Origin of the sequence: Janthinobacterium sp. NKUCC08_JDC, from assembly GCF_019345575.1 — a bacterium.
Taxonomy (GTDB): Bacteria; Pseudomonadota; Gammaproteobacteria; order Burkholderiales; family Burkholderiaceae_D; genus Janthinobacterium; species Janthinobacterium aestuarii.
Window position 1 is genome coordinate 288,358 of sequence record NZ_JAHKQW010000005.1, and the last position, 55,791, is coordinate 344,148.

44 protein-coding genes (1 of these 44 only partly in view) are annotated in these 55,791 nt (G+C 63.1%); 24 read left to right on the forward strand and 20 right to left on the reverse strand.

Annotated elements, in window-relative coordinates; genetic code table 11:
- Nucleotides 1-129: the 3' portion of a hydroxyacylglutathione hydrolase gene (gloB, locus tag KO538_RS15640; RefSeq protein ID WP_070302724.1), read on the forward strand. The gene continues 681 nt to the left of window position 1, outside the view; the window shows 129 of its 810 coding nt (coding positions 682-810); its start codon lies beyond the left edge, outside the window; it ends in the stop codon at nucleotides 127-129.
- Between the two features lie 79 nt (nucleotides 130-208).
- On the opposite strand, the gene aceB is transcribed toward gloB, so the two are convergent.
- Nucleotides 209-1,807, reverse strand: coding sequence for a malate synthase A (gene aceB / locus KO538_RS15645; protein ID WP_219328871.1), 1,599 nt, complete (start codon nucleotides 1,805-1,807; stop codon nucleotides 209-211).
- Nucleotides 1,808-2,023: 216 nt separating this feature from the next.
- Here aceB and KO538_RS15650 point away from each other — a divergent pair, with 216 nt between their 5' ends.
- A complete protein-coding gene (locus KO538_RS15650; protein WP_034755572.1) occupies nucleotides 2,024-2,935 on the forward strand; it encodes a LysR family transcriptional regulator in 912 nt (303 codons plus the stop codon).
- A gap of 394 nt (nucleotides 2,936-3,329) precedes the next feature.
- Here the strand turns inward: KO538_RS15650 and KO538_RS15655 are convergent, their stop codons facing one another.
- The 4 genes from KO538_RS15655 to KO538_RS15670 form a co-directional block, all read right to left on the reverse strand.
- Entirely contained in the window at nucleotides 3,330-3,533 is a 204-nt protein-coding gene (locus tag KO538_RS15655) for a cold-shock protein (RefSeq protein WP_010398811.1), read from the reverse strand.
- A gap of 298 nt (nucleotides 3,534-3,831) precedes the next feature.
- Complete coding sequence (locus tag KO538_RS15660) at nucleotides 3,832-4,194, reverse strand: Hpt domain-containing protein (protein ID WP_034755570.1); 363 nt, start codon at nucleotides 4,192-4,194, stop codon at nucleotides 3,832-3,834.
- 22 nt (nucleotides 4,195-4,216) lie between these two features.
- The gene (upp, locus tag KO538_RS15665) at nucleotides 4,217-4,867 is read right to left on the reverse strand and encodes a uracil phosphoribosyltransferase (protein ID WP_034755568.1); all 651 of its coding nucleotides are present in this window, start codon (nucleotides 4,865-4,867) and stop codon (nucleotides 4,217-4,219) included.
- A 145-nt stretch (nucleotides 4,868-5,012) separates the two neighbouring features.
- Complete coding sequence (locus tag KO538_RS15670; protein WP_219328872.1) at nucleotides 5,013-6,695, reverse strand: isovaleryl-CoA dehydrogenase; 1,683 nt, start codon at nucleotides 6,693-6,695, stop codon at nucleotides 5,013-5,015.
- A 396-nt stretch (nucleotides 6,696-7,091) separates the two neighbouring features.
- Between KO538_RS15670 and KO538_RS15675 the strand changes: the two genes are divergently transcribed.
- A complete protein-coding gene (locus KO538_RS15675; protein WP_219328873.1) occupies nucleotides 7,092-8,831 on the forward strand; it encodes a bifunctional diguanylate cyclase/phosphodiesterase in 1,740 nt (579 codons plus the stop codon).
- A complete protein-coding gene (locus KO538_RS15680; RefSeq protein ID WP_070302727.1) occupies nucleotides 8,828-10,324 on the forward strand; it encodes an HDOD domain-containing protein in 1,497 nt (498 codons plus the stop codon). The genes KO538_RS15675 and KO538_RS15680 overlap by 4 nt, the downstream gene beginning before the upstream one ends.
- 141 nt (nucleotides 10,325-10,465) lie before the next feature.
- Here the strand turns inward: KO538_RS15680 and aroC are convergent, their stop codons facing one another.
- Nucleotides 10,466-11,560, reverse strand: a complete 1,095-nt coding sequence (aroC, locus tag KO538_RS15685; protein WP_070302728.1) for a chorismate synthase — start codon at nucleotides 11,558-11,560, stop codon at nucleotides 10,466-10,468.
- Nucleotides 11,561-11,978: 418 nt separating this feature from the next.
- Between aroC and KO538_RS15690 the strand changes: the two genes are divergently transcribed.
- Entirely contained in the window at nucleotides 11,979-14,240 is a 2,262-nt protein-coding gene (locus KO538_RS15690; protein ID WP_219328874.1) for a bifunctional diguanylate cyclase/phosphodiesterase, read from the forward strand.
- Nucleotides 14,241-14,307: 67 nt separating this feature from the next.
- On the opposite strand, the gene KO538_RS15695 is transcribed toward KO538_RS15690, so the two are convergent.
- Nucleotides 14,308-14,754, reverse strand: a complete 447-nt coding sequence (locus KO538_RS15695; protein ID WP_010398828.1) for a CBS domain-containing protein — start codon at nucleotides 14,752-14,754, stop codon at nucleotides 14,308-14,310.
- A gap of 128 nt (nucleotides 14,755-14,882) precedes the next feature.
- Nucleotides 14,883-15,506, reverse strand: coding sequence for a 2OG-Fe(II) oxygenase (locus KO538_RS15700; protein ID WP_219328875.1), 624 nt, complete (start codon nucleotides 15,504-15,506; stop codon nucleotides 14,883-14,885).
- Nucleotides 15,507-15,791: 285 nt separating this feature from the next.
- Between KO538_RS15700 and KO538_RS15705 the strand changes: the two genes are divergently transcribed.
- From KO538_RS15705 to KO538_RS15720, 4 genes are read left to right on the forward strand one after another with little or no spacing between them, the layout of a single operon-like run.
- Nucleotides 15,792-17,102: an O-acetylhomoserine aminocarboxypropyltransferase gene (locus KO538_RS15705; RefSeq protein ID WP_219328876.1), complete on the forward strand. Its 1,311-nt coding sequence runs from the start codon at nucleotides 15,792-15,794 to the stop codon at nucleotides 17,100-17,102.
- 1 nt (nucleotide 17,103) lies between these two features.
- Nucleotides 17,104-17,916 (forward strand): alpha/beta fold hydrolase, encoded by an 813-nt coding sequence (locus KO538_RS15710; RefSeq protein WP_219328877.1) that lies wholly within the window; start codon nucleotides 17,104-17,106, stop codon nucleotides 17,914-17,916.
- Nucleotides 17,917-17,940: 24 nt separating this feature from the next.
- Nucleotides 17,941-19,332: a PoNe immunity protein domain-containing protein gene (locus tag KO538_RS15715; protein WP_219328878.1), complete on the forward strand. Its 1,392-nt coding sequence runs from the start codon at nucleotides 17,941-17,943 to the stop codon at nucleotides 19,330-19,332.
- A gap of 26 nt (nucleotides 19,333-19,358) precedes the next feature.
- Nucleotides 19,359-21,359: a WG repeat-containing protein gene (locus KO538_RS15720; RefSeq protein ID WP_219328879.1), complete on the forward strand. Its 2,001-nt coding sequence runs from the start codon at nucleotides 19,359-19,361 to the stop codon at nucleotides 21,357-21,359.
- Nucleotides 21,360-21,380: 21 nt separating this feature from the next.
- Here the strand turns inward: KO538_RS15720 and KO538_RS15725 are convergent, their stop codons facing one another.
- Nucleotides 21,381-22,778 (reverse strand): esterase-like activity of phytase family protein, encoded by a 1,398-nt coding sequence (locus KO538_RS15725; protein WP_219328880.1) that lies wholly within the window; start codon nucleotides 22,776-22,778, stop codon nucleotides 21,381-21,383.
- Nucleotides 22,779-22,900: 122 nt separating this feature from the next.
- Nucleotides 22,901-24,277 (reverse strand): YihY family inner membrane protein, encoded by a 1,377-nt coding sequence (locus tag KO538_RS15730; protein ID WP_219328881.1) that lies wholly within the window; start codon nucleotides 24,275-24,277, stop codon nucleotides 22,901-22,903.
- Between the two features lie 67 nt (nucleotides 24,278-24,344).
- Here KO538_RS15730 and wrbA point away from each other — a divergent pair, with 67 nt between their 5' ends.
- The 9 genes from wrbA to KO538_RS15775 are packed head-to-tail and all read left to right on the forward strand — an operon-like array spanning nucleotide 24,345 to nucleotide 34,542.
- Nucleotides 24,345-24,953: an NAD(P)H:quinone oxidoreductase gene (wrbA, locus tag KO538_RS15735; RefSeq protein ID WP_219328912.1), complete on the forward strand. Its 609-nt coding sequence runs from the start codon at nucleotides 24,345-24,347 to the stop codon at nucleotides 24,951-24,953.
- On the forward strand, nucleotides 24,953-25,363 hold the full coding sequence (locus KO538_RS15740) for a DUF2069 domain-containing protein (protein WP_374106857.1): 411 nt from the start codon (nucleotides 24,953-24,955) through the stop codon (nucleotides 25,361-25,363). The genes wrbA and KO538_RS15740 overlap by 1 nt, the downstream gene beginning before the upstream one ends.
- Nucleotides 25,360-26,775, forward strand: coding sequence for an FAD-binding oxidoreductase (locus KO538_RS15745; RefSeq protein ID WP_219328883.1), 1,416 nt, complete (start codon nucleotides 25,360-25,362; stop codon nucleotides 26,773-26,775). The genes KO538_RS15740 and KO538_RS15745 overlap by 4 nt, the downstream gene beginning before the upstream one ends.
- Entirely contained in the window at nucleotides 26,772-27,200 is a 429-nt protein-coding gene (locus KO538_RS15750; RefSeq protein ID WP_152546520.1) for a DUF4124 domain-containing protein, read from the forward strand. The genes KO538_RS15745 and KO538_RS15750 overlap by 4 nt, the downstream gene beginning before the upstream one ends.
- Nucleotides 27,188-29,779 (forward strand): FtsX-like permease family protein, encoded by a 2,592-nt coding sequence (locus tag KO538_RS15755; protein ID WP_219328884.1) that lies wholly within the window; start codon nucleotides 27,188-27,190, stop codon nucleotides 29,777-29,779. Before KO538_RS15750 ends, KO538_RS15755 begins: the two co-directional genes overlap by 13 nt.
- Nucleotides 29,779-30,855 (forward strand): carotenoid 1,2-hydratase, encoded by a 1,077-nt coding sequence (locus KO538_RS15760; RefSeq protein ID WP_219328885.1) that lies wholly within the window; start codon nucleotides 29,779-29,781, stop codon nucleotides 30,853-30,855. Before KO538_RS15755 ends, KO538_RS15760 begins: the two co-directional genes overlap by 1 nt.
- Nucleotides 30,856-30,891: 36 nt before the next feature.
- On the forward strand, nucleotides 30,892-32,754 hold the full coding sequence (locus KO538_RS15765) for an ABC transporter transmembrane domain-containing protein (RefSeq protein ID WP_219328886.1): 1,863 nt from the start codon (nucleotides 30,892-30,894) through the stop codon (nucleotides 32,752-32,754).
- Nucleotides 32,755-32,765: 11 nt separating this feature from the next.
- Nucleotides 32,766-33,440: a leucine efflux protein LeuE gene (gene leuE / locus KO538_RS15770; RefSeq protein WP_219328887.1), complete on the forward strand. Its 675-nt coding sequence runs from the start codon at nucleotides 32,766-32,768 to the stop codon at nucleotides 33,438-33,440.
- 10 nt (nucleotides 33,441-33,450) lie between these two features.
- Nucleotides 33,451-34,542 (forward strand): beta-eliminating lyase-related protein, encoded by a 1,092-nt coding sequence (locus KO538_RS15775; protein WP_219328888.1) that lies wholly within the window; start codon nucleotides 33,451-33,453, stop codon nucleotides 34,540-34,542.
- A gap of 167 nt (nucleotides 34,543-34,709) precedes the next feature.
- On the opposite strand, the gene KO538_RS15780 is transcribed toward KO538_RS15775, so the two are convergent.
- On the reverse strand, nucleotides 34,710-36,143 hold the full coding sequence (locus KO538_RS15780; RefSeq protein WP_219328889.1) for an OmpP1/FadL family transporter: 1,434 nt from the start codon (nucleotides 36,141-36,143) through the stop codon (nucleotides 34,710-34,712).
- Nucleotides 36,144-36,340: 197 nt separating this feature from the next.
- Entirely contained in the window at nucleotides 36,341-39,103 is a 2,763-nt protein-coding gene (locus KO538_RS15785; protein WP_081367990.1) for an EAL domain-containing protein, read from the reverse strand.
- 157 nt (nucleotides 39,104-39,260) lie between these two features.
- Between KO538_RS15785 and KO538_RS15790 the strand changes: the two genes are divergently transcribed.
- Nucleotides 39,261-40,235 (forward strand): thymidylate synthase, encoded by a 975-nt coding sequence (locus tag KO538_RS15790; protein WP_219328890.1) that lies wholly within the window; start codon nucleotides 39,261-39,263, stop codon nucleotides 40,233-40,235.
- Nucleotides 40,236-40,267: 32 nt separating this feature from the next.
- On the opposite strand, the gene KO538_RS15795 is transcribed toward KO538_RS15790, so the two are convergent.
- Complete coding sequence (locus tag KO538_RS15795; protein WP_072453357.1) at nucleotides 40,268-41,260, reverse strand: ankyrin repeat domain-containing protein; 993 nt, start codon at nucleotides 41,258-41,260, stop codon at nucleotides 40,268-40,270.
- A gap of 137 nt (nucleotides 41,261-41,397) precedes the next feature.
- Here KO538_RS15795 and KO538_RS15800 point away from each other — a divergent pair, with 137 nt between their 5' ends.
- Complete coding sequence (locus KO538_RS15800) at nucleotides 41,398-42,438, forward strand: SMI1/KNR4 family protein (RefSeq protein ID WP_051991669.1); 1,041 nt, start codon at nucleotides 41,398-41,400, stop codon at nucleotides 42,436-42,438.
- On the opposite strand, the gene KO538_RS15805 is transcribed toward KO538_RS15800, so the two are convergent.
- From KO538_RS15805 to KO538_RS15820, 4 genes are all read right to left on the reverse strand, one after another.
- Nucleotides 42,435-44,714, reverse strand: coding sequence for an outer membrane beta-barrel family protein (locus KO538_RS15805; protein ID WP_219328891.1), 2,280 nt, complete (start codon nucleotides 44,712-44,714; stop codon nucleotides 42,435-42,437). The two genes, KO538_RS15800 and KO538_RS15805, sit on opposite strands and share 4 nt — an antisense overlap.
- 181 nt (nucleotides 44,715-44,895) lie before the next feature.
- A complete protein-coding gene (locus tag KO538_RS15810; protein ID WP_219328892.1) occupies nucleotides 44,896-46,221 on the reverse strand; it encodes a VWA domain-containing protein in 1,326 nt (441 codons plus the stop codon).
- Nucleotides 46,222-46,230: 9 nt separating this feature from the next.
- Nucleotides 46,231-47,484: a TerD family protein gene (locus tag KO538_RS15815; protein WP_219328893.1), complete on the reverse strand. Its 1,254-nt coding sequence runs from the start codon at nucleotides 47,482-47,484 to the stop codon at nucleotides 46,231-46,233.
- Nucleotides 47,485-47,560: 76 nt separating this feature from the next.
- Nucleotides 47,561-48,136 carry a TerD family protein gene (locus KO538_RS15820; protein ID WP_034755514.1) on the reverse strand — a complete coding sequence of 192 codons (576 nt, stop codon included), beginning with the start codon at nucleotides 48,134-48,136 and terminating at the stop codon, nucleotides 47,561-47,563.
- A gap of 218 nt (nucleotides 48,137-48,354) precedes the next feature.
- On the opposite strand from KO538_RS15820, the gene KO538_RS15825 reads away from it, so the two are divergent.
- The 4 genes from KO538_RS15825 to KO538_RS15840 all read left to right on the forward strand — a co-directional run bounded on the left by KO538_RS15825 (nucleotide 48,355) and on the right by KO538_RS15840 (nucleotide 53,650).
- Nucleotides 48,355-49,113, forward strand: coding sequence for an alpha/beta fold hydrolase (locus KO538_RS15825; RefSeq protein WP_257620388.1), 759 nt, complete (start codon nucleotides 48,355-48,357; stop codon nucleotides 49,111-49,113).
- Between the two features lie 8 nt (nucleotides 49,114-49,121).
- Entirely contained in the window at nucleotides 49,122-49,607 is a 486-nt protein-coding gene (locus KO538_RS15830) for a dihydrofolate reductase (protein ID WP_034755512.1), read from the forward strand.
- Between the two features lie 238 nt (nucleotides 49,608-49,845).
- On the forward strand, nucleotides 49,846-52,110 hold the full coding sequence (locus KO538_RS15835) for an arginine/lysine/ornithine decarboxylase (RefSeq protein ID WP_034755510.1): 2,265 nt from the start codon (nucleotides 49,846-49,848) through the stop codon (nucleotides 52,108-52,110).
- A gap of 160 nt (nucleotides 52,111-52,270) precedes the next feature.
- Nucleotides 52,271-53,650 (forward strand): sigma-54 dependent transcriptional regulator, encoded by a 1,380-nt coding sequence (locus KO538_RS15840; protein ID WP_257620389.1) that lies wholly within the window; start codon nucleotides 52,271-52,273, stop codon nucleotides 53,648-53,650.
- 6 nt (nucleotides 53,651-53,656) lie between these two features.
- Here KO538_RS15840 and KO538_RS15845 read toward each other — a convergent pair whose 3' ends face one another.
- The 3 genes from KO538_RS15845 to KO538_RS15855 all read right to left on the reverse strand — a co-directional run.
- Entirely contained in the window at nucleotides 53,657-54,385 is a 729-nt protein-coding gene (locus KO538_RS15845) for an amidohydrolase family protein (RefSeq protein WP_219328896.1), read from the reverse strand.
- 9 nt (nucleotides 54,386-54,394) lie between these two features.
- The gene (locus KO538_RS15850; protein WP_219328897.1) at nucleotides 54,395-55,045 is read right to left on the reverse strand and encodes a hypothetical protein; all 651 of its coding nucleotides are present in this window, start codon (nucleotides 55,043-55,045) and stop codon (nucleotides 54,395-54,397) included.
- 37 nt (nucleotides 55,046-55,082) lie between these two features.
- Nucleotides 55,083-55,791, reverse strand: a 709-nt coding sequence (locus KO538_RS15855) for a GIY-YIG nuclease family protein (RefSeq protein ID WP_219328898.1), incomplete at its 5' end; no start/stop codon positions are given.

A 55,791-nucleotide genomic window follows, 5' to 3' on the forward strand; every position in this document is an offset into this window, starting at 1 on the left:
ACGAATCCCTTCCTGCGCTACCGCGAACCGGCGATCCTGACCAGCCTGAAGGTGGAAGGCAAGCTGACGGCAGATGCCTCCCCCGTGGAAGCGTTTGCCGCGCTACGGATGTGGAAAAACAACTTTTAAGCTTCTGCTTCCAAAAAGAAAAATCCCGGCGATACCATCAGGCACCGCCGGGATTTTTTATTGATCTATTTGATCAGGATCAGATTTCCTCGTACAGCGGCAAGGTCAGGAATTCGGCGAACGATTCCGACGTCGACATTTCCTCGAAAATCTGGCCGGCGCGCACATAGGTCGGGCCGTTGCCGCCTGGCGCATCGTGCTGCACCTTGGCCAGCTCTTCCGGAATCATGGCGCGCACCATCTCGGCCGTCACCTTGCGGCCATCTTCCAGCACACCCTTGCTCGAGCGGATCCACTGCCACACTTGCGAGCGGCTGATCTCGGCCGTTGCCGCGTCTTCCATCAGGTTGTGGATAGGCACGCAACCATTGCCAGCCAGCCAGCTGCCCAGGTAGTGGATGCCGACGTTGATGTTGTAGCGCAAGCCTGCTTCCGTGATCGGCGCTTCCGGCTGGAAATTCAGCAGATCCGACGCTTTCACATCGATGTCGGGACGCTGTTTCTCGATCTGGTTCGGCTTGTCACCGAGCACTTTCGTGAACTCGCCCATGGCCAGCTCCACCAGACCCGGATGGGCCACCCAGCCGCCGTCGTAGCCGTCGGTGGCATCGCGCGCCTTGTCGTTGCGCACGCCGCCCATGGCGATATCGTTCTTTTCCGGATCGTTCTTGATCGGGATCAAGGCTGCCATGCCGCCGATAGCTGGCGCGCCACGCTTGTGGCAAGTTTTCAGCAACAGCAAGGCATAGGCGCGCATGAACGGTGCCGTCATGGTCACTTTCGCGCGGTCGGCCAGGCAGAAATCCTTGTCCAGCTTGAATTTCTTGATGCACGAGAAGATGTAATCCCAACGTCCCGCGTTCAGGCCCGAGCTGTGCTCTTTCAGCTCATACAGGATTTCATCCATCTCGAAGGCCGCCAGAATGGTTTCGATCAGGACAGTCGCCTTGATCGTGCCTTGTGGCAAGCCCAATTCATTTTGCGTCATGACGAAAATATCGTTCCACAGGCGCGCTTCCAGGTGCGATTCCATCTTCGGCAGGTAGAAATACGGACCGGCGCCGCGCGCCAGTTGTTCCTTGGCGTTATGGAACATGAACAGGGCGAAATCGAAAATGCCGCCGGAAATACGCTTGCCATCGACCAGCACGTGCTTTTCATCGAGGTGCCATCCGCGCGGACGCACGACGAGTGTCGCGATCTTGTCGTTCAGCTTGTACGACTTGCCATTTTGCTCGAGCGAAATCGTCTTGCGCACGGCATCGAACATATTGATCTGGCCCGTGATCTGGTTGTCCCAGTTCGGCGTGTTCGAATCCTCGAAGTCCGTCATGTAGCTGTCCGCGCCCGAATTGAAGGCGTTGATGACCATCTTGCGCTCGACGGGGCCCGTGATTTCCACACGGCGGCATTCGAGCGCCTTCGGGATCGGCGCGATCTTCCAGTCGCCTTCGCGGATGTGTGCGGTTTCTGGCAAGAAATCAGGACGCTCGCCCGCGTCGAGGCGCTTGGCCCGCTCCACGCGCACGGCCAGCAATTGCTGGCGGCGCGGCTCGAATTCACGCGTCAGCTTGGCCACCAGCGCCAGCGCGGCCGGCGTCAAGATCTGTTCGTAGCCGGGCTGGATGTCACCCGTGATTTGCATGCCTTCTGGAAGTGCGATCGTGTTCTGCGTCATGAAGTTCTCCGGTTTTTAGTCAATATAAGCAAAGGTAATCTGGTGATCCAAGTATAAGCTGAACGACTGCGCGAACAAGCTGGACAGAGGCGCAAAAACACTCTGCCGGGCGGCGCGTTTGTTCTATAGTATTGCACTATAAGGCATGGAAACGAGATTAAAAATCACTTCATCTATGCGTTTTTATCACAAGTGATGGCATCGCGGGAGCACGGCATGGGGCAGTTCAGACAGATATCGACGTTTGTGGAAGTGGTGGCCAAGGGCAGCCTGTCGGCCGCCGCGCGCGCGGAAGGCATCGCGCCAGCCATGATAGGCCGGCGCCTCGATGCGCTGGAGCAGCGCCTGGGCGTCAAATTGCTGCAGCGCACGACGCGCAAGCTGGCATTGACGAATGAAGGCGCCGCCTTCCTCGAAGATTGCCAGCGCATCCTCGGTGAACTGGAAGAGGCGGAAGCGGCCGTGGCCGAACGCAGCGTGAAGGCCAGCGGCCATCTGCTCATTTCCGCGCCAGCCGGCTTCGGACGCCAGCACGTGGCGCCCTTGATCCCCTCTTTTGTCGCCGAGCACCGCGATGTGACAGTGTCGCTGAACCTGAACGACCGCCTCGTCGACCTGATCGGCGAAGGCATCGACGTGGCCATCCGCATCGCCAGCCTGTCCGATTCCTCGCTCGTGAGCACCAAGCTGGCCGACAACCAGCGCGTGCTCGTCGGCTCGCCCGCCTATTTGAAACGGGCGGGCACGCCCCGTATCCCGGCCGACCTGGCGAAACACAATTGCCTGGCGATCAGCAGCGAAGGCAGCCAGCGGGGCTGGACCTTCCGCGAAAATGGCAAGAACATCATTTTAAAGGTGGCGGGCAATATGGTCTGCAACGATGGCGAAGTGCTGCACGACTGGGCACTGGCAGGCAAAGGCCTGGCGTGGCGCTCGATGTGGGAAGTGGGCGCCGAGATCGCCTCGGGCCAGCTGGTGACGGTGCTGGACCAGTTCGCCGCCCCGGGCAATGACATTTACGCCGTGTTCGCCCAGCGCCGCCACTTGCCGCTGCGCATACGGGCGTTCGTGGATTTTTTAAGGCACAGTTATTCGCAACCCGACTACTGGCGCGAACGGGCTATTTGAAGACGCGGGACCAAACCTGCTGCGCGTCGGCATAGGCGGCCTGTGATGCTCACCGTACTAGAGTACGGTTGCGCTTCTCGGCCACCTCTTCCTTCCGCTCGCGACGGTTTTGTCCGGCGTCGTGACGCATGAGGAAACAACAACTCCCGGATCAGCATTGGCAAGCGTAGGTCGGCTTAGCGCAGCGTAAGCCGACACCAGCCCACACATCTTGCCAACGCCACTCTTGTCGGCTTACGCGCAAGCGCTAAGCCGACCTACCTGATGACGCAAAGCACGCCGAAAAGAGCCGCGTAACCCATAAAACACTCGCAAAACCGCTACTTCACAGAAATTTAGGCGAAAAAAAATCCTCGGAGACCGAGGATTTCTTTATTTCGTTTGATCCAGCGTATTAGATTGGCTGAATGTTCGAAGCTTGCTTGCCTTTAGGGCCAGCGGTCACTTCAAAAGAAACGCGTTGGTTCTCTTGCAGGGACTTGAAGCCGTTCGACTGGATAGCCGAGAAGTGAGCGAACAGATCTTCGCCGCCTTCGTCAGGGGTAATAAAGCCGAAACCCTTCGAATCATTGAACCATTTTACGATGCCAGTTGCCATTACAATTTCCTATTTCAGTTAAGTTGGGCTTGCGCCCGTTATATCGTTTGAAGCAAGAAAGAAATGACAGACAAACTGCACTACTACCTCGAATCCAACGATGCCCAATTATACCAACAAAACTGAGAAAAACCATTCTTTCGCAAAATAAACTTACGAACACTACTTTAATAGCCAAATCCCCGTCTTGCGGCGCCCTGTACCAGCGGCATGGAGACACTATATCCTAATCTTCGACGCGGGTGCTTTGCGTTGTATCAAATGAATCATTGCAACCACATCTCTATAGTGCTGTCGCTCACGCAATGAAATGGGTGGCCGCCGCATCGCGTCCCGCCCAGTCCAGCAGCGCCGTCACTTGCGCCCGCACACCAGGCCATTCCGCCACTGCTTGCGCAGGGGCATTGAGCATGGCGCGCACCAGCTGTTCGATGCGCCGGCATTCCTGGCCCAGCGCGGCAAAGCCGAAGGTGGCGGCCGAGCCGGCCACCGCATGCAGCGCGCGGTGCAGCTCCGTCAACGGTTCCAAGCGGGGGCCTTCGCTGTCGCAGCGGCTGCTTGCCTGCGTGATCGCCTGCAACAGGGCCGGCACGCCAGCCGCATATTTTTCATTCAGGGCACGCAAACGCGCGCGAAAGTCCGGGTCGATCAAGGTTGCCATCGCAATACTCGCCTGACGCTGCTTACTTGGTGCCGAAGATGCGGTCGCCGGCGTCGCCCAGGCCCGGCACGATATAGGCGTGGTCATCCAGATGCGAATCGAGCGCGGCGCAGAACATCTTGACGTTCGGATGCGCGTTCTGGAACACGGTCACGCCTTCCGGTGCGGCCACCAGGGCCAGGAAGATGATCTGCTCGTCGGTCACGCCGCGTTTTTTCAGCACGTCGACGGCGTACACGGCCGAATTGCCGGTCGCTACCATCGGGTCGCACAGGATAAAGGTGCGCTCGCTCAGGTCAGGCAGGCGCACCAGGTATTCCACGGGCATGTGCGTGGCCGGGTCGCGGTACACGCCGATGTGGCCGACGCGCGCCGATGGCACCAGGTTCAGCAAGCCATCGCTCATGCCGATGCCGGCGCGCAGGATGGGCACGATGGCCAGTTTCTTGCCGGCGATAACAGGCGCGTCGATGGTGACGAGCGGGGTCTTGATTTCGCGCGTAGTCAGCGGCAGGTCGCGCGTGATTTCATAGCCCATCAGCAGAGTGATTTCCTTGAGCAATTCGCGGAAGGTGCGCGTCGACGTGTCGTGCTCGCGCATGTGGCTCAGTTTGTGCTGGATCAAAGGGTGATCGGTAATGAACAAATTCGGGAAGCGTGGGTCTTGTTTCATATTGTTTTTCTTTCTCTACTGTCTGGCGCGGCGGCAAGCATGGCTGCAAGCGCGCCGTGTATCGATAAAATGATGGATTGCGGCATTATCCCAGCCCGCAGCCCGCCTGTGGCCGGAATTTTTGAAATAATCGGTTTTATTGAAATCAATACTCGCGCAGCGCGCGCGCCAGGATGGCCGCGCAATCGGTGCCTGCCGGCAAGCGCCCATACGCCCCGCCCGGCGCCTGCACCAGCCGCGATTGCAGGAATGCTTGCGCAACAAACGGCGGCGCATGGCGCTGCAGCAAGGCCGCCTGCACGGCCAGCACGATGCGTTCGGACAATTGCCTGGCGCTAAACTCATCCGTTTGCGGCCCGTCCAGGTCGTCCAGCAGCCGCGCGCGGTAGGCAACAAAGGCGGCGTCATCATCGCCGGCCAGCGCCAGCTCGGCCGCCAGGGCGTCGCGCGCGGCCGGCGACTTGCCGAAGGCGCGCAAGACGTCGAGGCACATCACATTGCCCGAGCCTTCCCAGATCGAGTTGACGGGCAGTTCGCGGAACAGGCGCGCCAGCGGCGCGTCTTCCACGTAACCAGTGCCGCCCAGCACCTCCATGGCCTCGAAGCCAAAGCCGGGACCGCGCTTGCAGATCCAGTATTTGCCGGCCGGCGTGAGCACGCGCGCCAGCATCGCTTGCCGCGGATCGTCCTTTTCATCGAAACAGCGGGCCAGGCGCAGCGCGAAGGCCGTGGCCGCTTCCGATTCGAGCGCCAAATCGGCCAGCACGTTTTGCATCAGCGGCTGCTCGGCCAGCGGCTTGCCGAACACGGCCCGCTGGCGCGCATGGTGCAGCGCCTGCGTCAAGGCGGCGCGCATGATGCCGGTGCTGCCCAGCACGCAATCGAGGCGCGTATGGCTGGCCATTTCCAGAATCGTGGGTATGCCCCGCCCCGGCTGCCCCACGAGCCAGCCGTAGGCATTCGTAAATTCCACTTCCGACGAAGCATTCGAGCGGTTGCCCAATTTATCTTTCAGACGCTGCACGCGGATGGCATTGCGGCTGCCGTCGGGCAGGTAGCGGGGCAGGAAGAAGCACGACAATCCGCCCCCGTCCGCCTGCGCCAGGATCAGATGGGCGTCGCACTGGGGCGCCGAAAAAAACCATTTGTGGCCGACGATGCGCCAGACGCCATCAGCCTCGCCGCCGAACTGGGCTTGCGCCTCGGCCGGCGGCACGGGCACGGCGCGCGTGGTATTGCTGCGCACGTCCGAGCCGCCCTGCTTTTCCGTCATGCCCATGCCGACCAGGGCGCCCCGCTTCCGCTCCACGGGCAGGGAGCGTGGATCGTACTCGCGCGAGAGGATTTTCGGCAGCCAGCGCTGCGCGATCTGCGGCAAGTCCACCGCCTGGCGCAAGGCCGGCACCGAGGCATACGTCATCGTCACGGGACACTGCGTGCCGTTTTCCACCTGTCCCACTAATAGATAGGCGGCCGCGCGCGCCACCTGGGCGCCGGGACCGGGCGCGGCCCACGGCGAAGCATGCGTGCCCGCGCCCACGAGGATGGCCATCAGTTCGTGCCAGGCCGGATGGAACAGCACTTCATCGATGCGGCGCCCGGCCCGGTCGAACTGCTGCAACTCGGGCGTGTGGATATTGGCCAGGCGCGCCAGCGCATAGGTTTCGGCGCGGCCCAGCTTTTCGCCCAGCACGTCGAGCTCCTGCAGCGCCGCGCCGCCGCCCTCGCGCAGCAGAGCTTCGATCAGCGCCGGGTCGCAGGCAAACAGATTGACGTTTTCGAACGGCGTGGCCTGGTTGAAAACTTCATGCGTGTCAAAAGCATTCATGGGGGTCTCCCGCGATTTGTTATCATGGCGCCCTTGCCGTCGCTGGCGCACCGTCAACACCGCCTGCCAGCCAGACTAGCGTAAAGCGCATGGCGGGGCAAGCGCGCCAGTGGAAGCAAGCGCAGATAAATGTTTCCATGGGGAATGAAAATGCCTGTGTGTGTCGCGCGGCATGATTTTTTTCATGGAAGGCAGGAATATTTACAAAACCTGAAGCAATGTTGCTCTATTTCATGTAATAGGGTGCTTTTCAATGATACATTTCGTGTGGATCGCGTTCCGATAGCCGCTCTTTCGGCCCCTATGGCGCGCGTCACGCACGACGCACTCTTTCCGTTGGCGCGCTGCCCTGCAGCCGGCGCCGGCACTGATAATAAAAAGGTAAAAGCCAGCACGATGTTTTCCAGTACCCCATCCGCCGCCCACCGCGAGGCCCGCCACGAGTTGGACAACCTCATGGAAGAGGCAGGCGACGTCGTGTTCCGGCTCGATACGGACGGCCTGATCCTGTTCGCCAGCAAGCGCGCGGCCACCCTGTTTGGCGCACCATCGGGCCTGACCGGCCACTTGCTGCTGCCGCTGGCCACCGAAGCGTCGCGCGCGGCGCTGCAGGCGGCGCTGGAAGACGCGCTGGAAGAACCGGGCCGCCTGGAAGTGCGCCTGCAAACGCCGGAGCAGGAAATCTGGTTCGAGCTGCGCCTGTCTTCTTATATGAACGCGGCCGGCGTGGCCGAATTGCTGGTGGTCGGGCGCGACACGTCGGCCCAGCACAATACGGAAGAACGGCTGCGCCATATGGCCACGCACGATGCGCTGACCGGCTTGCCGAACCGCTTGCTGCTGTCGGACCGCATCCGCATGGTGATCGCCCAGGCCGCCCGTTCGGGCCAGGGCTTTTCCGTCGCCACCATCGGCCTCGATGGCTTTAAAAAGGTCAACGATGGCCTGGGCCACCCCGTCGGCGACGCCGTGCTGCGCCTGGCCGCCGCGCGCCTGCGCAAGACCCTGCGCGACAGCGACACCCTGGCGCGCGTGGGCGGCGATGAATTCGTCGCCGTGCTGCCAGGCAGCGCCACGGACGCACAGATCAAGCTGGTGACGGGCCGCCTGCTGGCCACCCTGCAGGCGCCATTCGAAGTCGACGGCCATACGATCTACGTGGGCGCCTCCGTGGGCGTGTCGATCTATCCGCTGCATGCGGAAGATGAAGTGCGCCTGGTGGCGCTGGCCGACGCGGCCATGTCGCGCGCCAAGGAAACGGGCAAGGCCCGCTGCCTGGTCTACAGCCCGCGTTTGAACGGCCCGTCGGAACACGACATCTCGCTGGAAGCGGCCATGTTCCAAGCCGTGCGCGAAGGCGAATTCCTGCTCTTTTACCAGCCCATCGTCGATGCGCACACGCGGCAAATCCAGGGCTTCGAAACCCTGATGCGCTGGAAGCATCCGACCCTGGGCCTGGTGCCGCCCGTGCGCTTCATCCCGATTGCCGAAGCCAATGGCTTGATCAATCTGCTCGGTGCCTGGGCATTGAAGGCGGCCTGCGTGCAGCTCAAGCAGTTCCAGGAAGTGGCCAAGCGGCCGCTGTACATCTCCGTCAACATCAGCCCGCGCCAGTTCCGCAACGACAAATTCCTCGACGTGCTCGATGACGCCATCGCGTTTTCGGGGCTCTCCGGCGAACACCTGGTGCTGGAAATCACGGAAGGCACTTTGATGATCGACCCCGTGCATGCGGAAACCATCCTCGTCAAGATGACGGAGCGCCGCGCGCGCATCGCCATCGATGATTTCGGCACCGGCTATTCTTCGCTCGCGTATCTGAAGCGCTTCCCCATTTCCGTGCTGAAGATCGACCGCACCTTCATCAAGGACTTGCCCGCATCGAGCAAGGATGCGGCCATCTGCAACACCATTCTCGACCTGGCCAAGCATTTGAATTTGTCCGTGGTGGCCGAAGGCGTGGAAACCGAGGAGCAGATGCATTTCATCGAGTCGCGCGGCTGCCAGTACGTGCAAGGCTACCTGACGGGCAAACCGATGCCGGCCCATGCCGCGCTAGCGGCCTTGAGCGACAAAACCTATGCGGCGCTGGTGCCTGTGCCGTCTGCCAATGAACCGCGCGGAGGGGTGCAATGAATCCAGGTCATTTCACGGTACCGACACAGCTGGGCAAAAACACCCTCGACCTGCTGTGGGCGCGCACGCGCCAGCAGGGCGACATGCCCGGCTTCGCGAAAGCCATCAGCGCCATCCTCGGCGCCATGCGCGGCGAGGACGACCACGAATTCGACATCACGCAAACGGTGCTGTCCGACCCTGTCCTCACACACAAGGTGCTCAGGCTGGCCAACAGCGGCATGTATTCGGCCTTCGGCCAGCGGGTCAACACTGTCTCGAAGGCCGTGCTGGTGCTGGGCATCGACGCCATCGGCCACCTGGCGCTGGGCCTGAAACTGATCGAAGAGCTGTCACAGGCGTCGCCCGATTCCGTCAGCGCCCATGTGGAAATGGAAAAGGCCGTGCTGGCCGGGATGGTGGCGCAACAGGTGGCCACCAGCGCCGGCAGCCTGCAGGCGGAACAGGCAGTCGTCTGCTCGATGCTGCACACCCTGGGCCGCATGATGGTGACGTTCTACATGACGGACTTCTGGGCGCGCATGCAGGCGCATGCGGGTCCCGGCAACGAGGCGGCCGCCGCGCGCGAAATTTTAGGGCTGTCGCTGCCCGAAGTGGGCTATGCCACGGCCGCCCACTGGGGCTTGCCGCAACACCTGATCAACGGCATGCGTCCGATGGATCCGTCGCCGGACAACTCTCCCGTCAGCGGCGCCGACTGGATGGCAGGCCTGTCGACGATGGCGGCGCGCTGCGCCGACTCGCTGTGGCATGACGATGCGGCCGGCGCGGCACAAGTGCATGCGCTGATCGACGATTATGCGGGCACCCTGGGCATCACGGCGACCGACCTCGTGGTGGCCGTGGACAAGGCCAAGGCGATGGCGGCGGCCGACCTGTCGATCGCGCCCCTGTCGAAACCGGCCGAACGGCGCGCGCGCCAGCTGGCGTCGACGCGCATGCGCGCCGAAGGCAACCGCGTATTGATCGGCGGCTTGGCCGACCTGCGCAGCGCCATCGGCAGCGCCAGCCCGGGCCAGATGGTCTCGATGGCGCTTGAAACGCTGCACCAGGGCTTCGATTTTTCGCGCTCGGTGGCGTTCGTGCGCAACCACAGGGATCATCTGTATTCGGCGCGCATCAGCATGGGCGAAGGCATGGCCGACTTGCAGGATTTGATGGTGTTTGGCGACGCGTATGAACCGAACGTCTTCCACGCGGCCCTCAATAGCGACCGCGTGATCTTCATCGACAATGCGCGCGACCCGAAATTTGCCGCCAAACTGCCGCAATGGTGGAAAGCGACGTTGTCGGAAGCGCGCAGCTTCGTCGTGCTGCCGCTGTCGGCCAACGGCCATCCCACGGGTTTTCTGTACGGCGACTGGGACGACAGCTTCCCGCCGATCCAATTGAACCAGACGGAATTCAACCTGATCAATGATATCCGGGCTTTGCTGGTGCAGTCGGTGGAGATGCGGCACCAGCTGGAGCTGGTGGCAAATAAAGTGGCTTGAAATTCACAACCCGACGGCAGCCGCGTAGGTCGGGTTAGCCCAAAGGGCGTAACCCGACATCACCGCAGAGACAACAATGTTGTCGGATTACGCGCAAGCGCTAATCCGACCTACGTCTGCTCTTACGCCGCGAGCTAAAATTTACTTCAACTTCGGCGTCGAAACCGACACATCGCCGCATTGCGCGCGGTGCATCAGGGCGTGGTCGATCAGCACCAGCGCCAGCATGGCTTCGGCGATCGGCGTGGCGCGGATGCCCACGCACGGGTCGTGGCGGCCGAACGTTTCCACCATCACGGGATTGCCTTCTTTATCGATCGAGCGGCGCGGCGTGCGGATCGACGACGTCGGCTTGATGGCGATCGAGACTTTGACATCTTGCCCCGTCGAAATGCCGCCCAGTACGCCGCCCGCGTTATTGCCGATAAAACCTTCCGGCGTCAGTTCGTCGCCGTGCTCGGAACCCTTCTGTGCCACCGAATCGAAACCGGCGCCGATTTCCACACCTTTCACCGCATTGATGCCCATCATGGCGTAGGCGATGTCGGCGTCGAGCTTGTCGTAGATGGGCTGCCCCAGGCCGACGGGCACGTTTTGCGCGATCACGTCGATGCGCGCGCCGATGGAATCGCCATCGCGGCGCAACTGGTCCATCGCTTCTTCCATGCGCGCGATCAGGTCCGCGTCGCCGCTGGCGGCAAAGAACGGATTCGCATGCACGTGTTCCCACGACTGGAATGGCACGGGAATGTCGCCCAGCTGGCTCATGCAACCCTTGAACGTTGTACCGTATTGCTGCAGCAGCCATTTCTTGGCAATCGCCGCCGCGCCCACAACGGGCGCCGTCAGCCGCGCCGACGAGCGCCCGCCGCCGCGTGGATCGCGCACGCCGTACTTGTGCCAGTAGGTGTAGTCGGCGTGGCCGGGGCGGAAGCTTTCCGCGATATTGCCGTAATCCTTGCTGCGCTGGTCTTCATTGCGGATCAGCAGCGCGATGGGCGTACCCGTCGTCACGCCCTGGTACACGCCGGAGAGGATCTCGACCGTATCGGATTCCTGGCGCTGCGTCACGTGGCGCGACGTGCCCGGCTTGCGGCGGTCCAGCTCGGGCTGGATATCGGCTTCCGACAGGATCAATCCCGGCGGACAGCCATCGATCACGCAGCCGATGGCCGGACCATGCGATTCGCCGAAAGTGGTAACAGTAAACAGCTTGCCAAAAGAATTGCCGGACATAGTAGGAAGTGTGAGGACTGGAAAACTCAATTCTACCAGCCTGCGGGGCATGCCATGCCGCTAATGCCACACCGAGGCCCGATATTCCCCCGCCCAAATCGCCATTTTTTAATCCCGTGTATTTTTTCACACAAAAACACCAAATATGAGTTGCAATAATGCAAAACAAGAAATATTGCTCCACAGAATAGATTTAAAAAAACATTTTGCTTATTAAATAGCTATATACTTGGATCAAAGCGCACCACACAATACTGGTTATCAAACCGATTTGGACTGCGCCGAGAGCACGTCACAAATGCCCAGGGCTAGGCGCGTTGCCGAAGACAGTACGCAAGTACGGCAAGGCAACGCAACAACGCCATGGGCTTTTGCGACGCGCTCGTATAAACATCGAGTCATCCTGGAGAAGCTATACATGCCCGCACCGATCATCCCCCTTGACGCCAACAAGGACGATCACGACGACCTGGTATTCCTCGATGAGCAACCGGCTGCGCCCCTGACGGCCGCACCGCGCAGCGTCTGGCGGGTGATGATCATCGACGACGATGAAGACGTCCACTCCACCACCACTTTCGCCCTCGGCAACCTGGAAATGCAGCACCGCCCGCTGGAATTCGTGCATGCGTATTCAGCCGGCCAGGCGCGCGAACTGCTCAGGCATGAAGACGACATCGCCGTCATCCTGCTCGACGTGGTGATGGAACAGGATGACGCGGGCCTGCACCTGGTGCGCTACATCCGCGAAACCCTGAAAATGACGGACGTGCGCATCATCCTGCGCACGGGCCAGCCAGGCTATGCGCCGGAAATCGACGCCATCCGCGATTTCGACATCAACGACTACAAGACCAAGTCCGAACTGACGCGCATCAAGCTGTTTACCACGGTGACGGCGGCCATCCGCTCGTACGAGCAGATCCGTTCGATCAACAGCAGCCGGCGCGGCCTGGACCGTATCGTCCACGCCAGCACGCAGCTGATGGCGCTGCACGGCGTGCAGAATTTCTCGGCCGGCGTGCTGGCGCAGATCGCCGACCTGCTGGGCATCCGCGCCGACGGCGTGCTATGTGTGCAGGACTTGCAGGACAATGGCAGCAAGGAGCTGCTCGTCTCGGCCTGCACGGGCAGCTTTTCCAGCCTGCCGCACAGCGCCCTGTGCGGCTTGCAAAACCCTCGCGTGATGGCCGCCATCGAGCACACGCTGGCGCAGCGGCGCAATGTGTATGCGCACGACTACGCCACCCTGTACTTCGCGGGCAAGGCCAGCCGCGATGCGGCCGCCTACCTGGTGCTGCCGCGCCCTCTTTCCGCCATCGATGAAAGCCTGCTGGAAGTCTTCTGCAGCAACGTTGCCGTGGGCCTGGACAACGTCGAGCTGGTGTCGCACCTGCACAATGCCGCCTTCTACGACCAGTTGTCGAAGCTGCCCAACCGCACGCGCCTGGTGGAAATCCTCGACGCCACCTTGTCCGGCCCCGCGCGCGACGACGCCACCTTGTCGCTGGTCGACCTCGACCACTTTGCCGAGACCAACGACGCGCTGGGGCACCAGTTCGGCGACACCCTGCTGATCGCCGTGGCGGGCCGGTTGCAAACCCAGCTGGGCCCCCAGCTGACGGTGGCGCGCCTGGGCGGCGACATCTTTTGCGTGCTGGGCGACTCGTCGCAAGTCAACCCGAACAAGATCCTGGCCCTGTTCCAGCCGCCGTTCTGCATCGATGGGCAAGACGTGCAGCTGTCGGCCACCCTGGGCCTCGTGCGGCTCGGTGAACATACGGGCACGGGCGCCGATGCGCTCAAGGATGCCGATATCGCCCTGAAGCGGGCAAAAAGCCAGCAGCGCGCCGGCCACTTCTATTTCTCGCGCAGCATGGGCATCGAAATCCGCGAACGGGTGCGCATGATGCACGCGCTGCGCACGGCTTTCAGCCAGGACCAGCTGTTTGTCGTCTACCAGCCGCAGATCGACCTGACGACGCGCCGCCCCGTGGGCGCGGAAGCGCTGCTGCGCTGGCAGACGCCGGACGGCAAGTTCATCTCGCCCGACCGTTTCATCCCGATCGCCGAGTATTCGGGCATCATCATCGACCTCGGCGAATGGGTGCTGCGCACGGCCTGCCGCGAACTGGTGCTGCTGCGCGAGCAGGGCCACCGCAACTTCGTCATGTCCGTCAACGTGTCGCAAGTGCAGTTCCGCCACCCGCTGTTCCTGGAAATGCTGCGCGCGGCACTCGAAGAGACGCAGGCGCCACCCGAATTCATCGAGCTGGAAATCACGGAATCGATGGCCATGGAAGAGCCGGACCTGCTGATCAAGATGCTGTGGCAGATCAAGCAGACGGGCGTGAGCATCGCCATCGACGACTTCGGCACGGGCTTTTCGTCGCTGTCCTATTTGCAGCGCCTGCAGGTTGACCGCCTGAAAATCGACCGTGCGTTTGTGACGGAAATCACCGGTTCCGCGCGCGGCAGCAGCATCGCCGAGATGGTCATCCAGCTGGGCCGCAACCTGGGCCTGGCCGTGATCGCGGAAGGCGTGGAAGACGAGCGGCAAGCGCAAATCTTGCAGGCGCTGGGCTGCCCGATGGCGCAAGGCTTTCTGTTCGCCCGCCCCATGACGGCCACGGCGCTGGGCACCTGGCTGAACAATGAGGCGCTGCAGGGAGCGGCGTAGGCGTCACCCTGGATAGCCAATGCAAAACGCCGGCAGTTGCCGGCGTCGTTTTTACAGCATGCTGATATCAGTCCGTCGTTTCGGCCGGCCAGTCGCGGATGTACGCTTTGAGCATCTGGTTTTCAAAGCTTTGCGCTTCGAGCACGGCGCGCGCCACGTCGTAAAAGGAGATGACGCCCAGCAGGGTCTTGGCGTTCATGACGGGCAGGTAGCGCGCATGTTTTTCCAGCATGATGCGGCGCACTTCGTTGACTTCCGTGTCGGGCGTGACGGTGATCGGGTGGTCATCCATGTGCTTGCGCACGGTGCCGCCGCCGATCTGGCCAGCATTTTCATGCAGCGCGTTCAACACTTCGCGGAAGGTCAGCATACCGACCAGGTCGCCAAATTCCATGACCACCAGCGAACCGATGTCTTTTTCAGCCATGGTATTGGCCGCGTCAAGCAGGGGCTGGTCAGGCGTGACCGTGTAGAGAATATTGCCCTTGACTTGGAGAATTTCAGATACTTTCATATTGGCCGTCCTGTCCGCGTGATTGGTATTTTAGTTATTCTAGCCCTTACTGCGACTGTAGCCTATGCCTGCGGAAAAATCCAGCCTTGCGCGCAATCAAATCGAGGGGGATTGCGCGCCACCTTCCATCACGCGCGGCGGCGGAACCACCCTGCGATGGAGAGGCGCTGGCGCGCCGTCGGCAGCACTTCGTGCAGCATCTCGCCCGACACGAACATGGCCATGCGGCCCGCTTGCGGCAGGATGTCCACCACGGGCGCGCCTTGCGGATGCAGACGCAGCGCGCCGCCGTGCTCGGGCAGCCAGTCGTCGTTCAGGTACAGCACGACGGACACGGTGCGCTTGTCGTCGTCGCGGAAACGGTCAAGATGGGCCCGGTAAAAAGCGCCCGGCGCGTACAGCGCGAAATGGCTTTCGTATTCTTCCAGCCCCAGGAACAGCTCGCGGTTGAGCATGCAGCGCAGCGTTTCCATGTGTGCCAGGTAGCGGTCGCACGCCTCGGAACGGCCTATTTCCAGCCATTCGATATGGTCGCCGCGGATATCGGGTTGCAGCAGCGGCGCATGGCCGCTGCCCACGCCGGCGCCCTTCATCTTGCCGCTGAGCATGGATTGCACGCATTCGGCGGCCAGCTGGCGGCTCAGTTCAGGGGAGATAAAATGCTCTTGCATGAGCCAGCCTGCCTGGCACAGGCCGTCGACGATAGAGAGTCCGGGAACGGCAAGGGAGCCGTCGAACGATATTGCGGGCATAAAATCTTTCCTGGTGGACTTGCGATGAGAGTTCGCCTGAAGCCCAGGAATTCGCTGGCACGTAGCCGCCTTCCCTGCGGCGCGGCGCACGCGCACAGGTCAAACAGCCCGAATATCACTGATCCGGTATCCTACCACCGCCGCACCGCGCCGGTCACTTTTTTTACACTTCAGGTTACACGCCCTGCCCGCCAGCACGGCGCCATGCGCCCTGCACAGGAGCCCTTTTGCTCCGCTGCAAATCAGGTTACGATCTTGCCACTATAAAAACTTGGCGGAGACACCATGAGCGGCCCGAAATACCCCGGTTTCGATACTTTATCCCTGCATGCGGGCGCCGCGCCCGATCCGGCCACGGGCGCACGCGCCACGCCCATCCATTTCACGTCCTCGTTTGCCTTCAAGAGTTCGGAGCATGCGGCTTCGCTATTCAATATGGAGCGGGCCGGCCACGTCTACTCGCGCATCTCGAATCCCACGAACGCCGTGCTGGAAGAGCGCATCGCCGCGCTTGAAGGCGGCGTGGCCGGCATCGCCACGGCCAGCGGCCAGGCCGCCATGCACCTGGGCCTGTCCACCATCGCCGGCGCCGGTTCGCACATCGTTGCCTCGCGCGCCCTGTACGGCGGCTCGCACAACCTGCTGGCCTACACACTGAAACGCTTCGGCATCGAGACGACCTTTGTCGACCCGCGCGACGTGGACTCTTGGCGCGCCGCCATCCGCCCGAATACCAAGATACTGTTCGCGGAAACCCTGGGCAATCCAGGTCTCGACGTGCTGGACATCCCCCGGATTGCCGCCCTCGCGCACGAACACCACTTGCCACTGATGCTCGATTCGACGTTTACCACGCCATATCTGCTGCGCCCTTTCGAACATGGCGCCGACCTGGTGTTCCACTCGGCCACCAAATTCCTGTGCGGGCACGGCACGGCCATTGGCGGCTTGCTCGTCGATGGCGGCACCTTTGACTGGCAAACGGCGTACGACAAGACGGGCCGTTTCGCCGAACTGTGCGAACCGTATGAAGGCTTCCACGGCATGGTCTTCGCCGAGGAATCGACGGTGGCACCGTTCGCCCTGCGCGCGCGGCGCGAAGGCTTGCGCGATTTCGGCGCCGTCATGAGCCCGCACAATGCCTTCGCCATCCTGCAGGGCATCGAAACCCTGGGCCTGCGCATGGACCGCCACGTGGCCAACACGCGCAAGGTGATCGATTTCCTGCTGGCCAATCCGGCCGTGGAATCCGTGTCCTATCCGGAGCTGCCCTCGCACCCCGATTACGAACTGGCGAAAACCCTGCTGCCGAAAGGCGCGGGCGGCGTGTTCACGTTCCGCCTGCGCGGCGACCGTGCGGCCGGCCAGCGCTTTGTTGACAGCCTGAAGATCTTCTCGCACCTGGCCAATGTGGGCGACGCCAAGTCGCTCGTCATCCATCCCGCCTCCACCACGCACTTCCGCGTGCCCGACGACCAGCTGGCCCAGGCGGGCATCACGCAGGGCACCATGCGCTTGTCCGTGGGACTGGAAGACGCGGACGATTTGATCGAAGACCTGGCCCGTGGCCTGAAACTGTCGCAGAAAGGCGCCTGAGATGCTGTTCACCATCGACAATACCGTCGCCTACTGCTACACGGGCGGCAAGGCTTTTAACCCACATCAGCCCACGGCCGTCTTCATCCACGGCGCGCAGAACGACCACTCCGTGTGGGCGCTGCAAACGCGCTATTTTGCCCACCATGGCTGGAACGTGCTGGCCGTCGACTTGCCAGGCCACGGGCGCAGCCTGGGCGCGGCGAAAAGCAGCGTTGAAGAGCTGGCGCGCTGGATACTGGCCGTGCTGGACGCTGCCGGCGCGGCCAAGGCCATGCTGATCGGCCACAGCATGGGTTCACTGATCGCGCTGGAAGCGGCGCACCTGGCGCCGGAGCGGGTCAGCCACCTGGCCATGCTCGGCTCCACCTACCCGATGAAAGTCTCGCCAGCGTTGCTGGAAACGTCATTGAACGACGAACAGGCGGCCATCGACATGGTCAATATCTGGTCGCACTCGTCGATCGCGCAAAAGCCGTCGTTCCCCGGCCCCGGCTTCTATGCCATGGGCGGCGCGCGGCGCCTGAAACAGCGCATCGCCGCCCTCAACCCCGATCACGTGTTTCACACGGATTTTTATGCCTGCAATGCCTATGCGAACGGCGAAATCGCCGCCGCTTCGGTACACTGCCCCACTTTATTCATTTTCGGCGCGCGCGACATGATGACGCCGCCCAAGTCGACCCGGTTGCTGACCACGTCAATAGCGCATGGCACCGTGGTGCAGGTCGACAGTGGGCACGAATTGATGGCCGAGCAGCCGGACGCCGTGCTCGACACGCTGTTCGCGTTTGCGCAAACGGCAGCGGCATGAACGCTTTTTTTAGGATAGATGCACATGTTGTTGAATACCCTGTTCGATGAATTGACTGGCCGCGGCAGCGGCACGGAAGCGGCGCGGCACGAACGCTACAACTGGCTGGAACAGCTGCGCTGCGCCAACCCGCAAGCGGACGAAAACGGCCCCATGGCGGGCATCCCCGGCCACCACTGGTACCGGCTGCCGCAGGCGCTGGTGGTGGCGGGCCAGCACACGGACCTCCTGGTCGGCACCCTGAACGCGCAATACCTGGTCTTCGCGGGCCGCCACGCGGCGGCATTCGCGGCCGAACTGGGCCTGCAATACGATGCCAACAACCGCATCGACCGCCCCGGTGGACTCGATGAACTGCTCGACGCCTATGAAGAACAGGCCGACGGCCGCTGGACCACCTTGCCGAATGAACCGCCAGCGCCACCGCTGGCCGGCTGGGACGATGTGTACTTCCGCGTGCGCGACCTCAGTGACGGCAAGGCCATCCAGAGCGTGACCACCATCGCCTACGAAAGCAGCCGCTTTCCCGGCTATACCTTGCTGGGCACGACCCTGGTAGGAGCGGGCGCCATCGCGCACGACGACGAGACGGCGCAATATTTGCAACAGGTCTTCGCCGACTGGGCCATCCAGCGCGACTGCGCCGACGCCTGCCCGGTTTCGTCCACGCCCTGGCCTTGCACGCCGCGCCAAACGCCGCCCGCACCGTTCGATTTTGCCCGTAACCTCGCCTACCTCGACGCTTTGCTGGCCGCCTACGCACGCGCACAGGTGCAGGCGGAAAACGACGGCGGCGACGCCGCCTACTGGGCATGCGCGGCCGCCAGCACGGCTTACCAGGTATTCTCGCTGCGCTACACGGCTGGCTTGCCCTTGCCGGAAGTGGAGCCAGCGCTGGAAGCGGCCGTCGTCGCCTGCGAAACGGCGCGCGCGGCCCTGGCTGCGGCCTACGATGACGATACCTTGCCCGCCTTCGACTTCGAACAGTTGACCGATTACGCGCGCACCCTGCAGCTGCTGGGCGCGACCCTGCTGTTCGGCCGCCGCGACCTGGCCATGCGCCTGGCCGCCCTGCAAACGGCCTTCGATGGCGAAGACGGCGTGTACGAAGCGCTGCTGTCCGCTGTCGATCCCCAGCGTCCCGCCATCGACGAGTGGTATTTCGCCGAGCCTTATACCGCCCTGTACGACTGCCTGGACGCAGAAGACCCTGCGCAGCAGCTCGAGCACTTGCGCCACTACCTGGCCAACTGGCACGGTGCGCTGGTCCACGAGGACTGGTTCAACGGCCATTTGCGCGCGCAGGGACTGGGCGGCTACTACGGCCTGTGGGCCTTCGAGGCAGCCGCCGCGGCCAAGCAGCTGGGCCACGAGCGCGGCGCGCTGGCGCACTGGCTCATGCCGCCGTCGCCCTGATCCCCCAACATTTTTAACGAAGAGACATGATCAATACCGCAGCCCTGTTCAGCACCGCCTTTTTACCCGGCCAGGCCGGCTTCGATACCGACGCAATCACGGGCCTGGCCGAGTGGCGGCTGGACGTACCTACGCTGTTCAAGCTGCTCGTCGGCGCCGGCACGCAAGCTGTCGCCTGGCCCATCTACGGCGATGGCGAAGACTGCCCCTGCGTACTGGCCGCACCAATGGCGCAGGCGCAGGCCAGCTGGCACGCCTTATCCGCCCTGATGGACAGGCCGCGCGACGCGGCCGCCATCGTCGCGCGCGGCGCCATCAGCGCCCTGCTGGCCAGCGGCCAGCCGTGGCTGATCCTCGATGGCGTGCAGCTGATCGCGCACGATATCGGCACGCCGGACTACGCGACCGGGCTCGACGCCCTGCGCGCCGAGGCGCAAGCCTTGCACTCTGCCCTGCTGCGCGGCGACCGGGACGCGCTGGCGCCGTTGCTGACCATCGGCGCCGCGTCGCCGGCCACCGGCTACTGGTCGGCCACGGCCAGCGCGCAGCTGGCCGATGTCGAGGAACTGGGCGCGGACGAACTGCCGTTCCTGCAAGGCCTGGAAGTGGTGGGCTGGGAAGAAGATGCGCTATGCTATGAAGTGAGCACCGCCGGCGAACCGGACGTCACCGGCCTGGTCACGCCGTATGGCCGCTGGATCGTGCCGCTGTCGCAACGCTATGTGGACCTGGGCGTTTATTATGCGGACGATGGCTGGATCACCTTTGCCACGGCGGACGCGCCCGACGCGCACGGCGTCATGGACTTGAATGGCACGCTGGTGCTGCCGCCCGCCCCCGGTGCCCTGTACGTGATCGGCCCCCACCTGCTGCAGAGAATCGATCCGGACGGCGCCAGCCGCCTGCTGCGCCTGCCCGACGGCGCGCTGCTCATCGACAGGGTGGATAACATATGCCTGCGCGAAGATGGCTTGATCGACATCGAGCGCCAAACAGACCAGGCTGACGATGACAACAAACGCAATGTGTATGGCGTGGTCGACAAGATGGGCAAGGTCGTGGTGCCGCCAGCCTACAGCTCCGTGCAGGATTTCGGCACGAAGAAAAAGATCGCCATCGTCAGCCAGCGCATCGACGGGCGCTTCCTGTTTGGCCTGGCGAATAACCAGGGCGAGCTGCTGGCGCCGTGCCAGTACGAAGCCATCGATTGCGCCACCACCTCGTCGCCACCGAAGCTGCGCAAGAACCGGATCTTCGCCATCGATGCGCAAGGCCTCGCCTGCATGCTGACGCTCGATGGAAAACCGGCTTTCACGCCGATGTACCCACCGGCCCACCATCTGCGCGGCGTAGCCGTGCAAAGCGACTTTTTATATGTGGTGAAAGATGGCATGGCCTGGAGCATGGATTTCACGGGCCAGCTGCTGGAGCAGTTCGACACTGTGGAAAACTTCAAGGCCAACATCACAGCGCAGCTCAGCGAGGCCATGGGATTGGGCAAGAAAAAGCCCGCCAAGCGCCGCAGCTTCACGCCCGCGCAAATCCTGGCCAAGGCCGACCGCGGGCAATTGCGCAGCATGGCCGCCCTGCTCTTACAAGGCGATGCGGACCTGGCCGCGCGCTGCGTGGACATGACCCTGGAAGCGCTGGCGGAGGACGACCCGGAAGAAGAGTACGACGGCGACTCGCCCGAAGCGGCGTGCTTTTTCCTTCTGTGGTCGACAGCCGCCGATACGCTGGGCCACGGCACCACCCTGGACTGGAAATCGGTCGAACAGATCGCCCTCATCGGCCGACATATCGGCCTGCCCGCGCTGCGGGACTTCCGCTGGGCGGACCAGCAAGACGGCGACGCCATGGCCGAGGGACTGGCCGCCATCGCCGCCCACCTGGCGCCGCACCAGCTGCGCCTCGTGAACATGCAGGACGGTGAGGATACGTATTATCTGGGCGTGGTGCGGGCGCAGGATGCGGAAGCGTTCAAGGCAGTGGCGCTGCAGGCGGCCTTGCGGCCGGTCCTGCTATGAGGGATTGCCGGCCTGTCGTCTTTATTTGGCGGAACGATCGAACATCGCCTTGTCAAAACGCAGGGTAATGACTTCGGTGTCGTCCGGCTTGCCTGGCTTGCGGCCGTCTTCACCCGGGTAGTTCGTGTCGATTGCCACGACCAGCGTCTGGGCATCAAGTACTTCGACGCTCTCCACCGAGTCAAAAGGCATGCTGAACTTACCCGCGGGCATATTGCTCGCCTGCCCGCCTATGCCTTTGGGGTCGGAGATGTTCAGCAAGTCCACCAACAGCGTTTTCTTGAGCGCGCCGTCAGCGTCTTTTTCTTTCAAGTCCACCAGGTACAGGCGCTTGATCACGGCCTTGGCGCCCCAGAACCCGTCGCGTTCGATCAGCACGAACTTGCTGCCGCCGACATTGGTCATGTCGCCGATCACGACGCCATTGTCCTTGACCGCGCCATCCTTGCGGTACACGAGGTTCTTGCCCGTGTAGCGCATGGTGCCGGGGTCGAACTCGAAGATGTTCAGGTAGCGCTCATCGGCTGCGACGGGCCGCAGCGACGGGTCGCTTGGCGCCGCTTCCGGCACCGCGTAGAGCAGGCTGCGGTCGGCGTTGTAGGCCAGGCTTTCGAAGCCGCGGCTGCCTGACAAGGTGATGCTGGCGCCCTTGCCCAGCACTTCCGGATTGGCCGGGCTGCGCAGGAAAGGATGGGGAACCGGGTCGCCCATCAGCGTGCCGTTTTTGTCGAAGTGCAGGATATAGGGGCCGAATTCCTCGCCCACGAAGTAAGTACCGTCGGCAGCGCGCGCGAGCGACTCGATGTCGAAATCAAAACCGGTCAGCAAGCGGCCAGCGCGAATGCGCGCATCCACGGCGATACCGCTGTCGGCAAAGACCAGGCCGCCGGTGGTGTTGCTGGGGTAGTTGACGTAGTCGGCCGTGATTTTCAGGTCAACGCCCTTGCCATCGTTTAAGAAACCCTTGGCGTCGTTGAAGGCCAGGAAGCTGTTGAGCTTGATGCTGCCAGGCGTCTTGCTGGCGTCAGCGGCCGTGCGGAAGTTGATGCTGGCGTTATACAGGCCGAGCACGAAATCGGCCGAATTGCCCTTGGCGCCATAGCCATTGTCGGCCATGGCAGTCCAGCTGCCGTCGTCATTCCTGAGCAGCGCGGAAAAGCCGGGAATCGGCACGCCACTGGCAAACGGCGGGGTGACGCCCAGCACTGCGGCTGTGAACTGTCCCGTAACCGGCCCTGGCCAGCGCGCCGTGTCAGGCAGCGCTGCCCAGCCGGCAAGCTGGTGCGGCAAGCCTTCCCCGTCCTTGGGCGCAGCCTCAGGAGCGGCAGAGGAACTGCCGCCGCAGGCAGCGAGCACGCCGCTGATCACCACGATGGCCAAGCCGCGGCACACATTCAAACCGCTCAAATGACAACGCATATTTGCTTCCTCAACAAGATGAATGAAGAGGAAAGCTTACCGGCCTTCGGTGACCAGTTTATGACATGCGCGCCCTATCGTGCGGGGCATAGGCGGGCAAGGAAGCGCGCGGCCGGGGCCCGTCACGCGCAGCGCACTACCCCAAAATGCTGGGCCAGACTCAAACCCAGACCCTGCTCCACGGCGCTTTCCACCTGCGCCGCCAGCGCGGCCGCTTCCTCGGCCGCCTTGATGTCGCGTTCATTCGTGGAACCGGCCGGGTAACCGGAGTTCACGCGCATGCCGCCGAAGACGAATAAACGGTAGACGTCGGCCAGGCTGATACGGTTGACGTTGCCCAGCAAGACCCAGTGGTCGGAACTGTCGGCCACGCGCTTGCCCCACTGCACGCGCACGGCGCCATCCACGTTGACTCGGCCTACCCAGCCCTGCTGCACCATCTTGTCGAGCAGGGTTTCCATCTCTTCGAAGCCCAGGCGCGTGCTGCGGCGGATCTCGGCCGCGCCCACCAGGGCCGAATCGGCGCAGTGGCAAGCCTGGTGCAACACTTTCAGGATGGCGACGGCGTCGACGAATTCGCTGCCCGGTGCCGCTTCGTACCACCAGCGTTCATATTTTACGACGGGCAAGGCGGCCACCAGCAAGGCGCCCACCAGGGTGATCATCCAGCTCAGGTATATCCACACGAGGAACAGCGGCAAGGCGGCCAGCGCGCCGTAGATGCGCGAATACGTGGGGAACTCCTGGATGAATTCGCCGAAACCGCGCTTGGCCACCTCGAACGCCAGCGCGGCCAGCAAGCCGCCCCAGGCCGCGTCGCGCCAGTCCACGTCGCGGTTCGGCACGGCGATGTACAGCAGGGTAAACGCCAGCATGGTCAGGCCGATCGACACCAGCGTATAAAACACGGCGCCGATGAAAGGCACGGCGCCCACCACGCCGCTGGTGGCCATGAAGAGGCGCGAGGTCACCGTCAGCGACACGCCCACCAGCAGCGGTCCCAGGGTGACGATGGCCCAGTAAACCAGTAGACGCTTGGTCCAGCGGCGCTCCTGGCGCACGCGCCAGATGCGGTTGAAGACGCGCTCGATCAAGCCCATCATGCCTATCGACGTGACGATCAGGGCGCCCGCGCCGATGGCCGACAGGCGCGTGGCCTTCGATGCAAACGTGGTCAGATAATCGAGGATGGTGTTCGATATCCCCTTGGGCATCACGCTTTGCACGAAATAATCTTCCAGCGCGTGGCGGAAGGTATTAAACAGGGGGAACGTGGTGAAGATCGCCAGGGCCAGGGTGAGCAGGGGCACCAGCGCGAACACGGTGGCGAACGTCAGGCTGCCGGCCACTTGCGGCAGGCTTTCCTCGCGCACGCGGCGGCGCGCGAACTGCAGCAGGTCGCGCGTTTCGGACCACGTCAGGCCGCGCACAATGTCGGCACCGATGTGCAGGGTGCGCCACAGGTATTGAAAGAACGGGAATATATATTTTGAAAACATGTGCAAAATCAGAACGGCGCCATGACAGCAGTCGTATCAGGCTGTAAAGCGCCCTATAATACCAATGATGAAGCCAACCAATCTGATTATTCTCGTATTGTTTTATTCACGCCATGGCGCCACGCGCCAGTTGGCCGAGCTGATAGCCCAGGGAGTGGAAAGCGTGCCCGGTTGCGATGCGCGCCTGCGCACCGTGCCCGCCGTCTCGACGGTGGCCGAAGCGACGGCGCCCGAAGTGCCGCCTGATGGCGCTCCTTATGTGGAACTGGACGATTTGCAGGAATGCGCGGGCCTGGCCCTGGGCTCGCCCACGCGCTTCGGCAACATGGCCGCCGCCATGAAGTACTTCTGGGATGGCACGGCCAGCGACTGGCTGGCCGGCAGCCTGTCCGGCAAGCCCGCCTGCGTGTTCACGTCCACTGGCAGCCTGCACGGCGGCCAGGAATCGACCCTGCTGTCGATGATGATCCCCCTTTTCCACCATGGCATGCTGGTCATGGGCCTGCCCTACACGCATCCAGAACTGATGACGACGTCCACGGGCGGCTCGCCGTATGGCGCCACGCACTGGTCGGGCATCGACGGCGACAAGACCCTGAGCGACGATGAAAAGCGATTGGCCATCGCCCTGGGCCGGCGCCTGGCGGAAACCGCCGCGAAACTGGCAGGCGCATGATGCACGGCGTACTGCACAAGTATTTTCACTGGGGCGCCATCGCCAGCCTCGTCACGCTGATCGTCTGGTGCGTGCTGTGGGAAACCGTCGTCGCCCCGCTGCACCCGGGCGGCTCCTGGGTCGTCCTGAAGGCCGCGCCCCTGCTCATCCCACTGTACGGCGTCATCAAGCGCGACGTCTATACCCTGCAATGGTCGTCGATGGTGATCCTGCTGTACTTCACGGAAGGCGTGGTGCGCGGCTACAGCGACACGAACGCCACCTCGGCCATGATGGCCTGGGGCGAGGCAGCCATCGTCTGCATCTATTTTGTCTGCGCCGTGCTGTATCTGCGCCCGTATAAAAAGGCGGCCAAGCGCATGGCCAAAGAGCTGCTGGAAAAAGTGAATAAAGTGAGCATCAAGAAATGACTGACCAAACAGATTTCCTCGCCGCCTGCCGCGACCTGCTGGGCGACACTTATGTACTCACCAACGACGCCGACATGGCCCCCTTCCTCACCGACTGGCGCGACCGGTTTACGGGCAAGGCCCTGGCCGTGCTGCGTCCCGCCACGGTGGAACAGGTGGCGGGCGTGCTGCGCGCCTGCGCGCAATGGCAGGTGCCCGTCGTGCCGCAGGGCGGCAATACGGGCCTGGTGCTGGGCAGCATTCCGGACGCCGCCGGCACGGCCGTCGTGCTGTCGCTGGCGCGCCTGAACAGCATCCGCGCGCTCGATCCCGTCAACCGCACCATCACGGTCGATGCGGGCTGCATTTTGCAAACCATCCAGGAAGCGGCCAGCGCCGCCGGCTGTCTGTTCCCCCTGTCGCTGGCGGCCGAAGGCAGTTGCACCATCGGGGGGAATTTGGCGACGAACGCGGGCGGCACGGCCGTGCTGCGTTACGGGAATACGCGCGAGCTGTGCCTGGGCCTGGAAGTGGTCACGCCGCAGGGCGAAATCTGGAGCGGCTTGCGCGGCCTGCGCAAGGATAATACCGGCTACGATTTGCGCGACCTGTACATCGGCGCGGAAGGTACCCTGGGCGTCATCACGGGCGCCGTCATGAAACTGTATCCACAGCCGAAAGCCTGCATCACGGCGCTGGCCGCCATGCCTTCGCCCGCCCACGCCCTGCGTTTATTAAGCCTGATGCAGGACCATTGCGGCGCCAGCCTGACGGGTTTTGAACTGATGTCGCAATACTGTTTGCAGCTGGTGGCGGAACAGTTTCCGCAGCTGCCGCGTCCTTTCGCCGAAGCCCACGGACAATACGTTCTGCTGGAATTATCGAGCAGCCAGTCCGAGGCGCACGCAGTGGAATTGCTGGAAGCGAGCATCGGCGCGGCACTGGAAGACGAATTGATAGCCGACGCCGTCGTCGCCAGTTCCGTGGCGCAGTCCGAGGGACTATGGCAGCTGCGTGAACACATCCCGCTGGCGCAGGCGCAGGCGGGCAAGAACATCAAGCACGATATCTCGCTGCCGATTTCCTGCATCGCCGATTTCATCGCCGTCACGGATGCGGCCCTGGCAACGGCCTTCCCCGGCTGCCAGCTCGTGTGCTTCGGCCACCTGGGCGATGGCAACCTGCACTACAACGTGGCGCCGCCCGCCGGCATGACGGACCGCGACTTCCTGGCCAACCAGGATGCGATCAACCGCATCGTGCATGACCAGGTCCACGGCTTCGGCGGTTCGATTTCGGCCGAACACGGCATCGGCGCGCTGAAGAAGGACGATCTGGCCCGCTACAAGTCGCCGCTGGAACTGCAGCTGATGCGGACTGTCAAACAGGCGCTGGACCCGCAGAACATCATGAATCCGGGGAAGATATTGTGACATCGCCGTCCCTCCTGCTATGTGCCATGGTCTTGCTGGCCGGCTCCGCCGGTGCGCAGGACGTCTACAAATGCGTGCAGGATGGGCAGACCAGTTACAGCGCCACGCCCTGCACGGGTGGGCAATTGCAGATACTGGAAGTCCCCTCGCCTCCGCCCGCCGTCGACAAGGGTGCGGCCACGCGCCAGGAACGGGTGGCCAGTCAGTTGGAGGCGGCACGCAAGAAGCAGGAAAATCTGGCTGACCAGGCGCGCGAACGGGCCGCCAAGCAGAAGGAAACGCGCGACAAGCATTGCGCGCAGCTGCGCCTGGAGCAGAAATGGGCTGCACAGGACGCCGTCGGCGCGGGCGATAAAACCCGCGACGCGGCGCAACTGAAAGCGCGGCGCGCCGGCGAACGCCTGGCCGTCGAATGCCTGAATTGAGTGCGCCGCTGGCCAGCCCGGCGACGACGCGCCTGCTGTCGCGCTGGCTGCTGCTGGGCGAGTGGCGCTTTCACCCCGTGCGCGCCTTCGTCGCCATCCTGGCCATCGCCATCGGCGTGTCGCTGGGCTTTGCCATCCATCTGATCAACGCGGCTGCCTTCAATGAATTTTCCACGGCCGTCAAAAGCCTGTCCGGCCAGGCCGACGTCCAGGTGGCCGGGCGCGAAGCGCTGTTCGATGAAGCCATCTACCCGCAGCTGGCGCAGCGCGACGGCGTGGCCGTGGCCTCGCCCGTGCTGGAACTGCAAGCCGGCGTGGCCGGCAAGAAGGACGGCGGCCCGCTGCACATCCTGGCGCTCGACGTCTTCCGCGCCGGCTTCATCTCGCCCGATCTGATCGGCGCGCCGGCCGAAGGCCAGCCTTTCGACACCTTGGCCGACGACGCCGTCTTTCTGTCGCCGGCCGCCTTGCGCTGGCTGGCCGTGGCCGAAGGCGGCCAGGTCGCCCTGCAATCGGGCACGGGCACGGTGTCCCTGCGCGTGGCCGGTTCGCTGCAGGGCGCGCGCGCCGGCCAGCGCATCGCCGTGATGGATATCGGCGCGGCGCAGTGGCGCTTCAACAAGCTGGGCAAGCTGTCGCGCATCGACTTGAAACTACGCCAGGGCGTGAACCGCGACGCCTTCCAGGCGGACCTGGCGCGGACGCTGGAAGCGCAGTATCCGGGGCGTTTCCAGGTGGGCCAGCCCAATGACGAAAACCAGAATAGCCGCAACAATAACCTGAGCCGCGCCTACCGCGTCAACCTGACGGTGCTGGCCCTCGTCGCCCTGTTTACGGGCGCCTTTTTGGTCTTTTCCACGCAGGCCCTGTCCGTCATCCGCCGCCGCGGCCAATTCGCGCTGCTGCGCGTGCTGGGCATGGAGCGGGGCCAGTTGCTGCGCCAGGTGCTGCTGGAAGGCGCCAGCCTCGGTGTCGTCGGTGCGGCTCTCGGCATCGCCGGCGGTTACGCCATGGCCGCCGTGGCCCTGCGCTTTTTCGGCGGCGACCTGGGCGCCGGCTATTTCGCGGGTGTGCAGCCGCAGGTGCAATTCACGCCCGTCGCCGCCTTTGTCTATTTCGCGCTGGGCCTCGGCGTCGCCTTGCTGGGCTGCGCCGCGCCCGCGCTGGAAGCGGCCCGCGCGGCCCCCGCCATCGCCCTGAAATCGGGCAGCGAGGAAGTCGTGACGACGCGCCTAGCAAAAACCTGGCCGGCGCTGGCTTGTTTGCTGCTGGCAGGCGCCTTGACCTTCCTGCCGCCCGTGTTCGAGCTGCCCCTGTTCGGCTACCTGTCCATTGCGCTGCTGCTGATCGGCGCCATCGCCCTGATGCCGCAACTGGCCGCCGTCGTCTTCCGTTTCCTGCAACGCACCTGGCTGCGCACGGAAACGAGCAAACATGCGCCCGTGCGCAGCCTGACCCTGGCGCGCCTGGCGAACGCCTCGGGCCAGGCAGGCATCGCCCTCGGCGGCGTGCTGTCGAGTTTTAGCCTGATGGTGGCGATGGCCATCATGGTGTCGAGTTTCCGCGTCTCCGTCGATGACTGGCTGCTGCAGATCTTGCCCGCCGACGTGTATGCGCGCACGGCCGCCAGCGGCGGCACGGCAGGCTTGAACCCGCGCGAACAGGCGAGCATCACCGCCTTGCCCGAAGTGGCCAGGGTGGATTTCCAGCGCGTGCGTTCGCTGTCGCTGGCGCCGGACCGCCCGAACGTGGCGCTGCTGGCGCGCCCCATCAATTTGCAAGACCCGGGCAAGAGCATGGTGCTGGTGGGCGACACCTTGCCCGTGCCGGCAAGCAGCCGGCCCGTGTGGCTGTCCGAAGCGGCGGCCGACCTGTATAACGTCAATCCTGGCCAGCAGATCGCCCTGCCGCTGGCGGGCGGCTTGCACCGGTTCTTTGTTGCCGGCATCTGGCGCGACTATGCGCGCTCGTCCGGCGCCATCCAGATGCCGCTCGACGATTACCGCGCGCTGACCCGCGACAATGACGTGAGCGATGCGGCCCTGTGGCTGGCCAAGGACGCCACGGGCGACGCGTTGCAACAGCGCCTGAAAGCGCTGCCGTTCGGCGCCAGCCTGGAAGTGTCGAACCCGTCGGCCATCCGCGCCCTGAGCCTGCAGATCTTCGACCGCAGCTTCGCCGTCACGTATCTGCTGGAAGCCATCGCCATCGTCATCGGCCTGTTCGGCGTGGCCGCCACGTTTTCCGCACAAACCCTGGCGCGCGCGCGCGAATTCGGCATGCTGCGCCACGTCGGCGTGACGCGCGGGCAGATCTTATCCATCCTGGCGCTCGAAGGCGGCGCGCTGACGGCGCTGGGCATCGCCACCGGTTTTGTCCTGGGCCTGTTGATCAGCTTTGTGCTCGTCTTCATCGTCAATCCCCAATCGTTCCACTGGACCATGCAGCTGCACCTGCCGTGGCCCCTGATCGCCACGGTGGCCGGCGCTCTGCTGACGGCGGCCGCCGCCACGGCGCTGATCGCGGGCCGCCAGGCACTGTCCGCTGGCCCCATCCGCGCCGTCAGGGAGGACTGGTAATGCGCCATACTTTCATCTTGTTGCTTGCGCTGGCCTTGCCTGCGTTGGCCGCGCCACCCGCCTTCGCCCCCGTCACGCCGCTGCCGGCCGGCCAGACCCTGCGCCTGCCGCACGACTTCGGCGCCCATCCCGCCTATAAAACGGAATGGTGGTATGCCACGGGCTGGGTAAAAACCGCCGGCGGCGAGCAGCTGGGCTACCAGGTAACCTTCTTTCGCAGCGCCACGGCCACCGACGCGGACAACCCCAGCGCGTTTGCACCGAAACAGCTGATCATCGGCCATGCGGCCCTGTCCGACCCGAAGGTGGGCAAGCTGCTGCACGACGAGAAAAGCGCGCGCGAAGGCTTCGGCCTGGCCTACGCCAAGGTGGGCGACACGGACGTGAAGCTCGACGATTGGCGCATGCGGCGGCAAAAAGACGGCAGCTACCGGGTCAGCCTGGCCGCGCGCGAATTCAACTTGCAGCTGACCCTGGCCCCCACCCAGGCCGTGCTGCTGCAGGGCGAGAACGGTTATTCGCGCAAGGGCGCGCGGCCCGCGCAATCGAGTTACTACTACAGCGAGCCGCAGCTGCGCACGACGGGCACGATCGCGCGCGCGGGCGGCAAGCCGGAAGCCGTGACGGGCGCCACCTGGCTCGATCACGAGTGGTCGAGCCAGGTGCTCGATGCGGACGCCAGCGGCTGGAACTGGATAGGCGCCAACCTCGATGACGGCGGCGCCCTGATGGCCTTCCAGATCCGCAGCAAGACAGGTGCTAAACTATGGGCGCACGCGACATGGCGAGATGCGTCCGGTAAGATGACGCAGTTCGGGCCCGGCGACGTCGATTTCACGCCCACGCAGCTGTGGCGTTCGCCCCGCACGCAAGCCGAATACCCGGTCGCCACCGAGATCCGCACTGGCGTCACGCGCTGGCACATCAAGCCGCTGCAGCCGGACCAGGAACTCGATTCGCGCCGCTCGACGGGGGCCGTGTACTGGGAAGGCGCCGTGACGGTGGAGCGCGACGGCCAGCCGGTGGGCCGCGCCTACCTGGAAATGACGGGCTACGTCCAGCCGATGAAGTTATAAGCAGTACAAAATACAGTAAAGACTAAGCGAAAAACAATGACAACCAGTACAGAAACAGGCAGCACGAGTTCAACAACCGCCGCAAGCACCGCACCCACGCCCGACACCGGCACCAGCCGCGAACTGAAAAAAGGCAGCCTGGCCGCCTTCAAGGGCTTGATGCCTTTCCTGACGCCGTACCGCAAGCAGTTCTTCCTGGCCGGTATCGCGCTGGTGGTGGCCGCCGCCTCGACCCTGGCCATTCCTGCCGCTTTCAAGCAGATGATCGACCTCGGTTTCGGCGGCGCGGCCGGCTCGAGCAGCATCCAGCACGTCGACCTGGTCTTCCTCGCCCTGTTCGGCGTGGCGTCCATCCTGGCGCTGGCCACGGCGGCCCGCTTCTATACGGTCTCGTGGCTGGGCGAGCGAGTCACGGCCGACATCCGCAGCGCCGTGTACCGCCACGTGGTCACGCAAAGCCCCGCCTTCTTTGAAACGACGCAGACGGGCGAAGTCCTGTCGCGCATCACCACCGACACGACCTTGATCCAGGCTGTCGTCGGCACCAGTATCTCGATGGCGCTGCGCAATGTGCTGCTGTTCCTCGGCGGCCTGGTGATGCTGTTCGTCACCAGCGCCAAGCTGGCGGGCATCATCATCGGCTTGCTGATCCTCGTCGTCGTGCCCATCATCGTGTTTGGCCGCCGCGTGCGCAAGCTGTCGCGCGACTCGCAAGACCGCATCGCCGACGCGTCGGCCATGGCCGGGGAAATCCTCAACGCCATGCCCACCGTGCAGGCGTTTACGCACGAGAAAATCGAATCGAAACGCTTCGGCGACTCCGTCGAAGGCGCCTTCATGACGGCCATGCGCCGCATCCGCGCCCGCGCCCTGCTCACCATGATCGCCATCCTGCTGGTCTTCGGCACCATCGTGTTCGTGCTGTGGCTGGGCGCGCGCGCCGTGCTGGAAGGCTCGATGACGGGCGGAGACCTGGGCCAGTTCATCCTGTACGCGTCCATCGTGGCCGGCGCCATCGGCGCCCTGTCCGAGGTGATGGGCGAAGCGCAGCGCGCGGCCGGCGCCACCGAGCGCCTGCTGGAACTGATGGCCGTCAAATCGGAAATCGAATCCCCGGCCACGCCGCTGCCGCTGCCCGCGCGCGCCGCCACCGGCGCCGCGCTGTCGCTCGACGACGTGATGTTCTCGTACCCGTCGCGTCCCGATACCCACGCGCTCGATCACGTCAGCCTCGACATCCGCGCCGGCGAAACGGTGGCCGTCGTCGGCCCGTCCGGCGCCGGCAAGACCACGCTGTTCCAGCTGTTCCTGCGCTTCTATGATCCGCAAAGCGGCAGCATCCGCCTCGATGGCGTCGATATCAAGCAGCTGGACCTGCACACCCTGCGCGACGCCATCGGCATCGTGCCGCAGGATACCGTGATCTTCTCGGCCGACGCCATGGAAAACATCCGCTATGGCCGCGCCGGCGCCAGCGACGCGGAAGTGATCGCGGCCGCGAAGATGGCGGCCGCCCACGAATTCATCGAGCGCCTGCCGAACGGCTACAAATCGTTCCTCGGCGAACGGGGCGTGCGCCTGTCCGGCGGCCAGCGCCAGCGCATCGCCATCGCCCGCGCCCTGCTGAAAAACCCGCCGCTGCTGCTGCTCGATGAAGCGACGAGCGCGCTGGACGCGGAATCGGAACGCCTGGTACAAAAGGCGCTGGAAGCGGCGATGGTGGGACGCACCACGGTCATCATCGCGCACCGCCTGGCCACCGTCCAGCGGGCCGACCGCATCATCGTCATGGAAGACGGCAAGATCGTCGAGACAGGCACGCACGCGTCACTGGTCGCATTGGGTGGCATCTATGCGAATCTGGCGGCCCTGCAATTCCATCACGTACAACTCAATTAAACAGAACCATCATGAACGCACTTTTCCACGCCAACCTGGGCATCACCGATTTCTGGACCTTTTTACTGGGGACCATCTTCATCGTCATCCTGCCCGGTCCCAATTCCATGTATGTGCTGTCGGTCGCGGCCCAGCGCGGCGTGCGCACCGCCTACCAGGGCGCCTTCGGCATCTTCGCCGGCGACCTGATATTGATGGTGCTGTCGGCCTGCGGCGTGGCCTCCCTGCTGAAAGCCAGCCCTGCCCTCTTCTACGTGGTGAAATACATCGGCGCGGCCTACCTGGGCTGGATCGGCCTGCAAATGCTGATCGGCTGCTGGCGCAAGCTGCGCGCGCCCGCGCCAGCCGACGGTGAAGCGCCTGCCGCGCCAGCGCCCGTCAAGGAAAGCGATCCATTCCGCAAGGCCTTGATCATCAGCCTGATGAACCCGAAAGCCATTTTGTTCTTCATCTCGTTCTTCATCCAGTTCGTCGACCCGGCCTTCCCGAATCCCGTGCTGTCCTTCGTCGGCCTGGGCCTGATTTGCCAGGGGATCAGCTTTACCTATCTGACGGCCATCATCTTTGTCGGCGCCCGCCTGGCCGACACCTTCCGCCACCGTCGCCGCCTGTCGGCCGGCATGGGTGGCGGCGTGGGCGCCATGTTCATCGGCTTTGGCGCGAAACTGGCCACGGCCACCTTGTGAGGAAAACACCGTGAACGAGCTTGAGCTGCGCCAGCGCTGCCATACCGTCCTGCCCGGCCACCGCCAGCCAACGCCAGCGGCCACCTTTACCGCCATGGCCGCCTGGTGCGACGCCAACGCTGTTGCGCACGACACCTATGGCGAAGGCGCGTTGATCGAACAGTTCGAGAACAAGATCGCCAGCCTGCTCGGTTTCGAAGCGGCCGTGTTCTGCATCACGGGCACCATGACGCAAGTCACCGCCTTGCGCCTGGCTTGCCAGGACCGGGGCTCGCGCCTGGTGGCGCTGCACCCGACCTCGCACATCCTGCGCCACGAGCGCGGCAATTACGAATTGCTCGACCACTTCAAGGGCCTGATACTGGGCGACCCGCACCGTCCGTGGACGGTCGACGATTTGCGCGCCGTGCCCGATGCGCTGGGCGCCGCGCAGATCGAGCTGCCGATGCGCGAAATCGGCGGCCAGTGCCCGTCGTGGGACGCATTGAACGACATCAAGCGGCACTGCCGCGAGCACAACATCCATTTGCACATGGATGGCGCGCGCCTGTGGGAAGCGCAAGCGGGTTTTGGCCAGTCCCTGCCCGTCATCTGCGGCGGCTTCGATTCCGTCTACGTGTCGCTGTACAAGGGCATCGGCGGCCTCGGCGGCGCCGTGCTGGCCGGCAGCCGCCCGTTTGTCGAACGGGCGCGCGAGTGGTTCCGCCGCCAGGGTGGCAATATCGTGCACCGCACGCCCTACGTGGTGGCCGCCGCCATGCAGTTCGACGCGCGCCTCGCCGCCATGCCGCAGTATTTTGCGCGCACGCAGTGGCTGTACGCGCTGCTGCGCGATTTTCCATCGATTGCCGTCAATCCCGCCGCCCCGCAAGCCAACATGCTGCACCTGCACTTGCCCGTCTCGCGCGAGCGGGCCATCGCGATCCGCAACCAGCTGGCGGAAGACCACGGCATCTGGCTGTTCGGCCGCGCCAGCCACGCCGCCCTGCCCGGCCACAGCGTGGTGGAATGGTATGTAGGGGATAACTTGCTGGACCTGCCCGACGACACCGTGCGGCTGGCCTTGACGTTGCTGGACCAGGCCATGCGCATCAAAGCCTGAGCGGCGTAGGTCGGGGTAGGTCGGGTTAGCGCGCAGCGCGTAAGCCGACAACATCCGAAAACCCATGAAAGGCTGGGGTCAGACCCAGCGGGTCTGACCCCGAAAAAAAAAGCGCCCGAAGGCGCTTTTTTCATTTCATGGCGGCCGGGTCGGCCGCCACTACCTGCTTAGAACTTGTAGTTGTAAGCGAGACCGATCAACTGCATGCGGGTCTTGAACAGGCCCTTGGTGGTTTCACCGTTGCCGGTGCAGCCAGGGGTCACCGGCGAGCAGTCATTCTTGTAGTTGACGTTGGCATCCTTGAAGTCGATGAAGCTGTAAGCCAGGTCGAGCGAGGAATTGGCGTTCAGCTTCCAGTTCGCGCCAATCGAGTACTGCATGCGGTCGCTGTCCGGCAGCGCTGGATGACGCAGCTCGGCGCTGCGCACTGGCGCCTGGTCGTGGGCGATACCGGCGCGCAGCAGCAGGTTTTCGCTGTACTTGTAGTTGGTGCCCAGCGAGACGCGGTAGGTGTTCTTCCACTGCTGGCGGATGCGCTCGGCACCTTCGGCCGTCGGCGGGAACTGGATGTCCAGGTTCTGCAGGCGCGAAGTGCGGGTCCAGGTGACGTCGCCCATCAAGGCCCAACGGTCATCCATCTGATGGAAGGCGTTGATCGACAGGGTTTCCGGCGTGCGCACTTCCACCAGCGCCTTGGAATTGACCTTGTTCGATGCCTTGGCGATGAAGGCATTCACGGCGGCGTTGTCCGACACTTGCGAGAAGTCCCAGATCGTGTCGCCTTTCAGCTTGTGCGAAATCGACGAACGGTAGGAAATACCGAAACGCGTGCCTTCATTCATCTGGTACAAATAACCGAGGTTGAAGCCGAAGCCCCAGTCGTCGCCATCCATCGATGCATGGCCGTCCTTGGCGCCCTTCAGCGCGGCGCCGGCTGCCTGCGCGGCGGCCAGGCCCTGCGTCTTGGCGATATTGGCCAAGAAGGCTTGCGACGCGGCTGGCGCGTGCTGGGCCAGGAAGGCCACGGAACCCGGCACGTCGACCGCCTGGCCCAGTTCCGCCTTCATGTGTTCAGCGGTGACGCCGAAACCGAAGGAATGGTGTTCATTGACCTTGAAGGAAACGGAAGGATTGAGGGCGATCGCTTCGAGCTTGATGTTGGTGATCGCATAGCGGCCGCTCCAGTCATTGCCGTAATCGAGCTTGGCGCCGTACGGCACGAACAGGCCCATGCCGACGGTCCATTGATCATTGAGCTTCTTGCTCGCATACAGGGCTGGCGCGAAGACGGCGTCCGGCGCATAGTCCTTGGTCGTGCCGCCCGGATTGCGGCCGGTGAAAGTCTTCGAACCCGTGTCCTGGTAGGTCGAATGCGGTACCACCAGGGTGCCGCCGCCCAGGAATTGCGTGCCTTCCAGGCGCGACATGCCGGCCGGGTTGTAGAAAATGGTCGATGCGTCGGCCGCTTCCGCGCCGCTGGCATCGGCCGAGCCTTGCGCGGAAACGCTTTGCGAGCCAAAACGGTAGCCCGATGCTTGTGCGGTGGAGGAGATGCCGGCGAACGCGGCAACGATCAGGAGGGGCAGATATTTATGTTTCAAGTTAGTCTCTCTTTATTATATGAAGGTCTTCGGCACACTGTCGCGGGCATCTCAAGCCGCCCCGTCTTGCACTTTTCTTGCCGCCGTGAACTCCAATTCACTGACGGCATGAGCGAAGCATATAATATTTTTTAGAAAAAAGCGAACGTTCGCTCTTTTTATGAAACAGCGTTGTTTTCCACACCCATCACGCCGTTCTACAGGGCCAGCGCCGGGGCTGGAAGCGGTATCAGAAAGCGCTGATGCATCAGCGCCAGCATCTGTTCGGCGGGTACGGGGCGCGAGATGAAATAGCCCTGCACTTCGTTGCATTGCAGCGTGCGCAGGATGTCGAGCTGCTCGCGCGTCTCCACCCCTTCGGCCACCACGCTCATGCCCAGAGCATGCGCCATCGACAGGATGGCGCGCACGAAGACTTCGCCCTGCTCCGAGCGGCCCAGCTCCATGGTGAAGGCGCGGTCGATCTTCAAGCCATCCATGGCGAACTTCTGCAGCTGCGACAGCGACGAGTATCCGGTGCCGAAATCGTCCACCAGCAGGCGCACGCCCAGCGCGCGGATGGCCGACAGCTGCTCCACCGCGCGGTTCTGTTCATCCATCATGGCCGATTCCGTGATTTCCACCTCGATCAGGCGCGCATCGATGCGGTGGCGCGCCAGCGCGGACGCCAGCACCTGGTGCACGTCGCCACGCCCGAACTGGCGCGCCGAGACGTTGATCGACACGGGCACCAGTTCCAGGCCGCTGGCCTGCCAGCGCGCCATCTGCAGGCACACCTTTTCGATGACGACTTCGCCCAGCTGCGAAATCAGGCCGCTGCTCTCGGCCACGGGAATGAATTCCAGCGGCGGCACCATGCCGTGCTGCGGATGGTGCCAGCGCACGAGCGCCTCCATGCTGCACAGCTGCCCGCTCATGGCGTCGACCCGCGGCTGGTAGACGACGAGGAACTGGTCCAGCTCCAGCGCCGCCACCAGGCTTTGCTCGAGTTCGCGGCGGCTGCGGATGGTTTCGAACAGTTCGGGCTGGAAGAAGCGGTGATGGCCCTTGCCCGCCACTTTGACGGCATACATGGCGATGTCGGCGTTCTTCAGCAGCACGTCCGTTTCGGCGCCATCGCGCGGATACAGGCTGATGCCGATCGAGGCGCCCATCTTGTGGCGCTCGCTGCCCAGGTAGAACGGCTCGTCGAAGGCGATGGCGATGCGCTGCGCCACCTGCTCGGCGCGGCTGTCGTCTTCCACGGGGTCGAGCACGACGACGAATTCGTCGCCGCCCAGGCGCACCACGTGGTCGCCCGGCCGCAGCACGGCCTTCAGGCGCAAGGAGGCGGCGCGCAGCACTTTATCTCCCTCGGCGTGGCCCTGCGTATCGTTGATATCCTTGAAGCCGTCGAGGTCGATGAACAGCAGCGCCAGCATGCGCCGCGCGATGGCGGCCCGGCCCAGGGCGCCGGGCAAGAATTGCTGCAGCCAGTAGCGGTTGGGCAAGCCCGTCAAGCCATCCTCGTTGGCCAGGCGGCGCAAGTCGTGCTCGTGCTCCTTGGCCGTGCTGATGTCTTGCAGGGTGACGGCCAGGCGGTCGCCGCTGCGCACCACACGCCGGCGTATCCAGCGCAGCTTGAAGGGGTTGCCTTCCGGCAGCTCGATCTCTTCCTCGGAAAAACCGGAAACCATGGCGGCCCGGTAATTATGGATCAGGTCGCGGAAATACGGCTCATGGGCGCGCGACTGCAGGCGCATGCCCAGCAATTGTTCGCGCCGCACGCCAAAATAGCCGGCGCCCGGCTCGTTGCAGTCGACCATCTCGAAATCGAGGATGCTGCCGTCCGCGCCGCGCAGGGCGGCAATAATATAAAAGCCGTCGCTCGTGCCTTCGGTGGCCATGCGGTAGGCATTGCGCACGCCTTCGGACTGGTGGTGGCGCCACGCCAGGCGCAGCGACAGCATGGTGGCGATGGCGGTAAAAGCCAGCAGCAGCATGGTGACGGCCAGGGCGATGCCGATATAAATCGTGCGCGTTTCCTCGTAGGGATGCAGCATTTCGCCGTCCGACAATCCGACCACGGCCGTGAACGGATAGGCTTTCAGCGCTTGCCATCCCACGTAGCGGCTTTGCTTGTCGGAAAAAGCGATCCTGCCGCCCGAATGCAGGGCGCCGCTCTCCGTTTCCAGGAAGCTGGTGTCGAGGAATGGCGTGCCCTGGGCGCTTTGGGCCGGCAGCACGCGCGAGCCGAGACGTGTGCTGAACAGCTCGCCCTCCTCGCCCACCATGGCCGACATGCCGAACTTGCCAAAACTGACGCTGTTATAGAATTCGGAAAAATAGCCGGAATGAATCGAGATCAGCAGCACGCCGTCGAAATTGCCATCCTCGTCTTCCAACCGGCGCGTGAAATGCACGAGGCTTTCGTCGGCGCCGGGCACCGTAGCCTGATCGTTCACATTGGCGGCATTGGCCCGCCCCAGCGCGATGCGCAGGGCGCTGGAATTGCTGCGCCAGTGGCGCAGCAGGAAATCGCTGCGCTCGTTGACCCGCAGGCGCTGCAGCGGCGCCGTGGCCGTCACGGGATGCCCCTTGCGGTCGAGGATGGCGACGATGGCAAATTGCGGCAAGGCATACATGCCCTGCGTCTTCAATTGGTCGAGCCGCAACTGGCCGCGCGAATTTTCCCATTCATACTTGAGCTGCAAAGTCAGCTGGTCCATCTGCTCCAGGGTGCGCAGCAGATACTGGCCATACGCTTTCGACAGCGACGACACGCTGTCGAGCGCCTGCTGCTGCGCCACCTTCTTTTCCGCCTCCAGCTGCAGCAAGGTGGCCGTCCACAGCACGGCGCACAGGACCAGTCCCAGCAGGGGCCAGGCGAGGATCAGGCGCAAATTGGCCTTGAGGAAATCGGCCCTGCTCATCTCCACCATGGCGCCGTTATTATTATTTACAAATTGTCGCAAGAACATGGTGCAGCGTCTGCCGTTTCTGTGTATTTCTTTAAGGACACACAAATTACCACAGAGTCATGTTTGCAGGTAAGACAGCAGCGTAATTATGTACGTGACCCGCAGCCCGCCTGTCGCGCCTGCGTTACAATCACCATCCTTACCGTTGGAGAAATACATGCAGCAATACCAAGATTTGATCAAGACCGTGCTCGAAACGGGCAGCTGGCAAGACAACCGCACGGGCATCCGCACCCTGAGCGTGCCGGGCGCCATGATGCGTTTCGACTTGGCCAACGGCAACTTCCCTGCCGTGACGACCAAGAAACTGGCTTTCAAATCCGTGATCGGCGAATTGTGCGCCTTCCTGCGCGCTTCGCGCAACGCGGCCGAGTTCCGCGCGCTGGGCTGCAAGGTCTGGGATCAGAACGCCAATGAAAATGCGCAATGGCTGGCAAACCCCTACCGCGAAGGCGAGGATGACCTCGGTCCCGTCTACGGCGTGCAATGGCGCCAGTGGCCTGCGTATAAACTGCTCGACGCCGCCCAGCCCGCGCAAATCGCCGACGCGCAAGCGAACGGTTTTACGCTCGTTGCTCCCATCGTCGAAGATGGCGTGCAAAAAGTGCTGCTGTACAAGGCCGTCGACCAGTTGCGCGAATGCCTGGACACCATCATGACAAACCCCGGCAGCCGGCGCATCCTGTTCCACGGCTGGAACCCGGCCGTGCTCGATGCCGTCGCCCTGCCCGCCTGCCATTTGCTGTACCAGTTTATCCCGAACGCCAGCACGCGCGAAATCTCGCTCTGCTTATATGTGCGCAGCAACGACATCGGCCTGGGCACGCCGTTCAACATCGCCGAAGGCGCGGCCCTGCTGCATCTGGTGGCGCGCCTGACGGGCTACACGCCGCGCTGGTTCACCTATTTCATCGGCGACGCGCACATCTATGAAAACCACCTCGACATGGTGGAAGAGCAATTGAAGCGCACGCCCTTCCCGGCGCCCAGGTTTGTCATTTCCGAGCGCGTGCCCGATTACGCCAAGACGGGCAAGTACGAGCCGGAATGGCTGGAAAAGATCGAACCATCGGATTTCTCGCTGGAAGGCTATGAACATCACGCGCCCATCAAGGCCGCGATGGCCGTCTGAGCCGGGTAGCATAACGCGCGGATCAGTTCATATTATTGAACCGCGCTTTTCAACTCACTCGCCTTCTTTGCGCCGGCCTTCAAAAGTTCCTGAACAATAGCCTGGTCCTTTTTATCGATGGCTTCGTCCAGGGCGGTTGTATGCCAGTTCCCGTCAACGTAATTGGGGTCGACTTTTTGGGCAACTAAAAACTTGACGTGATCGAGGTTCCCGAAGCGGGTCGAATACCAGAGCACATATCCGGTATTGCTGCCCCTGAAGTCGGCGTCGTGGCGTACCAGGAGATCAAAGACTTTCCTGGTACTCGGATTATTGATATCCTTGAACGCATTTGAAAAATTCTCAATCGAGAAAAACGCATGCCTGGACTGTTTCAGGGAGAATTCAAAAGATTCTGCCCTGGAAAACAGCCATTCCAGCACCTTCAGACGTTGTTCCGGTGACAGCGTTTCGCTGTAAACAGCCGCGTACACCACGTCAGTCCAATCCTGCTCGTGACCGGCCTCCACGACAGGAAAACCTTTTATCTCCAGTGCTTCAAGCAGATCGATCCTGCCTGCCTTGGCCAAGTCTGCCATCAGGTCACGCACATAGCGCCACGTTTTTTCCCGGTCCGGGATCTGATCGAAATAGCTGAAAAACTCGGCAGGCGTCCCTGAACTGATCGCTTTGAAAGTTTTGGTTGTCGCACTGGAATTGTATCGATAATCGGACAGCTGTCTTTTGGCGATGGATCTGATTTCATGCGATGACAATAAAAGCGCACTTGCAGCCAGCATGCCCAATGCGATCCTGGTGCCATTCTTATTATTCCTGTATAGAAAAATCGCCAGAATGAAAGTATGGACATGCAGTATGCATGCGATAACGAAGATGAAAAAGGCAATTAACGCATCGCCATTGGGCCCACTGCCATCACTGGCCATGGGGAAGGTCTTGCGCATCAAGAACAAATAGACGATAGCCAGCAGACAGCATAAAAATACACTGGTCTTGAAATACAATTTCATCATTTGATCGAACATGCCATCATGGAAGCAGGCAACATATTACAATAAAAATATTATTTGACCTGTCCGGCATTGTCCAGAATTTCTACTGGCGGCCGTCAGGGACAGTATCCATTCAACCGAAGTCAGCAGACAAATTAATCACGAAGACGATGGCGATCACACCACTGGCAGCACTGCACCGCAAACTGTTCGACGAAACCGACGGCGTCAAGTTCGCCACGCTCAAGGATAGGCTGATCAAGAAACACGGCGAGACCGACCGGCTGGCCGTGCTTGACATATTGAGCGCTTACGCGCGCGACGGCCAGCTGCTGCACTGGCGCACCTCATTGGTACACACCATGGCGGACCTGATACAAGCGCAGGAATTGCAGGAATTTTTCAGCTGGGCCGTGACCATGCCGCAACTGGCCTACTGGGGCATCGACGGCTTGCTGAAAAGCCAGGGCAAGGATGCTTACGAGACCGTGGTGGCGCTGGCTCTCTCGGACTCGCAACCGCTACAAGTCAGGGCCAAGGCCGTGAAAAGCCTGGCCGTGCTGAGCCGCCAGCCATTTGACGCCGGCTTGTCGGCCGTTCCCGACTACTGGAAAGCCGAGAGCCTGCCCCTCGACGATGTGCTGGCCTGGCAGCGCGATGGCTATCCGGACGGTGCGGGGTTTGCGCCACCGGCCACGCATGCGTCTTTGGAAGACCCTCGCTCCCCACTGGAAAAAGCGGCAGCGAAACTGGAAAAAAAACTGGCGGCCGAACGCAAGAAGGACCAGGACCTGGCGCGCCCATCGAACTGGCTGGTCATTGCGGATAATGCCGACCTGGCCGCCATCGACCAGCGCTGGGCTTTGCCGGAACAGTACCGGCGCTTCCTGGCCCGCTACTCTCCGCTGCGCGTGTATATCGACAGCAAGCGCTACTTCCAGGGCTTGAACCTGTACGGCGCGGCAGAGCTGCTCAAGGCACAGCACGGCTACTCGTACAATCCGGTTGACCAGGAAGTCATCGCCGGTTGGCCGGCCCACTACGTGGTGATTGCCGATGCGGGCGCCGATCCGTATTGCCTGGATCTATCTGCCATTGAAAATGGCGACGCGCCCGTCTACACGGCCGAGCACGGCGCAGGCGCATGGCATTTTGAACGCCACGCGGACAGCTTTGTCGACTTCCTCAAGGAAATCGCCAAAGCTGCTTAGCCCGGTTCGCCACCGGGGCCGCCCGGACCGGGACCGCCAGGTCCGCCTGGCCCGCGTCCGCCCGGCGGACCGAAGCGCGGTTCGCGCTCGCCCTCTTTCGCCGCCGACGTGGCGCCGCCCAGGCGGTACGACAGTCCCACGTAAATCATGCGTCCATCGAAGCGCCGCGTGCTCGTCTCGCGCAAGGAAGCGCTGTTGATGACGGTTTCCATCTTGTTGCTGCTGAACACATCGGTCACATTCATGACCAGGCTCAGCTGCGGTGTCACCGTGTGGCGCCAGCTCACATTCAAGGTGTTGTTCGGCGAGCGGTAGCCCTGTCCCGACAGCGTCTTGCCCTGCATTTGCAGGGCCAGCTGCAGCTGGTTGGCGGTGTTGAACTGGTAATTGAGGCGCGCGCGGCCGCTCAGGGCATTCGCCGTGCGCGTGCTGCGGTTGCCCAGGTCGTCGGAACTCGTCTGCTGGCTACGCGCCAGGTTGCCGCTCGTATTCAGGGTCAACGATGGTGTCAGCTTGCCGCTGACGCTGAACTCGAGGCCGCTCGAATGGCTGCCCTCGCCGTTTTCCCGCGTGGTCAAGAGCACATTGTCGCTGATAAAGTAGCGGTAATCGACGATGGCGTCCGTGTCGCGGCGGTGGTAGGCGCGCAAGCTGCTTTCCAGGCCCGCGATCTTCGTTTCATAGCCGATCTCGAACGAATCCGTCTGCGTGGGTTTCAGCTTGGGGTTGCCGGCCGACACATTGAATTCGTCGCGGTAGACCACGTACGGATTCAGGTCGCCCGCATTCGGGCGGCGGATGCGGTGCGCATAGCTGAAGCGCACATTGCTCTCGTCGCTGACCTTGTAGGTGGCGAACAGGCTGGGAATGTAGTTGACGTAATTGTTGCTGGCCTCGATGCCGCTCGTGATCTGGCGCACGTTCAAGTCCGTGTATTCGGCGCGCAAGCCGGCCAGCGCGCCCCAGCGTTCGGTCAGGCGCATCTGGTAGGAGCCATACAGGGCCACAGTGCGCTCGTCGAGCTCGAAACGGTTGCTGCGCATGGGGTTGACGATTTCCGCCAGGCTGGCCGGGTTGATGTCCGTATATAAAGTGTCGAAGCTGCTCTTGTTGTCAGCCACCTTGTAGCCCAGCTTGGCCGTGCCGCCCGCCAGCGGACGCTCGTAGTCGCCGCTGAAGTCGACGATGCGGTTGCCCGTTTCGCTGTGCTGGCGTGCGCGGCTGTCGAAGGTGTTGACGGGCGCCACCGCGTAGATATTCGCGTAATCGCTGTCGCTCTCGTTGGTCGACGACGACACGCGCAAGTCGATTTTAAGGGTTTCGCCCGGCAATTCGCCCTTGTGGTCGTAGCGCGCGCCCCAGCTGTAGTTGCGGCTGTCGCCATTGCGCACGGTGCTGCGCACATAGTCGCCGATGGTGCTGCCCGTGCTGTCGCCATTGATGTAGCGGTCGAGCGAGCGCTGGTCGTTGCTGCGCCCGTTATACGACACGCTGGCGGCCAGGGTATCGTTGGCGTTCAGGTTGTAATTGACGGTGCCGTGCAAGCCCAGCGAGTCGTTCAAGCCATTGTTGGTGGATTGCTGGCTGCTGGGGGAAAATGCCCCTGTGCTACGTTCCAGGCGCTCGCGGCTGACCTCGCCCACGGAATTGCGGCCGTCATGGCGCACATTGATGCCGCCCTGGTAGCCCCACGGGCCTTCGTTGTAGGTGCCGGACACTGAACTGTTGTAGCGCCCCGCGATGCCCGCATTCGCGTTGACGGTGGCAAAGCCGCCCGGCTTGCGGTTGCGCCGCATCACCAGGTTCAGGATGGGGCCGCCACCGGCCTCGTTGCCGAACTGGGCGCCGGGATTGTTGATCACTTCCACGGATTCGATATCGTCGGCCGCCATGGCGTTCAGGGTGGCGCCGCGCGAGTCGCCCTGCAGCATGGCCGACGGTTTACCGTCGATCAATATCTGCACATTGCTGCTGCCGCGCAGGGACACGGAACCATCGGGATCGACGGCCACCGACGGCACATTGTTCAAGGCATCGGCCGCCGTGCCGTTGCTGCTGCCCACGTCGGACTTGACGTCGTAGACTTGGCGGTCGATACGGCCCGTGGGGCGTTCGGCCGTCACACTGACGGAAGGCGTAGAATCGGCGGCGGGCGCCTTGGCCGGTGCGGGCTTGACGACGGTGTCGCCGCTGGTAGGCGTGGTTTGGGCCTGGACAGCGGCGCCGGAAACGAGCAGGCTGCCGCCCGCCAGACAGTGAAAGAGGATTTTATGCATTTGCTTAAAAAATAATGGAGACGCTACGGATGAGGCACTACGCCGTGGCGTGAGGGCACAGGTGTGGGCACAGTTAAAGCATGCCACGACTCCATTACGCAAAGCAAATGCGAACCATTGTTATTTACTTCAATTTACAAATCTCTTGCACTTGTGGTCATACAGCCTCATCCAATGGCCACTACCTCAGCAAGCCATTGCCGCGCGCCAGTTTCAGCCAGCCCGGATATTCCGTCATCAACAAGTCATACAGTTCCGCATCGCTGTGCTCGTCGGGCGAGCTGACGGAAAAGTAATTGGCATTGTCGACCAGGCGCCCCTGCAATTCGTCAAGCTTTTCCAACAAGGGGAAATCGGAATCGGCAAAGGCGGAAAGAAACTTGCTTTTCGACTTGCGTCCCTTGCCGATGCCCATGAATTGCCAGAAGATGGGTTCATTGCTGGCCCAGCGCAATTGTTTCTCCGTCGTCGCCTGGTCGCTCGTGCCGCCGTCGGTGACGAACATCACGTACACGGGCAGCTCGGCCGCGACGGGCCGCGTGCGCTCGCCGCCGGCCTTGTCGGGGAAATAGAACGCGCGGATTGCCTGCATGGCGGCGCCATAGCGCGTATCGCCTTCGAGCGGATGGCGCTGTATCGCCTGGCTCACATAGGTATTGCAGTTGCTCAAGGCCATGGGCGCCGGATGGTGGACGTTCTTGCCGAACAAGAAAACATCGATCTCGCCATCGTCGTCGAACTTGCAGCCCAGGGCCAGGATGCGTTCGGCAAAGCGCTGCACCAGCCCCTCTTTATACAGCCGTCCCATGGAACCGGAAATATCGAGGCACAGACACACCTTGGCGCGGTGATCAAGCAGCCCCACTTTTTGCAGGGACACGCCCGCCTGCTTGACGAGGCTGACCAGTTGCGGCGCTTCGCGTTCCACGCGCTTTTCCAGGTTGATCTTCGCCTGCATGACGGCCGAGGCCGCTGCGAGGGCAGCCTGCTCGACTTCACCGCCGAAGTGGCGCACCAGCGCATCGAGTCCGCCATTAAAACCTTGTCCCACGGCCATGCAGCGCCAGGCGCCATCCTTGCGGTAGATCTCTGCCAGCATGACGGCTTTTTCCTGTGCGAAATCCGCACCGGCAAACGCAAAGCGGGCCAGTTCGCGTCCGCCCGCCTGCAGGCGCACGTGGCCAGCTTGCAGCTGCGACATCACGCCACCGCCATCGATGGACGCCGTCACGACGAGGCGGTCTATGCCGGTCGGCAAGCGCGCCAGCTGCAGGGCAAACTCCGTCGTGTCGCCGCCGCTGCCGGCACGCGCTTCCACGCCGCCGCACGGCGTGCGCGGCTGGTTGAAAAAGGTCATGTAGCGTTCGTCGGACAGTTTCCCGCTGGCGTCGAGGCCGAAGCAGGCCACGTCGAGCGCCAGCCCCTGCGCGGCCACGCCGATCTGCAGCACGCCATCGGGAACGAGATTGGCCAGCGGCAAGCGCTGTCCCTTGGACAAGGTTTCCATCAGTGTCTCCTAGGCGATGTAGCGGCGCGGATTATCGGCATTGCAGTCATCTTCGTCTTCCTTGTCCTCGCCCTTGAAGACGACGGGACCGTTGAAGGCCAGCTGCAGGTTCTCGCCCTGCCAGCTCAGCCACGGCGTCGCTTCGCTGCCCGGCTCCGACGTCTTGCCGGACGGCTCGAGGATGATGCTGTCGTTCGTGATGCGCGCCATGCCGATCACATAGGTGTAGACGGAATCATCGTCGGCCGCCTTGGACAGGCGGAAGTCGAACGCGCACTCGACGATCTGCTCGCCATATTGCATGATCATCTTCGGCCGCATGGACGCGACCGAGACGGCGCCATTGGCCACCGCCGAATACACGCTGAAGACGAGGCCCACCGTGCCGCCGTAATGCTGCGCCAGCGCGGGGTTGACTTCCACCGTTTCCGTGGCCGGCTCCTTGCCCGCCGCGCCCGCCACGTCGCCCAGGTGGCGCACGTAGGGCATGGCGTCGAAGCTGCCTGCCGTGTCCGGCGCCTGGATGAAGCGCATCTGGCCATTCGGCAAGAGGATGCCGACACGCAAATCGAGGTCGTCGTTATCGTCGTCGCTATCGCCGTTATCGACCCAGGTCGCCTTGACGGTGAGTTTCTTCGGCGCGCCCGCGCCCTTTTCCAGCGACACCTTGTGCGTCTGGCCCGCCTTGGTCAGCGAAATTTTGGACAGGGAAATCTTGGGCGCCGGCGCCGGTTCCGCTGCCGGCTGCGCCACCTCGCCGCCGAAATGCGCGACCAGCGCATCGAGGCCGCCATTGAAACCCTGGCCCACGGCCATGAAGCGCCAGCCGCCATCCTTGCGGTAGAACTCGCCCAGCATGACGGCTTTTTCTTGCGCAAAATCAGCGCCTGCATACGTGTAGCGGGCCAATTCTCTCCCGCTGTCGAGCAGCCGCAGGTAGCCGCTGCCCAGCTGCGCCATGGTGGCATCGCCATCGATGGCGGCCGTGACGACCAGGCGCTCGATGGACGCAGGCAAACGGTCGAGCTGATAGCTGAAACCGGCCGCATCGCCGGACGGCGCCGCGGTTTCCACGCCGCCGCACGGCGTGCGCGGCTGGTTGAAGAAAGTCATGTAGCGGTCATCGGACAGCTTGCCAGCGGCATCGAGGCCGAAACAGGCGAAATCCAGCGTCACGCCGGCGCTGGCCAGACCCAGTTGCACAATATTGCCCGTGACGAGGCCGGACAGCGCCAGGCGCTGCCCCTTGATCAGGTTTTCCATGGAGTCAGGGAGAAAGATGGGAGAGACAGAACCGGGCGGCGGTGCCACCCGGTACATTTACGCAAACAACTGGTTGTTAAGCATTAATACCGAACGAGCGGGCCAGAGGGCCCAGGCCGCCTTTGAAGCCTTGACCAATTGCCTTGAATTTCCATTCGCTGCCGGCACGGTAGACTTCGCCGAAGATCATGGCCGCTTCCGTCGAGCCGTCTTCCGACAGGTCGTAGCGGGCGATTTCCGCGCCGTTGTCGCCGTTCAGGCAGCGGATGTAGGCCTTGCCGACCATGCCGAAGTTCTGCTTGCGGTTTTCCGCGTCGTGGATGGTGACGGCCACGGCGATCTTGTCGATGTCGGCAGGCACGTTGGCCAGGTCGACGGCGATTTTCTCGTCATCGCCATCGCCGCCGCCCGTCGTGTTGTCGCCCGCGTGGACGATGGAGCCGTCGGCCGACTTCAGGTTGTTATAAAAAATAAAATCGGCATCGGAGCGGGCCTTGCCATCCGTTTTCAGCAGGAAGGCGCTGCCGTCCAGGTCAAATGCGGCGCCATCGGTGGCGCGCGGGTCCCAGCCCAGGCCAATCACGATTTTCTTCAAGCCAGGAGCTTCCTTGCTCAGGTTGACATTGCCGCCTTTTTGCAAACTGATCGCCATGGTGTTTCCTCTTTGTATAATTAGTGGGTTGCATTCGGTGTTTCAGGTCACGTCGCCGGTACGCCGGCTTGATGAGCCATGAGCCTACCATAAAGTGGCTGCTTGCCAGCCGCGCACTATTGAAAATAATGCCATGCAGAAAATACCATGCCGCTGCCCCAATACGCAAAATGACGGATAATGCCGCTCGACAAAAATTTTCCCAACCAAGCTTGCCCTTGAACAATACCAAGATACGGCTCGACTGCATCCCCGGCACGCTGTGCGACGAACGCCTGTGGTCGCGCCTGGCCCCAGCCCTGGGCGGCGCCTTTGATCTGCGGCACGTGCCCCTGCACGAGGCGCGCACGCGCCCGCAGATGCAGGCACTGATCGCCAGCCACAGCGCCCAACAGGCCCATCTGGTGGGCTTTTCGCTGGGCGCCTATCTGGCGCTCGAATACGCGCTGGCGCACCCGCAGCGTGTCCAGTCCCTTACTTTGATCGCCAATTCGGCCAAAGGTTTGCTGCCGGCGGAAATCGAAGCGCGCCAGCGCATCGTCGCCATGCTCGAACGCAATGCCTATGCGGGCATCACGCGCCAGCGCCTGCGCGAACTGCTGCATCCCGCGCACTTGCAGGACACCGGCATCACGGGCCTGATCCAGCAGATGGGGCTGGACCTGGGCAAGGAAGTGCTGCTGGCGCAATTCATCACCACCATAGCCCGCCCGGACCTGATGGCGCGCTTGCCGGAACTCGATTTTCCCGTGCTGATCGTGGGTGCCGAAGACGACAAGCTCGTCAATCCCGACGACCTGCGCGCCATGGCCGCCCGCCTGCCGCAGGCCACCCTGCACCTGCTGAAAGAGAACACCGGCCACATGATTCCGCTGGAGGCGCCGGGACCGCTGGCCGGCGCCATGCGTGCGCATCTGGAGGCAGCGGGCAATTTCAACGATAATGGCGGGCATCGGGCATCGCCCCCACCACTTTGACAGAACCAATGAGCCATCTGACCATCATCGTCGCCACCGACCAGCAAGGCGGCATCGGCATCGACAACACCCTGCCGTGGAAATTGCCGGAAGACATGGCGCGTTTCAAGCGCTTGACGACGGGCCATCCCGTCCTCATGGGCCGCAAGACCTTCGACTCCATCGGCCGTCCGCTGCCAAACCGCCGCAACATCGTCATCTCGCGTAATCCCGACTGGCGCCATGAGGGCGTGGAAGCGGTATCGTCGGTGGAAGCGGCCATCGCCCTGCTCGACGGCGCCGAAGGTTACGTCATCGGCGGCGCGGAAATCTACAAGCAGTCACTGCCCCTGACACAGCGTTTGCTCATCACGGAAATCGGCCAGACATTTGACTGCGACGCGTTTTTCCCCGCCGTTGACCATGCCGTGTGGCAAGAGACCGCGCGCGAAGCGCATGTTTCGGAGAAATCCGGCCTGCCTTACGCCTTTGTCACGCTGGAACGCAAAGCCTGATAAGGTTGAGAATTATGGCCAGAATGTTGCTGTAATACCCCTGTCACACCCATGCGTCACGCTAGCGTACGCTTGTGACGCTTTACTACGATATTTTTTTCCCGCAGAGGCCGCATTTCTGCGAGAATCCCGTTCTTATTTTTTTTCTGCGGCTGCCGGCTTGCATTACCGCCTGAGGTCGCGCCCTAGTCCGCCCCTTCACATCTGTCAGGGGCGGCTTGCTTTTTTGGAGACATGCATGAAATTTCGTTTCCCTATCGTCATCATTGACGAGGATTTCCGTTCTGAAAATACGTCCGGCCTGGGCATTCGCGCCCTTGCCGCCGCAATGGAAAAAGAAGGCATGGAAGTGCTGGGCGTGACCAGCTACGGCGATTTGTCGCAATTTGCCCAGCAACAATCGCGCGCGTCAGCCTTCGTGCTGTCGATCGACGATGAAGAATTCGGCGGCGGTTCCATCGAGGAAACCGACCACGCCTTGAAATCGCTGCGCGCCTTCGTCGAGGAAATCCGCTACAAGAATGCCGACATCCCCATTTATCTGTACGGCGAAACGCGTACCTCGCGCCATATCCCCAACGATATCCTGCGCGAACTGCACGGTTTCATCCACATGTTCGAAGATACGCCGGAATTCGTCGCGCGCCACATCATCCGCGAAGCGAAATCCTACCTGGACGGCCTGTCGCCGCCGTTCTTCCGCGCGCTGGTGCACTACGCCAACGACGGTTCCTACTCGTGGCACTGCCCCGGCCACTCGGGCGGCGTGGCGTTCCTGAAGTCGCCGATCGGCCAGATGTTCCACCAGTTCTTCGGTGAAAACATGCTGCGCGCCGACGTCTGCAACGCCGTCGAAGAACTGGGCCAGCTGCTCGACCATACGGGCCCTGTCGCCGCGTCCGAGCGCAATGCGGCGCGCATCTTCAATGCCGATCATTGCTATTTCGTCACCAACGGCACGTCGACCTCGAACAAGATGGTGTGGCACTCGACCGTGGCACCAGGCGACATCGTCGTCGTCGACCGCAATTGCCACAAGTCGATCCTGCATTCGATCATCATGTGCGGCGCCATTCCCGTGTTCCTGATGCCGACACGCAATCACCTGGGCATCATCGGCCCTATCCCGCTGCATGAATTCACGCCGGAAAGCATTGCCCGCAAGATCGAGGCGAACCCGTTCGCACGCGAAGCGAAGAACAAGAAGCCGCGCATTCTGACCATCACGCAATCGACCTACGATGGCGTGATCTACAACGTGGAAACCCTGCGCGAAATGCTGGACGGCAAGATCGACACCCTGCACTTCGACGAAGCATGGCTGCCGCACGCCACCTTCCACGATTTCTACAAGAATATGCACGCCATCGGCAAGGACCGTCCGCGCGCCAAGGAATCGATGATCTTCTCGACCCAGTCGACGCACAAATTGCTGGCCGGCCTGTCGCAAGCCTCGCAAATCCTCGTGCGCGAATCGGACACGGTCAAGCTGGACCAGGACGCCTTCAACGAGGCTTACCTGATGCACACCTCGACGTCGCCGCAGTATTCCATCATCGCCTCGTGCGACGTGGCCGCGGCCATGATGGAAGCGCCGGGCGGCACGGCCCTGGTGGAAGAGTCGATCATGGAAGCGCTCGATTTCCGCCGCGCCATGAAGAAGATCGACCAGGAGTGGGGCCAGGACTGGTGGTTCCAGGTGTGGGGTCCGTCCAGCTTCAACGACGAAGGCATGGGCCAGCAGGAAGACTGGATGATACGCGCCGAGGATGACTGGCACGGCTTCGGCGACCTGGCTCCCGGATTCAACATGCTCGACCCGATCAAGGCGACCATCGTCAACCCTGGCCTGTCGCTGGACGGCCAGTTCGGCGACACGGGCATCCCCGCGTCCATCGTCACCAAGTACCTGGCCGAGCACGGCGTCATCATTGAAAAATGCGGCCTGTACTCGTTCTTCATCATGTTTACGATCGGCATCACCAAGGGCCGCTGGAATACCCTGCTGACCGCGTTGCAGCAATTCAAGGACGACTACGACAAGAACCAGCCGATGTGGCGCATCCTGCCGGAATTTGCGGCGGCCAACCCACGCTACGAAAAAATGGGCTTGCGCGACCTGTGCCAGCAGATCCACGATTTCTACAAGGCCTACGACGTGGCGCGTCTGACGACGGAAATGTATCTGTCGGACATGATCCCGGCCATGAAGCCGTCGGACGCGTTCGCCAAGATGGCGCACCGCGAAATCGAGCGCGTGGCCATCGACGAACTGGAAGGCCGCATCACGTCCATCCTGCTGACGCCGTATCCGCCGGGCATTCCGCTCCTGATCCCCGGCGAGCGCTTCAACAAGACCATCGTCGACTACCTGCGCTTCGCGCGCGACTTCAACGAGCGCTTCCCAGGCTTCGAAACGGATGTGCATGGTCTCGTGAAACGCGAAGTCGATGGCAAGCGCGGATATTTTGTTGATTGCGTGAAATTGGATGAGAACGTCTAAAGACGTTGACGTTCGTTGAACTTCATTAAATAGCGCCGCCTGATGCAAATCAGGCGGCGTTTTTCATTTGATGCACTACCGCGCACGCTTGCGCCAGATCAAACGGCTGGGGTATCGGGCTTCTAAGATGGGCCACTCGTGCCCTCGTGATGGCTGGCATATGACGCTCAAGGTGTGGCTGGAAATCGTGCAGCAGGCGGCGGCTGGCAGTGGCGCCTTGCTGATGACGGCCTTGAAGCAGGCTCAGGTAACTGTCGCCCGGCGGCACGATGGCGAGGAAGATGGGGCGGGCATCGTCCTGTTTGCCGAGGCCAATGCCGCGCTGCTGCAAGCGCTGCCAGCACTGTGCCGCCATGCCTCCGTGCTGGCCATTGCCGCCTGCGGCCAGCCTCCCAGCTGCGCGCAAAAGCGTGCCCTGCTGGCGGCCGGCGCGCTCGATGTGCTGCTGTGGCCGGCCGGTAGCATCGATGCGGGCCAGGTGCTGGCGCGCCTGCAGCGCTGGCAGGCCGTAGCGCAGCTGCTGGCGTCCGGCGCCGTGCGCCAGCAGCTGGTGGGCGAGAGCGCGGCCTGGACCGCCTTGCTGCACCAGGTGGTGGAAATGGCCGCCTTCAGCCAGGCGTCGATGCTGATCACGGGCGAGACGGGCACGGGCAAGGATTTACTGGCGCAACTGGTCCACCGCCTCGGCAACTGCAGCGGCGACTTCACCATCCTCGACTGCACCACCCTGTCGCCGGACCTGGCTGGCAGCGAACTGTTCGGCCATGAACGGGGCGCTTTTACGGGCGCGGCGGCCGCGCGCGATGGCGCTTTCGCCCTGGCCGACGGCGGCGTGCTGTTTCTCGACGAAGTGGGCGAACTGCCGCTGCCCTTGCAGGCGCAGCTGCTGCGCGCCATCCAGGAGCGCAAATACAAGCGCGTGGGCGGCAATACCTGGCAACCGACCCAGTTTCGCCTCGTCTGCGCCACCAACCGCGAACTGGAACATGAGGTGGCGCGCGGCGCCTTTCGCGCCGACCTGTATTACCGCATCGCCGGCTGGCGTTGCCAGACGCCACCCCTGCGCGAGCGCCAGGACGACATCCTGCCGCTGGCCCGGCATTTCCTCGCCGAGCTGGCGCAGCGCCCTCCGCCCGCGCTGGACGCGGCCGTGCGCGAATACCTGCTGCTGCGCGACTATCCGGGCAATGTGCGCGAGTTGCGCCAGACCGTCACGCGCATCTGGCACCGCCATTGCGGCCCCGGCCCCATCACCATCGGCGCCCTGCCGCCAAACGAACAGCTGCTGGCACCGCACTGGCCTGACCAGTATTTCGAAGCGGCCGTGCGGCGGGCCCTGGCCCAGGGCTGCAAGCTGTCGCACATCACGCGTTGCGCCACCGACGTGGCCATCCGCCTGGTGCTGGCCGAGGAACACGGCAATAACCAGCGCGCGGCCGCCCGCCTGGGCGTGACCGACCGCGCCCTGCAGATACGCCGCAAGGCGGCTACCTGCGCGGAGCAAGCCGCTACTGCCGCGACACCGCCGGCTGCCTTTTGATCTGCCTCACGCCAGCCGCGCCAGCCGCAAAAAATTGCCGCCCGTGATCAACGCCGCATCGAGCGGCGGCAATCCCAGCAACTCGATCTTGTGCAATTCCAGTCCCGGATGCAGCCACGGACCGTCCGAGCCGAACAGGACCTTGTGCGGCCCCGCGCGGCGCACGGCCTGCTGCAGCAAGTCGAAGCGGCGCACGCCCGAGCTGTCCGTATGGATATTCGGATGGCGCACAAGGTGGTCGATCAGCGCCAGCTGCGCCGCCCAGTCGTCGCCAAAGCTGCCCAGGTGCGGCAGGATGAAATTGACGTCGGGATACTGCTGCGCCAGCAGCTCGGCCACGGCCACCTCGCCGGCCGGGTCGTACAGCACGGGCAAGCCGAAGAAGCGCGCCGCCTCGCACAGTTCGCCACTGATGCGAGAGTCAAGCCGGTGCGCCTTGATGCCGACAAAACCGTAACGCTCGACGGCCGTGCGCACCATGTCCTGGATGCGGCCACGGTCGCGCCGCGCATGCACGAAGGCAAAACCGTAGAAACGCTGCGGATCGGACGCTACCAGGCGCGCCACGCCATGGTTGGCGATGGCGTAATCGGAGTGGAAGGCGGCGAACAGCACGCTGCGGGCGATACCGGCCGTCTGGGCGCGGCGCAAGTAGGCCTGCAGCGGCGCATCGCTGTCCCACGGCCCGCTCAAACCGTCTCCCGGACCCGCATGGCAGTGGCAATCGATGATCATCTTGCCGCGCTATTGCCAGTCGCCCATGACGACGATGCGGTTGCCGCGCCGGCGCCAGCGTCCGCTTTCATCTTCCTGCTGCGGCGCAGGCGAGCGGAAGTGCGGCAATTGCTGGTGCAGGGCCCGCGTCAGCGCGCTTTCCACGGCGCGCGTGCTGCCATCGCTGTCACCGGCCAGACGCGCCGCCTGTCCCGCGATGCGCACGAAGCGGCGCGCCAGCTCCAGTTCACGGTCGGCCGGCGCTGCGTTCTCCATTTCCAGCTCCAGCGCATTGCTGGCCGCGCGCCCCAGGGCCGACCCGAGCGCCGTGCCCACACCCGGTATCGGGATCATCGAACCGAGGGCGCCGCCGACAAAGGGCAAGGCCGTCTTGGCCACGGCCTTCAAGGCGCCGCCCAGCGGCTTGGCCACCTTGGCGATGGTAGCGCCCACTTTCTTGACGCCCTTCCACACGCTCTTGAAGACATTGCCGAGAAACTGCTCCAGTTCCTCCTCGCTGGCCACTTCCAGCAACTCCATGGCCAGCTGCAGTTCTTCCTCTTCGCTGAAGACGGCCGCCGCGCGGCCCTTGCCCGGCCACTCCCGGCCGAATTCCAGCACTTCAAACGCGGCGCCGGCCCGCTGCCGGCATTGCCCGCATTCACATTCGAGTTGGTGCATGATGCTCTCCTTCGCAGTCGTCAAGCTACTGTCATCGTCAGCCCCACATTTCGCCCAGCACGGCCATTTCCAGTTCGCGCCGCTGGTTCGTCAACACGCCGCGCCGGTGGGTAAACATGTCGCTGTGGATACCCTTTTCCAGAATGCGCCGCTGAGCGGCCGACGATAGCGGCGCCACATAGACGTCATGCGCGCTCATGTCGATGCCCATCATCTTGCCGCACAGATGGTGCTGTTTCAGGCGCCGCCGCAAATCGTCGGTCTGGCCGCTGTAGGCGCGCCGGCCATCCTTGGTGTCAAACTCGATCACATACAGGCCCGGCCCCGTGGCGTTCGCATCGTTGACGGCCTGCGGAATCGCGCCCACCGCCTGGTAGCGCAAGGCGGCCGCGCCCGGTACGCGGCCCAGGGTGGACGCCAGGATGGGCGGCACTTCGCCCTGCATCTGGCCGTCATCCTGGTCCGGGTTTTGATCCGCTCCTTGATCCTGCCCCTGGTCTTGGTCTTGATATTGGCCCGTATCCTGATACGGCGCCGGCTCCTGCTGGCCGCCGAACACGGGATACGGCGCCGGATAAATGGTGGGATAGATGGCGCCATAGCCGCCCCAGCCCCGGTAGCGTGGCGGATACGGCAAGGGCGGCGGCGGATAGCGCGGTGGCCGGCGCCCCTGGCCCTGGTAGCGTGGCGGCGCGGGACGGCGCGGGCCCCGCAGCGGCGGCCTTGCGCGCAGGCCGCCACCGCGC

Coding starts and splice junctions, on each gene's coding strand:
- aceB (WP_219328871.1), bottom strand. CDS start 1,807: ATGACGCAGAACACGATCGCACTTCCAGAAGGCATGCAAATCACGGGT.
- KO538_RS15650 (WP_034755572.1), top strand. CDS start 2,024: ATGGGGCAGTTCAGACAGATATCGACGTTTGTGGAAGTGGTGGCCAAG.
- KO538_RS15655 (WP_010398811.1), bottom strand. CDS start 3,533: ATGGCAACTGGCATCGTAAAATGGTTCAATGATTCGAAGGGTTTCGGC.
- KO538_RS15660 (WP_034755570.1), bottom strand. CDS start 4,194: ATGGCAACCTTGATCGACCCGGACTTTCGCGCGCGTTTGCGTGCCCTG.
- upp (WP_034755568.1), bottom strand. CDS start 4,867: ATGAAACAAGACCCACGCTTCCCGAATTTGTTCATTACCGATCACCCT.
- KO538_RS15670 (WP_219328872.1), bottom strand. CDS start 6,695: ATGAATGCTTTTGACACGCATGAAGTTTTCAACCAGGCCACGCCGTTC.
- KO538_RS15675 (WP_219328873.1), top strand. CDS start 7,092: ATGTTTTCCAGTACCCCATCCGCCGCCCACCGCGAGGCCCGCCACGAG.
- KO538_RS15680 (WP_070302727.1), top strand. CDS start 8,828: ATGAATCCAGGTCATTTCACGGTACCGACACAGCTGGGCAAAAACACC.
- aroC (WP_070302728.1), bottom strand. CDS start 11,560: ATGTCCGGCAATTCTTTTGGCAAGCTGTTTACTGTTACCACTTTCGGC.
- KO538_RS15690 (WP_219328874.1), top strand. CDS start 11,979: ATGCCCGCACCGATCATCCCCCTTGACGCCAACAAGGACGATCACGAC.
- KO538_RS15695 (WP_010398828.1), bottom strand. CDS start 14,754: ATGAAAGTATCTGAAATTCTCCAAGTCAAGGGCAATATTCTCTACACG.
- KO538_RS15700 (WP_219328875.1), bottom strand. CDS start 15,506: ATGCCCGCAATATCGTTCGACGGCTCCCTTGCCGTTCCCGGACTCTCT.
- KO538_RS15705 (WP_219328876.1), top strand. CDS start 15,792: ATGAGCGGCCCGAAATACCCCGGTTTCGATACTTTATCCCTGCATGCG.
- KO538_RS15710 (WP_219328877.1), top strand. CDS start 17,104: ATGCTGTTCACCATCGACAATACCGTCGCCTACTGCTACACGGGCGGC.
- KO538_RS15715 (WP_219328878.1), top strand. CDS start 17,941: ATGTTGTTGAATACCCTGTTCGATGAATTGACTGGCCGCGGCAGCGGC.
- KO538_RS15720 (WP_219328879.1), top strand. CDS start 19,359: ATGATCAATACCGCAGCCCTGTTCAGCACCGCCTTTTTACCCGGCCAG.
- KO538_RS15725 (WP_219328880.1), bottom strand. CDS start 22,778: ATGCGTTGTCATTTGAGCGGTTTGAATGTGTGCCGCGGCTTGGCCATC.
- KO538_RS15730 (WP_219328881.1), bottom strand. CDS start 24,277: ATGTTTTCAAAATATATATTCCCGTTCTTTCAATACCTGTGGCGCACC.
- wrbA (WP_219328912.1), top strand. CDS start 24,345: ATGAAGCCAACCAATCTGATTATTCTCGTATTGTTTTATTCACGCCAT.
- KO538_RS15740 (WP_374106857.1), top strand. CDS start 24,953: ATGCACGGCGTACTGCACAAGTATTTTCACTGGGGCGCCATCGCCAGC.
- KO538_RS15745 (WP_219328883.1), top strand. CDS start 25,360: ATGACTGACCAAACAGATTTCCTCGCCGCCTGCCGCGACCTGCTGGGC.
- KO538_RS15755 (WP_219328884.1), top strand. CDS start 27,188: ATGCCTGAATTGAGTGCGCCGCTGGCCAGCCCGGCGACGACGCGCCTG.
- KO538_RS15760 (WP_219328885.1), top strand. CDS start 29,779: ATGCGCCATACTTTCATCTTGTTGCTTGCGCTGGCCTTGCCTGCGTTG.
- KO538_RS15765 (WP_219328886.1), top strand. CDS start 30,892: ATGACAACCAGTACAGAAACAGGCAGCACGAGTTCAACAACCGCCGCA.
- leuE (WP_219328887.1), top strand. CDS start 32,766: ATGAACGCACTTTTCCACGCCAACCTGGGCATCACCGATTTCTGGACC.
- KO538_RS15785 (WP_081367990.1), bottom strand. CDS start 39,103: ATGTTCTTGCGACAATTTGTAAATAATAATAACGGCGCCATGGTGGAG.
- KO538_RS15790 (WP_219328890.1), top strand. CDS start 39,261: ATGCAGCAATACCAAGATTTGATCAAGACCGTGCTCGAAACGGGCAGC.
- KO538_RS15795 (WP_072453357.1), bottom strand. CDS start 41,260: ATGTTCGATCAAATGATGAAATTGTATTTCAAGACCAGTGTATTTTTA.
- KO538_RS15800 (WP_051991669.1), top strand. CDS start 41,398: ATGGCGATCACACCACTGGCAGCACTGCACCGCAAACTGTTCGACGAA.
- KO538_RS15805 (WP_219328891.1), bottom strand. CDS start 44,714: ATGCATAAAATCCTCTTTCACTGTCTGGCGGGCGGCAGCCTGCTCGTT.
- KO538_RS15810 (WP_219328892.1), bottom strand. CDS start 46,221: ATGGAAACCTTGTCCAAGGGACAGCGCTTGCCGCTGGCCAATCTCGTT.
- KO538_RS15815 (WP_219328893.1), bottom strand. CDS start 47,484: ATGGAAAACCTGATCAAGGGGCAGCGCCTGGCGCTGTCCGGCCTCGTC.
- KO538_RS15820 (WP_034755514.1), bottom strand. CDS start 48,136: ATGGCGATCAGTTTGCAAAAAGGCGGCAATGTCAACCTGAGCAAGGAA.
- KO538_RS15830 (WP_034755512.1), top strand. CDS start 49,122: ATGAGCCATCTGACCATCATCGTCGCCACCGACCAGCAAGGCGGCATC.
- KO538_RS15835 (WP_034755510.1), top strand. CDS start 49,846: ATGAAATTTCGTTTCCCTATCGTCATCATTGACGAGGATTTCCGTTCT.
- KO538_RS15840 (WP_257620389.1), top strand. CDS start 52,271: ATGACGCTCAAGGTGTGGCTGGAAATCGTGCAGCAGGCGGCGGCTGGC.
- KO538_RS15845 (WP_219328896.1), bottom strand. CDS start 54,385: ATGATCATCGATTGCCACTGCCATGCGGGTCCGGGAGACGGTTTGAGC.
- KO538_RS15850 (WP_219328897.1), bottom strand. CDS start 55,045: ATGCACCAACTCGAATGTGAATGCGGGCAATGCCGGCAGCGGGCCGGC.